Origin of the sequence: Brevundimonas sp., from assembly GCF_029946145.1 — a bacterium.
In the GTDB taxonomy this organism is placed as follows: Bacteria; Pseudomonadota; Alphaproteobacteria; order Caulobacterales; family Caulobacteraceae; genus Brevundimonas.
The window spans coordinates 1-54581 of the sequence record NZ_JAQSDY010000017.1; the positions used below are offsets into that span (position 1 = coordinate 1).

At 68.9% G+C, this 54581-nt stretch carries 59 protein-coding genes and 1 tRNA gene (1 of these 60 running past the window's edge); 32 read left to right on the plus strand and 28 right to left on the minus strand.

The genetic code is table 11. The features are described from left to right. Positions 1-305 precede the first annotated feature (305 nt). A complete protein-coding gene (locus tag PSV23_RS07120; protein WP_300467327.1) occupies positions 306-839 on the minus strand; it encodes an AAA family ATPase in 534 nt (177 codons plus the stop codon). Between the two features lie 174 nt (positions 840-1013). On the opposite strand from PSV23_RS07120, the gene PSV23_RS07125 reads away from it, so the two are divergent. After that, a complete protein-coding gene (locus PSV23_RS07125; RefSeq protein ID WP_300467329.1) occupies positions 1014-1601 on the plus strand; it encodes a hypothetical protein in 588 nt (195 codons plus the stop codon). A gap of 2 nt (positions 1602-1603) precedes the next feature. On the opposite strand, the gene PSV23_RS07130 is transcribed toward PSV23_RS07125, so the two are convergent. Continuing rightward, a complete protein-coding gene (locus PSV23_RS07130) occupies positions 1604-1996 on the minus strand; it encodes a GFA family protein (protein WP_300467331.1) in 393 nt (130 codons plus the stop codon). A gap of 32 nt (positions 1997-2028) precedes the next feature. Next, complete coding sequence (locus PSV23_RS07135; protein ID WP_300467333.1) at positions 2029-2448, minus strand: hypothetical protein; 420 nt, start codon at positions 2446-2448, stop codon at positions 2029-2031. A gap of 74 nt (positions 2449-2522) precedes the next feature. On the opposite strand from PSV23_RS07135, the gene PSV23_RS07140 reads away from it, so the two are divergent. Genes PSV23_RS07140 through PSV23_RS07150 form a run of 3 tightly spaced genes read left to right on the plus strand, consistent with a single transcriptional unit; the run spans position 2523 to position 4675 of the window. Then, positions 2523-2678 (plus strand): hypothetical protein, encoded by a 156-nt coding sequence (locus tag PSV23_RS07140; protein ID WP_300467335.1) that lies wholly within the window; start codon positions 2523-2525, stop codon positions 2676-2678. A gap of 49 nt (positions 2679-2727) precedes the next feature. Continuing rightward, positions 2728-4011, plus strand: a complete 1284-nt coding sequence (purD, locus tag PSV23_RS07145; protein WP_300467337.1) for a phosphoribosylamine--glycine ligase — start codon at positions 2728-2730, stop codon at positions 4009-4011. Further along, positions 4001-4675, plus strand: a complete 675-nt coding sequence (locus tag PSV23_RS07150) for a hemolysin III family protein (RefSeq protein ID WP_370461012.1) — start codon at positions 4001-4003, stop codon at positions 4673-4675. The genes purD and PSV23_RS07150 overlap by 11 nt, the downstream gene beginning before the upstream one ends. A gap of 7 nt (positions 4676-4682) precedes the next feature. Here the strand turns inward: PSV23_RS07150 and PSV23_RS07155 are convergent, their stop codons facing one another. Next, positions 4683-5396 (minus strand): murein L,D-transpeptidase catalytic domain-containing protein, encoded by a 714-nt coding sequence (locus tag PSV23_RS07155; protein ID WP_300467339.1) that lies wholly within the window; start codon positions 5394-5396, stop codon positions 4683-4685. A gap of 164 nt (positions 5397-5560) precedes the next feature. Between PSV23_RS07155 and PSV23_RS07160 the strand changes: the two genes are divergently transcribed. Further along, on the plus strand, positions 5561-6835 hold the full coding sequence (locus tag PSV23_RS07160; RefSeq protein WP_300467785.1) for an amidohydrolase family protein: 1275 nt from the start codon (positions 5561-5563) through the stop codon (positions 6833-6835). Here the strand turns inward: PSV23_RS07160 and lpxK are convergent. Genes lpxK through PSV23_RS07180 form a run of 4 tightly spaced genes read right to left on the minus strand, consistent with a single transcriptional unit; the run spans position 6820 to position 11666 of the window. Next, positions 6820-7842, minus strand: coding sequence for a tetraacyldisaccharide 4'-kinase (gene lpxK / locus PSV23_RS07165; protein WP_300467341.1), 1023 nt, complete (start codon positions 7840-7842; stop codon positions 6820-6822). The genes PSV23_RS07160 and lpxK overlap by 16 nt on opposite strands. Continuing rightward, positions 7839-9134, minus strand: a complete 1296-nt coding sequence (locus PSV23_RS07170; RefSeq protein ID WP_300467343.1) for a 3-deoxy-D-manno-octulosonic acid transferase — start codon at positions 9132-9134, stop codon at positions 7839-7841. The genes lpxK and PSV23_RS07170 overlap by 4 nt, the downstream gene beginning before the upstream one ends. A 1-nt stretch (position 9135) precedes the next feature. Next, positions 9136-9822, minus strand: a complete 687-nt coding sequence (locus tag PSV23_RS07175; RefSeq protein WP_300467345.1) for a lysophospholipid acyltransferase family protein — start codon at positions 9820-9822, stop codon at positions 9136-9138. Further along, entirely contained in the window at positions 9819-11666 is a 1848-nt protein-coding gene (locus PSV23_RS07180; RefSeq protein ID WP_300467347.1) for an ABC transporter ATP-binding protein, read from the minus strand. The genes PSV23_RS07175 and PSV23_RS07180 overlap by 4 nt, the downstream gene beginning before the upstream one ends. A gap of 82 nt (positions 11667-11748) precedes the next feature. Here PSV23_RS07180 and PSV23_RS07185 point away from each other — a divergent pair, with 82 nt between their 5' ends. Together PSV23_RS07185 and PSV23_RS07190 are read left to right on the plus strand one after the other, a co-directional pair. Further along, a complete protein-coding gene (locus tag PSV23_RS07185) occupies positions 11749-12237 on the plus strand; it encodes a hypothetical protein (protein ID WP_300467348.1) in 489 nt (162 codons plus the stop codon). 17 nt (positions 12238-12254) lie between these two features. Further along, positions 12255-12920 carry a tyrosine-protein phosphatase gene (locus PSV23_RS07190; RefSeq protein ID WP_300467350.1) on the plus strand — a complete coding sequence of 222 codons (666 nt, stop codon included), beginning with the start codon at positions 12255-12257 and terminating at the stop codon, positions 12918-12920. 3 nt (positions 12921-12923) lie between these two features. Here the strand turns inward: PSV23_RS07190 and PSV23_RS07195 are convergent, their stop codons facing one another. The 9 genes from PSV23_RS07195 to PSV23_RS07235 all read right to left on the minus strand — a co-directional run bounded on the left by PSV23_RS07195 (position 12924) and on the right by PSV23_RS07235 (position 19447). Further along, complete coding sequence (locus PSV23_RS07195) at positions 12924-13139, minus strand: hypothetical protein (protein WP_300467352.1); 216 nt, start codon at positions 13137-13139, stop codon at positions 12924-12926. Further along, complete coding sequence (locus tag PSV23_RS07200) at positions 13136-13360, minus strand: hypothetical protein (RefSeq protein ID WP_300467354.1); 225 nt, start codon at positions 13358-13360, stop codon at positions 13136-13138. The genes PSV23_RS07195 and PSV23_RS07200 overlap by 4 nt, the downstream gene beginning before the upstream one ends. A 69-nt stretch (positions 13361-13429) precedes the next feature. After that, positions 13430-13678: a DUF4170 domain-containing protein gene (locus PSV23_RS07205; protein WP_300467356.1), complete on the minus strand. Its 249-nt coding sequence runs from the start codon at positions 13676-13678 to the stop codon at positions 13430-13432. Next, positions 13678-14493, minus strand: coding sequence for a 3'(2'),5'-bisphosphate nucleotidase CysQ (locus PSV23_RS07210; RefSeq protein WP_300467358.1), 816 nt, complete (start codon positions 14491-14493; stop codon positions 13678-13680). Before PSV23_RS07210 ends, PSV23_RS07205 begins: the two co-directional genes overlap by 1 nt. After that, positions 14490-15842, minus strand: coding sequence for a TldD/PmbA family protein (locus PSV23_RS07215; protein WP_300467360.1), 1353 nt, complete (start codon positions 15840-15842; stop codon positions 14490-14492). The genes PSV23_RS07210 and PSV23_RS07215 overlap by 4 nt, the downstream gene beginning before the upstream one ends. A gap of 49 nt (positions 15843-15891) precedes the next feature. Next, on the minus strand, positions 15892-16296 hold the full coding sequence (locus PSV23_RS07220) for an MAPEG family protein (RefSeq protein WP_300467362.1): 405 nt from the start codon (positions 16294-16296) through the stop codon (positions 15892-15894). Between the two features lie 3 nt (positions 16297-16299). After that, positions 16300-18135 (minus strand): M14 family metallopeptidase, encoded by a 1836-nt coding sequence (locus PSV23_RS07225; protein WP_300467364.1) that lies wholly within the window; start codon positions 18133-18135, stop codon positions 16300-16302. A gap of 47 nt (positions 18136-18182) precedes the next feature. Continuing rightward, positions 18183-18962, minus strand: a complete 780-nt coding sequence (locus tag PSV23_RS07230; RefSeq protein ID WP_300467366.1) for an NIPSNAP family protein — start codon at positions 18960-18962, stop codon at positions 18183-18185. Further along, complete coding sequence (locus PSV23_RS07235) at positions 18959-19447, minus strand: DUF1579 domain-containing protein (RefSeq protein WP_300467368.1); 489 nt, start codon at positions 19445-19447, stop codon at positions 18959-18961. Before PSV23_RS07235 ends, PSV23_RS07230 begins: the two co-directional genes overlap by 4 nt. Positions 19448-19537: 90 nt before the next feature. Here PSV23_RS07235 and PSV23_RS07240 point away from each other — a divergent pair, with 90 nt between their 5' ends. After that, positions 19538-20512 carry a YafY family protein gene (locus tag PSV23_RS07240; protein ID WP_300467370.1) on the plus strand — a complete coding sequence of 325 codons (975 nt, stop codon included), beginning with the start codon at positions 19538-19540 and terminating at the stop codon, positions 20510-20512. Positions 20513-20522: 10 nt separating this feature from the next. On the opposite strand, the gene PSV23_RS07245 is transcribed toward PSV23_RS07240, so the two are convergent. The 5 genes from PSV23_RS07245 to PSV23_RS07265 all read right to left on the minus strand — a co-directional run bounded on the left by PSV23_RS07245 (position 20523) and on the right by PSV23_RS07265 (position 24782). Further along, positions 20523-20867: a hypothetical protein gene (locus PSV23_RS07245; RefSeq protein ID WP_300467372.1), complete on the minus strand. Its 345-nt coding sequence runs from the start codon at positions 20865-20867 to the stop codon at positions 20523-20525. A 118-nt stretch (positions 20868-20985) separates the two neighbouring features. Then, positions 20986-22515, minus strand: a complete 1530-nt coding sequence (locus PSV23_RS07250; protein ID WP_300467374.1) for a UbiD family decarboxylase — start codon at positions 22513-22515, stop codon at positions 20986-20988. A gap of 209 nt (positions 22516-22724) precedes the next feature. Further along, positions 22725-22973, minus strand: coding sequence for a helix-turn-helix transcriptional regulator (locus PSV23_RS07255; RefSeq protein ID WP_300467376.1), 249 nt, complete (start codon positions 22971-22973; stop codon positions 22725-22727). Positions 22974-23013: 40 nt separating this feature from the next. Next, entirely contained in the window at positions 23014-23865 is an 852-nt protein-coding gene (locus tag PSV23_RS07260) for an aldo/keto reductase (RefSeq protein WP_300467378.1), read from the minus strand. 38 nt (positions 23866-23903) lie between these two features. Continuing rightward, positions 23904-24782 (minus strand): serine aminopeptidase domain-containing protein, encoded by an 879-nt coding sequence (locus PSV23_RS07265; RefSeq protein WP_300467380.1) that lies wholly within the window; start codon positions 24780-24782, stop codon positions 23904-23906. 128 nt (positions 24783-24910) lie between these two features. Here PSV23_RS07265 and PSV23_RS07270 point away from each other — a divergent pair, with 128 nt between their 5' ends. From PSV23_RS07270 to PSV23_RS07285, 4 genes are all read left to right on the plus strand, one after another. After that, entirely contained in the window at positions 24911-25153 is a 243-nt protein-coding gene (locus PSV23_RS07270; RefSeq protein ID WP_055828666.1) for a DUF3297 family protein, read from the plus strand. A gap of 146 nt (positions 25154-25299) precedes the next feature. Beyond that, positions 25300-26727, plus strand: coding sequence for a M20/M25/M40 family metallo-hydrolase (locus PSV23_RS07275; protein WP_300467384.1), 1428 nt, complete (start codon positions 25300-25302; stop codon positions 26725-26727). A 73-nt stretch (positions 26728-26800) separates the two neighbouring features. Then, positions 26801-27100, plus strand: a complete 300-nt coding sequence (locus tag PSV23_RS07280; RefSeq protein ID WP_300467386.1) for a hypothetical protein — start codon at positions 26801-26803, stop codon at positions 27098-27100. A gap of 53 nt (positions 27101-27153) precedes the next feature. After that, positions 27154-27238, plus strand: a tRNA-Leu gene (locus tag PSV23_RS07285). Positions 27239-27241: 3 nt separating this feature from the next. Here PSV23_RS07285 and PSV23_RS07290 read toward each other — a convergent pair. Next, positions 27242-27424, minus strand: coding sequence for a DUF3606 domain-containing protein (locus PSV23_RS07290; RefSeq protein ID WP_300467388.1), 183 nt, complete (start codon positions 27422-27424; stop codon positions 27242-27244). A gap of 168 nt (positions 27425-27592) precedes the next feature. Here PSV23_RS07290 and pyk point away from each other — a divergent pair, with 168 nt between their 5' ends. From pyk to PSV23_RS07305, 3 genes are all read left to right on the plus strand, one after another. Further along, positions 27593-29032: a pyruvate kinase gene (gene pyk, locus PSV23_RS07295; RefSeq protein ID WP_300467389.1), complete on the plus strand. Its 1440-nt coding sequence runs from the start codon at positions 27593-27595 to the stop codon at positions 29030-29032. A 15-nt stretch (positions 29033-29047) separates the two neighbouring features. After that, positions 29048-30088 (plus strand): DNA adenine methylase, encoded by a 1041-nt coding sequence (locus PSV23_RS07300; protein ID WP_300467391.1) that lies wholly within the window; start codon positions 29048-29050, stop codon positions 30086-30088. 61 nt (positions 30089-30149) lie between these two features. Next, positions 30150-30404 carry a hypothetical protein gene (locus PSV23_RS07305; protein WP_300467393.1) on the plus strand — a complete coding sequence of 85 codons (255 nt, stop codon included), beginning with the start codon at positions 30150-30152 and terminating at the stop codon, positions 30402-30404. A 133-nt stretch (positions 30405-30537) separates the two neighbouring features. On the opposite strand, the gene PSV23_RS07310 is transcribed toward PSV23_RS07305, so the two are convergent. After that, positions 30538-31200, minus strand: coding sequence for a ribonuclease HII (locus PSV23_RS07310; protein WP_370461013.1), 663 nt, complete (start codon positions 31198-31200; stop codon positions 30538-30540). Further along, the gene (locus PSV23_RS07315; protein WP_300467398.1) at positions 31197-31784 is read right to left on the minus strand and encodes a DNA-3-methyladenine glycosylase I; all 588 of its coding nucleotides are present in this window, start codon (positions 31782-31784) and stop codon (positions 31197-31199) included. The genes PSV23_RS07310 and PSV23_RS07315 overlap by 4 nt, the downstream gene beginning before the upstream one ends. 93 nt (positions 31785-31877) lie before the next feature. Here PSV23_RS07315 and PSV23_RS07320 point away from each other — a divergent pair, with 93 nt between their 5' ends. Continuing rightward, positions 31878-33077: a patatin-like phospholipase family protein gene (locus PSV23_RS07320; protein WP_300467400.1), complete on the plus strand. Its 1200-nt coding sequence runs from the start codon at positions 31878-31880 to the stop codon at positions 33075-33077. 12 nt (positions 33078-33089) lie between these two features. Here the strand turns inward: PSV23_RS07320 and PSV23_RS07325 are convergent, their stop codons facing one another. Next, positions 33090-33740, minus strand: a complete 651-nt coding sequence (locus PSV23_RS07325) for a cyclase family protein (protein WP_300467402.1) — start codon at positions 33738-33740, stop codon at positions 33090-33092. Between the two features lie 129 nt (positions 33741-33869). On the opposite strand from PSV23_RS07325, the gene PSV23_RS07330 reads away from it, so the two are divergent. Next, positions 33870-34136, plus strand: a complete 267-nt coding sequence (locus PSV23_RS07330) for a hypothetical protein (RefSeq protein WP_300467404.1) — start codon at positions 33870-33872, stop codon at positions 34134-34136. Positions 34137-34141: 5 nt separating this feature from the next. Here PSV23_RS07330 and PSV23_RS07335 read toward each other — a convergent pair whose 3' ends face one another. Next, positions 34142-34981: a folate-binding protein gene (locus PSV23_RS07335; RefSeq protein WP_300467406.1), complete on the minus strand. Its 840-nt coding sequence runs from the start codon at positions 34979-34981 to the stop codon at positions 34142-34144. 84 nt (positions 34982-35065) lie between these two features. On the opposite strand from PSV23_RS07335, the gene PSV23_RS07340 reads away from it, so the two are divergent. Together PSV23_RS07340 and PSV23_RS07345 are read left to right on the plus strand one after the other, a co-directional pair. After that, positions 35066-36025 carry a glycosyltransferase family 9 protein gene (locus tag PSV23_RS07340; protein WP_300467408.1) on the plus strand — a complete coding sequence of 320 codons (960 nt, stop codon included), beginning with the start codon at positions 35066-35068 and terminating at the stop codon, positions 36023-36025. Between the two features lie 32 nt (positions 36026-36057). Beyond that, positions 36058-37389 (plus strand): dihydroorotase, encoded by a 1332-nt coding sequence (locus tag PSV23_RS07345; protein ID WP_300467410.1) that lies wholly within the window; start codon positions 36058-36060, stop codon positions 37387-37389. Here PSV23_RS07345 and PSV23_RS07350 read toward each other — a convergent pair. After that, a complete protein-coding gene (locus PSV23_RS07350; protein ID WP_300467412.1) occupies positions 37386-37763 on the minus strand; it encodes an iron-sulfur cluster assembly accessory protein in 378 nt (125 codons plus the stop codon). The two genes, PSV23_RS07345 and PSV23_RS07350, sit on opposite strands and share 4 nt — an antisense overlap. 21 nt (positions 37764-37784) lie before the next feature. Here PSV23_RS07350 and PSV23_RS07355 point away from each other — a divergent pair, with 21 nt between their 5' ends. The 13 genes from PSV23_RS07355 to lpxC form a co-directional block, all read left to right on the plus strand. Next, on the plus strand, positions 37785-39002 hold the full coding sequence (locus PSV23_RS07355; RefSeq protein ID WP_300467414.1) for a deoxyguanosinetriphosphate triphosphohydrolase: 1218 nt from the start codon (positions 37785-37787) through the stop codon (positions 39000-39002). 76 nt (positions 39003-39078) lie between these two features. After that, a complete protein-coding gene (locus tag PSV23_RS07360; protein ID WP_300467416.1) occupies positions 39079-39846 on the plus strand; it encodes an SPOR domain-containing protein in 768 nt (255 codons plus the stop codon). A gap of 7 nt (positions 39847-39853) precedes the next feature. Next, a complete protein-coding gene (nagZ, locus tag PSV23_RS07365; protein WP_300467418.1) occupies positions 39854-40903 on the plus strand; it encodes a beta-N-acetylhexosaminidase in 1050 nt (349 codons plus the stop codon). A 4-nt stretch (positions 40904-40907) separates the two neighbouring features. Continuing rightward, positions 40908-41726, plus strand: a complete 819-nt coding sequence (locus PSV23_RS07370; protein ID WP_300467420.1) for a ScpA family protein — start codon at positions 40908-40910, stop codon at positions 41724-41726. Positions 41727-41872: 146 nt separating this feature from the next. After that, complete coding sequence (gene scpB / locus PSV23_RS07375; RefSeq protein ID WP_300467422.1) at positions 41873-42532, plus strand: SMC-Scp complex subunit ScpB; 660 nt, start codon at positions 41873-41875, stop codon at positions 42530-42532. Positions 42533-42621: 89 nt separating this feature from the next. Continuing rightward, entirely contained in the window at positions 42622-44052 is a 1431-nt protein-coding gene (murC, locus tag PSV23_RS07380) for a UDP-N-acetylmuramate--L-alanine ligase (protein ID WP_300467425.1), read from the plus strand. Positions 44053-44202: 150 nt separating this feature from the next. Continuing rightward, a complete protein-coding gene (gene murB, locus PSV23_RS07385) occupies positions 44203-45114 on the plus strand; it encodes a UDP-N-acetylmuramate dehydrogenase (protein WP_300467427.1) in 912 nt (303 codons plus the stop codon). A gap of 12 nt (positions 45115-45126) precedes the next feature. Next, positions 45127-46062 carry a D-alanine--D-alanine ligase gene (locus tag PSV23_RS07390; protein ID WP_300467429.1) on the plus strand — a complete coding sequence of 312 codons (936 nt, stop codon included), beginning with the start codon at positions 45127-45129 and terminating at the stop codon, positions 46060-46062. Next, a complete protein-coding gene (locus PSV23_RS07395) occupies positions 46050-46937 on the plus strand; it encodes a cell division protein FtsQ/DivIB (RefSeq protein WP_300467431.1) in 888 nt (295 codons plus the stop codon). Before PSV23_RS07390 ends, PSV23_RS07395 begins: the two co-directional genes overlap by 13 nt. Before the next feature lie 14 nt (positions 46938-46951). Further along, positions 46952-48280, plus strand: a complete 1329-nt coding sequence (ftsA, locus tag PSV23_RS07400) for a cell division protein FtsA (protein WP_370461015.1) — start codon at positions 46952-46954, stop codon at positions 48278-48280. A gap of 214 nt (positions 48281-48494) precedes the next feature. After that, entirely contained in the window at positions 48495-51839 is a 3345-nt protein-coding gene (locus PSV23_RS07405; protein ID WP_300467435.1) for a TonB-dependent receptor domain-containing protein, read from the plus strand. Positions 51840-52090: 251 nt separating this feature from the next. Beyond that, the gene (ftsZ, locus tag PSV23_RS07410; protein ID WP_300467437.1) at positions 52091-53701 is read left to right on the plus strand and encodes a cell division protein FtsZ; all 1611 of its coding nucleotides are present in this window, start codon (positions 52091-52093) and stop codon (positions 53699-53701) included. Positions 53702-53887: 186 nt separating this feature from the next. Next, on the plus strand, positions 53888-54581 hold the 5' portion of the coding sequence (gene lpxC / locus PSV23_RS07415) for a UDP-3-O-acyl-N-acetylglucosamine deacetylase (protein ID WP_300467787.1). It continues 206 nt past the right edge of the window; the window shows 694 of its 900 coding nt (coding positions 1-694); it begins with the start codon at positions 53888-53890; its stop codon lies off the right edge, out of view.

The following is a 54581-nucleotide window of genomic DNA, read 5'->3' on the forward strand; positions in this document are numbered from 1 at the left end:
GTTGCAGATAGTTCGATTACCCCTTGCCGACGGAGAGCCGTCCACACAGGGTCGAGGCTGTGTGAAAACGCCTCCTGCTGACCTCAGAAGGCTACCCTAATTCGCTCATTCCGGAGGCGTTTTCACACAGCCTCGGTCGGTAGCCGACAGTCGCTTGAGGGTGGGAAGCAGCCATCAGCTCGCCAAGCCGGGCGTCCGGCTCGACGGCCTGCCAATGACGCTGCTGACGCCTCGCCGGCCACAGTAACGGCTTGGAGGGAACGGACCTGGACAGTGCACCCAGCTTTGGCGCAGCCTTGGTCGCGTCAACTTTTCGACGCCCCGCAGTGCGACAGAATCTCGTCGACGACGCTGGCGACGGGCTGTGCGCCGTCGACAATCGTCGCCCCTTTCGGGATGTCCTCTCTCGTCGCATGAAGGCCGGCGAGCATCGCCCATTCGGCCGGCTTCGCCCCGAACTCGTCATCCGCTCTTCCGGCAACGCGCCGTTTCAGGGTGTCAAGATCGACATCGAGCACGAAGATCCTGTCGAAGAGATCGATGTAGCGTCCGTGGTTTCTTGAGCCGCCGCAAAAAAAGGTCTCGGGCCGGCTTCGGTCGGCGATCAGCGACCTGACCTTGTCCACGTTCCAGATCCAGCGCTGGTGACGCTGCCTGGCCGCGTCGGAGTCATGCGCGTCGGCGGGAACAGCCCATGGCTCGCCCGTGTCCGGATCGCCATGATAGGCCAGGGCGCGGTCGCCGTGCACAACGTGCCGGTTCCGTCGCTCGAGCTCCTCGGCGACGGCGGTCTTGCCCGCGCCCGAAATCCCTTCGATCAGATAGTTCCTGACTCCCACGGCGACCTCAGGAGGTTTCAATCCCGGCAGTGTTATCCGGGCGGCCTGCAAGTCCGCAAGGGGTTGAAATCGGACCTGCCGCGGGCGAGCACAATCCGCTTCACAACCTCGCCACTGAGGGGCCGGCTCTGTAGCCTGTTTGCGGGGCCGGGCCGCAGGGAGTTGAAGCAAGCCATGGCGACGCGGGAGCAACAGAGCCGGGGCGTAGCGGACCAGGGCGGGTCCGCTCGCCCGGGAGGCCGGCCGATCGAACTCAAGATCCGCGACATCGGCCAGCTGTTCCAGTCCCTGGATCCGCTGCCGTTCCGCGAGCGCGATCTGGACGCCGCGGTAGAGGAATATGTGGTCGCCTGGGCGCGCGAACAGGGCGGGTCGGCTCCGGTCCGCATCCTGGTCCATCTGCCGGCCGAGGAGACCCGGCGCGAGGAGGCCGGGCATATCGGTGACGCGATACGCAACTATTTCGCCTATCGCGCCGAGGTCGCCGGCTGGGAACTGAACGAGCTGTTCCGCGTGGGCCGCGCCTCGCTCGCCATCGGCCTGACGGTGCTGGCCCTGTGCGTCGCCCTGGGGGCGGAAGTCAGCAGCCGGGTCGGAGAGGGCTATGTGGGCAGATTCTTCGACGAGGGCCTGATCATCCTCGGCTGGGTCGCCAACTGGCGCCCGATCCAGATCTTTCTGTACGACTGGTGGCCGCTGGCCCGCCGCCGCAGGCTGTATCAGCGCCTGGCCCGGGCGGTCGTCGAGCTCAAGGCCGGGTAGGCCTAGGAGTCGAAGCGGTCCCTCGGATCATGATCGCGCTCATACCGCCTCGTGAGCGGAAACGGAGGTAGCCAGGCCTCACGGCGAACGATCCAGCCTTCATAGGTCGGCGTCAGCTGGTCAGGGGCGTCGAGGGATCCCAGGTTCACCTCGATTTCGTCGGCGGTGCGCGCGAAAACGGACGAGCCGCAGCGGGGACAGAAGAACCGGCCGGCGTAGTCTCGTGTCTCGCCCTCGATGGTCACCGCGTCCCGGGGGAATATCGCGGACGCCTGGAACAGGGCCCCGTGATGCTTGCGGCAGTCGAGACAGTGGCAAAGGCCGACCCGGTGCGGGCGTCCCGACGCCACGATCCGGACGGCGCCGCACAGGCATCCGCCAGTGAATTTTTCCATCCCGGTCTCCTTCGACAAGATGTTCTCCGCCGCTAATGTCCTTCGCGTTGCCACACGGTGCAGCGGGCGATCCAGTGCTCCAGTTCCGCGACCAGGGCTGGATATGAACGGGTCTCGAATTCATGGACGGTCTCGGCGTCGGGGCCGAAGGCCAAGGGTGCGTCCTGGCGCCGGCGCCCCCGTTCAGCGCGGGGCCAGGGCTGATACCGGACCTCGAGATGAAATGCGCCGTCGGGATCGAACTCTGGTCGGAAACCGATGTCGATGCCGAAGCGGCGGCCCTCGTGCCGCGCATGGAAGACCGTTGAGCCGCCGATCCCGCCCAGATCTGCGGCCATCCCCACATTGAGATCATTCCAGCCGATCTTCCATCCGACGGGGATGCGCAGCGGCTGGAGTTCCAGAAAGGCGGGGGAGCGGGGATAAAGCTCATGGAAGGGAGGGATGCTCATTCGGCGAGGGTAGTTGCAAAACCCCGGCCCGCAATAGCGTTGGAACCCCCGCCCGCCTGCGCCGTTGCCGCCCTATGGCGGACCCCTGCGACACCGACCCAGCCGACCAGGATCCCCGCGAAAGCGGTCTGGAACGGCGCAGTGGCGGGCCGGCGATTCGTCCGTGGCTGATCATCGGCGTGATCTTTCTGCTGGGCACGGCGGTCTATGTGATCTCGGCGATGGTCTGACAGGCATGCGTGACTTGACCGCTCCCGCAGGTGCGGTCATTGCCCGCGCATGAATATCCTGCTGGTCGGATCGGGCGGGCGAGAGCACGCCCTGGCGTGGAAGATCGCCCAGTCGCCGCTGCTGCGGCGTCTGGTCATCGCGCCGGGCAACCCGGGCATGGAAAAGCTGGGTGAATTGGCCCCGCTGAAGGTCACGGACGCCGACGGTCTGGCGGCGCTGGCGCGCGAGATGAAGGCTGATCTGGTCGTGGTCGGGCCGGAGACGGCGCTGGAGGCCGGACTGGCCGACCGGCTGGCCACCGCGGGCATCCCCTGTTTCGGGCCGACCAAAAAGGCGGCGCAGCTGGAAACCTCCAAGGCCTTCTCCAAGGCCTTCATGGAGCGGCACGAGATTCCGACCGCCGGCTACGGCGTCTATGAGCGGCTGCACGAGGCGCGGCAGGCGCTGACGGTGTTCAAGCCGCCCTATGTGATCAAGGCCGACGGACTGGCCGCCGGCAAGGGCGTCGCCATCAGCCCCAACAAGCGCGAGGCCGAGGCCGAGATCGAGCGGATGCTGGGCGGCCGTTTCGGCACGGCGGGCGCCCGGGTCGTGATCGAGGAGTTCATGGACGGCGAGGAAGGCTCGCTGTTCGCGGTCTGCGACGGCCAGCGCGCCGTGCTGCTGGGCGGGGCGCAGGACCACAAACGGGCCTATGACGGCGACCTGGGTCCGAACACGGGCGGCATGGGCAGCTATTCGCCCGCGCCGGTGTTCACGCCGGAGCTGGTCGAGGCGGCGGACCGGCTGATCGTCCAGCCGGTGGTGGCGGCGATGGCGGCCGAGGGCGCGCCCTATCGCGGGGTCCTGTACGCCGGGCTGATGGCGACCGAACAGGGCCCCAAGGTGGTCGAGTTCAACGCCCGGTTCGGCGATCCGGAATGCCAGGTGCTGATGATGCGGCTGGACGGGGATATCGTGCCCCTGCTGCTGGCGTGCGCGCGGGGCGATCTGACCCGGGCGCGGATGCCGGAGTTCAGCCCGGACACCGTGATCTGCGTGGTGCTGGCGGCTTCGGGCTATCCCGACAGTCCGCTGGAGGGGTCGATCATCCGCGGGGCCGAGCAGGACTTCGGCCCACACGTCCAGGTGTTCCACGCGGGCACGAGGCGGCGGGCGGACCGGCAGCTGGCGGCGGCGGGCGGCCGCGTGCTGAACGTCTGCGCGCGCGGCAAGGACATCGCCCAGGCGCGCGAGCGGGCCTATGCGGCGGTGAAGAAGATCGACTGGCCGGGCGGTTTCCATCGCACCGACATCGGCTGGCGCGCGCTGGAGCGGGACGGTGGGAGCTGAACGCGTGCCGGAGGTCCTGCCGCCCGAGCCGCCGAGCCACTATCGCGACGGCAAGGAGCGGCTCGCCGACCTGATCGTCCACCTGACCGGACTGGCCCTGGCCCTGGTCGGCGGGGGGATGCTGCTGGGGCTGGCGATCGGTTACGGCCATGTCGGGCGGCTGACGGCGGCGGCGATCTACGCCGTCGGCCTGTTGACCATGCTCGGGCTGTCCACGGCCTATAATTTCGCCGCGCCGCGGTTCCAGCCGCTGCTGCGGCGGTTCGACCACGCGGGCATATTCCTAATGATCGCCGGATCCTACACGCCGTTCACGACCCAGCATCTTACCGGGGCCTGGGCGTGGGGGATGACGTCGGCGGTATGGGCCACGGCCGTCTTCGCCGCCCTCGCCAAGCTGTTCCTGCCGGGGCTGGGCAAGGGGTTCTGGATCGCCGTCTATCTGGCGCTGGGCTGGCTGATGGTGATCGCCATCCAGCCGATCATGCAGAGCCTGGGGCTGGCTCCGTTGATCCTGATGGCGGTCGGAGGCGTGCTGTATTCCGTCGGCGTGATCTTCTACGCCAACAAGGCCATGCGTTACCGGCGCGCGATCTGGCACGGCCATGTCGTGGTGGCCGCCGCCGTCCACTGGGTGGCCGTGCTGCTGGCCGTGCTCAAGTAGACCGGACTCAGGCCCAGGCGAACAGCAGCCGGCCTTCGCCCATGCGCTCGCGCAGGCGCGGCAGGTCGGCGTGGGCGACCGAGAAGCAGCCGTAACTGCGGCCCAGCTTGCCTTCGCGGGCGAGGAAGTCCGGGTCGGCGTAGTCGGCGCCATGGATGATGATGGCGCGTTCGCGGGCGCGGTCGTTGGAATATTCCAGCCCGTCCAGCAGGACGTTGGGACCCTGCTGGGCGCCGAATCCGGCGCCGGCGGTGGCGAAGGCGCCGACCGAGGACATGTAGCTGTCAGGGGTGTTGCCGAAATTGCGGGCGAAGCCGGTATGGGTCGGGTCGGAGCCGCGGCCGTGGCTGGTGCGCATCAGGGTGACGGCGCCGCCGTGCAGGTCGACCTCGTAAAGACGCTCGTCGCCCGAGAATTTCTGGAAGTCGACCAGGTACATCCGGTCGCGCTGGGTGATCCTGTCCTTGTGGATGTCGAGGGCGGAGACGGCGCGGTCCATCAGCTCCTTGCGGATCTGGCCGCGCGGATCGAGCGGGCGGGTGGTGTTCAGCTCGGCCGTGATGACCTCGGGCGGTTGCGAGATCGCGATGGTCGGAACCTGGGTCCGGGCCAGGCCCGGCAGCGGCCGGAACGCCGCGGTCTGCGTGGCGGCCGACGCCGTGGCGCAGCCCGACAGAAGCGCGGCGCCGCCAAGGATGAATCCACGTCTCGCTAGCCGCATGCGACGCCCCTCGCATATTTCGGAAGTGACAGCTTGTTTCAGTTCGTAACGGCGGGATCAACCTGCGCCTTGGCGAAATCGCTCCGAGGTCTAAGGTGGACTCCTGTTTGGGGGAGAGTTTCGTGAAGTCGATCACATCTTTGCTGGCGGCCGCGGCCGTCTTGATGGCCACCAGCGTTGCGGCGCAAACGCCCGCCATCGCGCCGGTTTCTCCTGCGGAGGGAACAACGTTCGTGCAGATCGGGCGGCTTCTGGCCGATCCGGCGACCGGCGTTGTGCAGCGCGATAAAACTCTCGTGATCAGGGGGAACCAGGTCGTCGAGGTGCGCGACGGCTTTGTCGGCGAGGGCCGGATCGTGGACCTGCGCGACTCTTTCGTGCTGCCCGGCATGATCGACAGCCATGTGCACCTGACCGGCGAGCAGAACCCGAACGGGCGGCTGGAGACAGTGACCCAGTCCGATTCCGAACAGGCCATGGTCGGCGCCCGTTACGCCCGTCGGACCCTGATGGCCGGTTTCACCACGGTGGCCGATCTGGGGGCGACCAATGAATCCATCTTCGCCCTGAGGGACGCCGTGCGGCGCGGCGACGTGCCGGGACCCCGCATCATCGCGGCGGGGTCGGCCGTGTCGGTTCATGGCGGCCACGGCGACATCAATGGCTACCGGGAGGATGTCATGCACCTCCTGTCGGACGAGAGCGTCTGCTCGGGGGTGGACGACTGCATGCGGGCGGTGCGGTTGCAGGTCCGCTCAGGGGCCGACATCATCAAGATCACGGCGACTGGCGGGGTGCTGTCGAACACGGCGGCGGGCCTGGGTCAGCAGTTCTCGGACGAGGAACTGTCGGCCATCGTCGGCGCCGCGCACCGGATGGGGCGGCAGGTCACGGCCCACGCCCACGGAGCGGACGGGATCAACAGCTTCCTGCGCGCCGGCGGCGACTCGATCGAGCACGGCACATATCTGGACGACGAGTCGATCCGGCTGATGCGCCGGGACGGCGTGTGGCTGGTCCCCACCCTGCTGGCCGGGGACTATGTCGCCCGCATCGCCTCGGGGCCGGACAATTTCTTCACTCCGGCGCAGACGGCCAAGGCGCTGGAGGCCGGGCCCAAGATGCTGGACATGGCGCGGCGGGCGCATGAGGGCGGGGTGCGGATCGCGTTCGGCACCGACTCGGGGGTTTCCGCACACGGCGACAACGCCCAGGAGTTCGCCCTGCTGGTGCGCGCCGGGATGACGCCGCTTGAGGCGATCGAATCGGCGACGGTCGGAGCGGCGGCCCACCTGCGGATTTCGAACGAGGCGGGCCGGATCGCGGCGGGGATGCCGGCGGATCTGGTCGCCGTGTCGGGGGACCCGTTGAGTGACGTCACCGAGCTGGAGCGGGTGCGCTTCGTGATGCGGGGCGGGATCGTCTACCGGGCGGAATAGGCCCGGACCGCGCCCAGCAGCAGCCGCTGGAAGGCGGCCTCATCCTCGAACGTGGCCTTGACCGGCCACGACAGTACCCGGGTCCGCCAGGCGGGCGGCAGGCGAAACCAATCCTTTTCGGTGGTGACCAGCCGGGCTTTGAAATGGGAGGCGCGGTCGGCGAGGAAGGCCAGGTCGGCCTCGCGGAAGGCGGCGTGATCGGGGAAGGGGGCGAAATCCACCAGCTGGGCGCCGGCGGCGTCGAGGGCGCGTTCGACCTTCCACGGCTTGGCGATGCCGGCGAAGGCGACGATCGGCCCCCTGGGCGGCGGCGCGGCGGGCGTGAGCCGGGCGATATGGACCGGCAGGTCGCCGAAGGCCGCGAGCAGTTCGGGATCGGCGGCCGGGGCGTCCGCGGGCAGCAGGACGACCACGGCGTCGGCGCGGGCCAGGCCGTGCCGCAGCTTCTCGCGCATCGGACCGGAGGGAAACACCGAACCGTCGCCGAAGGGCCATTCGTCGTCCCGGGTCTCGCCGTCGACGACGACGAGGCTGAGGGTCTTGCTCAGGGTCGGGTTCTGGTGGGCGTCGTCGAGGACCATGACCTGGGCGCCGGCCGCCGCCGCGGCGCGGGCACCGGCGACGCGGTCATGGGCGATCCAGGTCGGGCCGCCGAGGGCCAGCATCAGGGGCTCGTCGCCGACATCGGCAGCGGTATGTATCGCGGCGTCGACGCGGGTCGGCTCGCGCAGCGATCCGCCATAGCCGCGCGAAAGGCCATGGGCGTTGACGCCGGCCTCGTGCAGCAGGCGGATGGCCTCTCGGGTGACCGGAGTCTTGCCCGAGCCGCCGACGGTCAGGTTGCCGACCGAGATCACCGCCACGCCCGGATCGACCGGCGTGGCGCGGGCGATGCGGCGGGCCGTGGCCGCGGACCATATCCACGACAGTGGCGTGAGCAGGGTGCGGGCCACGGCGCCGTGGCGGGCGTCGCGGGTGTACCACCAGCGCGGGGTGTTCAGCTTCATCGGCGGCCTCGTGGCGCAGCGCGGGGCAGCAGGGGTTCGACCATGTCCCACAGCCGGTCCAGACCCGAGCCGGCCTCGGCGGCGGCGCGGCGGCCGCGTTCGCCCATGCGTTTGGCCTCGGCGTCGTCGGCCAGCAGGGGGGCGATGACGGCGGGCAGGTCCCATGGCGCCTGGACGACCGTGAGACCGCCGGCGGCCACGAGGGCGTCGGTGACGGCGGCCCAGTTCGTCATGTCGGGGCCGGTGACGGCGGGCTTGCCGAGCCGCGCTGGCTCCAGCGGATTGTGGCCGCCAACCGGGGGCTTCTCCAGAGCGGCGGAGAACGAGCCGCCCATGACCACGACATCGGCCAGCCGCAGGAACAGACCCATCTCGCCCAGGGTGTCGGCGACATAGAGGTCGGTGTCGCGATCCAGTTCGCGCCCCTGCGAGCGCAGGGCGAAGCGGTAGCCGTCGCGGTTCAGGGCGGCGGCGATGGCGGGGGTGCGTTCGGGATGGCGGGGGACGAGGATCAGGCACAGCCGGTCGGCCAGTTTGTCCAGGGCGCGGACGAGGGCGATCTCCTCGCCGTCATGGGTGCTGGCGGCGACGACCACGGGCCGGTCGCCGATGGCGGCGCTGAGACGGGTGAAGGCGGCGGGGTCGTGCGGCGGGGCCTCGCCGGAAAGCTTCAGATTCACATGGCCGTCGATGCGGGCGCCGAGGCTTTCCAGCCGTCCGGCGGAAGTTTCGTCCTGCGGCAGGACGCGGTCGAAGGCGGACAGGATTTCCCGCACCGCCCCGGGGAAGCGGCGCCAGCCCTCGACGGTCTTTTCCGTGATGCGGGCGCTGGCCAGAACCAGTTTCACACCGCGTTTGCGGGCGTCCAGGATCAGGTTGGGCCACAGCTCGCTCTCGACGAAGACGGCCGCACACGGCTTCCAGTGGTCGAGGAAGGCGGTGACGGCTCCGGGGGCGTCGACGGGGGCGAACTGGTGGATGACGCCGGGCGGCAGGCGGCGCGCCAGGAGGGTGGCGGAGGTCAGGGTGCCGGATGTGACCAGGACGGTGAGATCGGGCCGCGCCTGCCGCAGGCGGTCGATCACGGGCAGCAGCGACAGGGTCTCCCCGACGCTGACGCCATGCAGCCAGACGAGGTCGCCGGCGGGCCGCGCGACCCCCGTCAGGCCGAGCCGTTCGTCGACCCGGGCCGGGTCTTCCTTGCCCTGTTTGACGCGGGCGTCGAGCAGGCGCGGGGCCAGCGGCTCCAGCATCCGGGTCAGCAGGCGGTAGACGATCAGGGCGGGGCTCACCTCAGACGCGCTCCAGGCCGACGAGAGCGTCGGCGGCGGCCTCGACGGCGGTCAGCCGTTCGGTCCAGGCGCGGGCGACGTCAGCCAGTTCGGCGCCCTCGGGATAGCGGTCGACGTCCCAGACGATGGCGCCGCGTCCGAACGGCAGGGGCAGGATGGCGCGGTCCCAGCTGTTGAGCCGGATCGCCGGGTTGCAGGACATGCCGATGAACAGCACGGGCGCCTTCGACAATCTGGCCATCAACGGCAGGCCCTCGGCCATTTCCCGCATCGGGCCGCGCGGGCCGTCAGGGGTGATGGCCAGGGCTCCGACCTTCAGCTGGCGCAGGCCGTCGCGCAGGGCCTGGGAGCCACCCTTGGCGCGGTCGGCCTTGTCCTTGTTCGAGGATGAACCGCGGATGGCGGGTATGCCCTGCAGGGCCACCGCCTTGGCGATGAACTGGCCGTCGGGGCTGAGGGAGATCAGGGCCTTGGCGGGCTGGGCGCGGTCCAGCGGCCAGCAGGCGGGGCTGAGGCCGATGCGCGAATGCCAGAAGGCGCACAGCACGCCGCCGCCGTCGGCCCAGACCTTTTCGGCGACGATCTGGTTGTGATGCGTCCAGCGGATGGTGGCGAAGCAGAAGCGCATCCATTGGGCCAGGGCCCAGGCGAGGATGGCCTGGATGACGGGGTTGCGGAGGGGTCTCATGACACCGTCGCGACCGTGACCGGGTCGCCGTCCAGCGATTGCTGCTTCGCCAGCCGGGAATAGAGGCCGCCCTTCCTGACCAGCGCGGCGTGGGACCCGGTTTCGACCACCCGGCCGGCCTCGATCACATGGATGCGGTCGGCGTTGCGCACGGTCGACAGGCGGTGGGCGATCATCAGGGTGGCGCGGCCCTGCATCAGGCGTTCGAGGGCGGCCTGGACCAGCGCCTCGCTCTCGGTGTCGAGGGCCGAGGTGGCCTCGTCGAGCAGCAGGATGGGGGCGTCCTTGAGGAAGGCGCGGGCAATGGCGATGCGCTGGCGCTGGCCGCCGGACAGGCGCAGGCCGGCCTCGCCGGCGCGGGTCGCATAGCCTTCGGGCAGGGCGGTGATGAAGTCATGGGCGGCGGCGGCCTGGGCCGCCGCGACGATGTCCTCGGCCGTGGCGCCGTGGCGGCCGTAGGCGATGTTGGCGGCGACGGTGTCGTCGAACAGGAAGGGCTCCTGCGTCACCAGGGCGATGGAGGCGCGCAGGTCGTGCAGCTTCAGTTCACGGATATCGCGGCCGTTCAGGGTCACGGCGCCGCCGGTAACGTCATAGAAGCGCGGCAGCAGGCTCAGGATCGTCGACTTGCCGCCGCCCGACGGGCCGACGAGGGCGACGGTCTCGCCGGGGGCGACGGTCAGGCTGACGTCCGACAGGGTCGGCGCCACGCCGTCGGAGGCCGGCCCATAGGCGAAGGACACATGGTCGAAGGCCACGGTGGTCGGGCCGTGTCCGAACGGCGCGGCGTCGGGCGTCTCGCGGATCTCGGGCTGGATGTCGAGGGCGGCGAACAGGCGGCGGGCGGCGGTCAGGCCCTCGGTCATGACGGTCTGGAGATTGGTCACCTGCCGCAGCGACTGGCCGGCGGCCATCAGCAGGCCGATGAAGGCGGCGAAGGCGCCCACGCTCATGGCCCCGTCGCGCGCGCGCCAGCCGGCGTAGGCCATGACGGCGGCGACCACGATCATGGCGACGAGGTTGGAGAAGGGGCCGGCGAAGGCGCGGCTGTCGGCGGATTTGATGACGTGGCGCTGGCGGCGCGAGACGACCTCGCCGACGCGGGCCTGCTCGGCCGCCTCGCGGTTCTCGATCTTGATCAGACGGACGCCGTCGAGGTTTTCCATCAGGGCGGTGGAGAGGTTCTCGGTCTCCTTCATCGCCCCGGTGGTGGCCTTGCGCGTGCGCTTCGAGAAGCGGCGCAGGATCAGGGTGATGAGGGGCACGCCCAGCAGGACGATGGCGGTCAGCTGCCAGTCGATCAGGGCCATGGCGGCGATGACGAAGACCAGGGTCAGGCTATGCTGGGTGTAGTTGACGACGCCGTTGGTGAAGGCCTCGCGCACCAGATTGGCGTCGAACAGGACCGAGGAGACGAAGCTGCCGCTGTGCTGGCTGCGCAGCCGGGCCAGGTCGGCCCGGATCATGGCCCCGAACAGCCGCACCTGGATGTCGCCGACGATGCCGTGGCCGAGCCGGTTGACGAGGGCGGCCTGCCCCAGCGAGGCGGCGGTCCAGACGATGGCGACCAGGACGATGGCGGCGGGGATGTAGACCAGGGCCTGTCCGGGCGGGATGTCGATCAGGCCCCACAGCCTGATCGGCGTGTCGGTCTGCAGGAACAGGCCGTTGATGGCGGGTTCCAGCAGCTTCAGCGTGGCCGCGGACAGACCGCCGGCCACGGCGGCGCACAGCATCGACAGAAACAGCGGCGTCCGGTGGTGCGAGAGATAGTCGCGCCAGATCCGCGCCAGCAGGGGGCGAAGGGGCTCCTTCTCGTCGGCGGCGGGGGCGGGCGGCGTCATTGGTCCGAGGTCGGACGGCGCGGGGGGGAAGTCAAGCGGGGAGGCGCTTGTGATTGCAGCAGCGCGAGGGCAGGCTCGACGAATGCGAACCTTCCGCACGCTGGCCCTGATCTGCCTGCTCGGCCTCAGCGGCTGTTCCTATGGTTTCGATGTGCAGGCGGTGATCATCGACGGCCGTCTCGCGTTCGTCCCGGGACCACGGGGCGCCAAGCCGGAATGCGTCAGTCGGGTCATGGTTCGGGATGAGGGCGCACCGGTGGCGGCTACGTACGACGCGTGGATGCGGACGGCCTTCGCTTGGGCCGATCAGGGCGGGTATGGGTGCACCGACCGCTTCCCTCTGTTCTACGGAGAGGCCCTGAAAGGCGAGGATTCCGCCGGAACCGGAATATCCAGCGAGGTCGCGGCCAAGCCTCTGCGAGCGGGGGTCATCTACGAGGTGATGATCGCTTCGGGTGCCACCGGCTATGGCGGAGGCCGATTCCGCCTGCGGCCCGACGGCGGGGTGGAGAATCTGGGGCCGCCGATGTTGACCAGCGAGGATACCCTGCTGGTGACGCCCTCCCGTTAAACGACTATCTCCACCCCATGCCCCGTTACGATCTCACCACCCCGGCCGGCCGGTTCAAGGCGCGGTGGGACTATGTCTGGAAGGATCACGCCTTCCTCAGGCGGTGGTTCATGAACGCCCACTGGCTGGGCCCCGATCTGGTGCGGACCAACCAGCCGTCGCCGAGGCAGCTGGCGTACTGGAAGTCACGGGGGATCAAGACGGTCATCAACCTGCGCGGCGCCCGGGACGAGGCCTATTATACGCTGGAGAAGGAGGCCTGCGAACGGCTGGGCCTGACCCTGATCGACGCGCCGCTGGACTCGCGCGATCCGCCGCAGAAGGACCGGGTGCACAGGGCGCGGGAGCTGTTCCGGACGATCAGATATCCGGTGCTGATCCACTGCAAGTCGGGGGCGGACCGGGCGGGGATGATGGCGGTCTTCTATCGCCACTTCCATCTGGGCGAGCCGATCAGCACAGCCATCGACCAGCTGTCGAAGAAGTACCTGCACCACCGCGAGGGGCTGACGGGCGTGCTGGACTTTACGCTGGAGAAATACCTGAAAGAGGTCGAGCCGACGGGGGTCAGCTTCATCGACTGGGTCGACAGCGACGCCTATGACCCCAAGGCGATCCGGGCCGAGTTCAAGGCCGGATGGTGGGGCACGATCCTGACCGAGAAGCTGCTGAAGCGGGAGTAGGCCTCAGCTCCAGGGACCGGGCGGCGCAGGGCCGTCACGACCATTTTCCGCGGCCCGTTCGGCGTCGCGCCGCGACTTGCGACCGGCTTCCCAACTGCGGAACCAGCGGGTCCAGTCGCGCTCGCCGCGCCAGACGCCGACCCAGAGAACCAGAACCAGCAGCAGCGAGACCAGGGAGGCGATCTCCTGACCTTCAAGGGTGCGTCCGAACAGGGTCATGGCTGCGGATCGCGGGGCAGGTCGCGGACCGGGGGCGCGTCGGCGAAGGTGTCGGCGCGCGGACCCGGTCGGGCCGGCTCTCCGGGGGTGACGGGGTCGTTCCAGGCCGTGTCGCCCTCCTGGGGGCCGATGCGCGGGGCTTCGGACTTGCGACGGGTGGCCCAGATGGCGACAGCGACGCCGATGCCGATGAGGACCAGGACGATCAGGATGGGAGTCATGGGATCTCTCCGCTTTCAGGCTTGGCGATATACGCCTGAAAGCGCCTCAAACCGAGGGGGAGTTCCCGCTCAGTGGGCGTGGTCGTCGCCGCGCGGGTCGATCATCCGGTGGGCGTGCAGGATGAAATACCGCATGTGGGCGTTGTCGACCGTGGCCTGGGCCCGGGCCTTCCAAGCCTTGCGGGCTTCCTCGTAGTTGGGGAAGGCGCCGACGAACTCGACCTTGGACAGATCGCGGAACACCGGGGCGTCGAGGTGGCGCAGCTCTCCGCCGATGACGAGGTGCAGCAGCTGGGGGGCGTTGGTTTCGGTGGTCATCAGGGGGTCCGGTCGGTCTGGCGGGGCGCGAGCGGAATAGGCGCTGTGCGGCGCACGATCAACGGGTGAAGCGCCGGAGCGCTGCAGATCAGGCTGTTCTGACGCGGATCGAACTGGTTGAAGCGCCACGGACCCCCATGATGATCGCTGACACGGCCGCCCGCCTCCTCGACGATCAGGGCGCCGGCGCAGACGTCCCAGTCCCATTTGGGGGTCAGGGCGATGGCGGCGTCGAAAGCCCCGGCCGCGACCAGGGCCATGCGGTAGGCGATGGCGTTGCGCTTCTCGTACCGCATGACGGGCCAGGGCTCGGGCCAGTGCGGCCCCTCCATCAGCCGGGCGTCGGCCAGGACCGAAGCGTCGTCCAGATCGGTGGTGTCGGAGGCGATGATCGGCCGGCCGTTGAGGAAGGCGCCGCCGCCCCGGATGGCGGTGAAGGTCTCGCCCAGCGCCGGGGCGTGGATGACGGCGGCGACGGGCTGGCCGTCCTCGACGATGGCGATGGGAATGCACCACCACGGCTTGCCCTTCATATAGGCGACGGTGCCGTCGATGGGATCGGCCACGAACAGGCGGCGCTTCGAGAGGCGGGCCTCGGTGTCGGTGGTTTCCTCCGACAGCCAGCCGTGGTCGGGGCGGGCCGGGAGGAGGGCGTCCTTCAGCAGGGCGTCCACAGCCATGTCGGCCGAGGTGACGGGCGAGCCGCCGGACTTGGACCAGATCTTCAGCCCCGCGTCGCGTTCCGACAGCGCCAGTTCGCCGGCGGCGAGGGCCGCGTCGCGGATCAGGGCCAGGTCGGTCGCGAGGTCGGTCATTTGCCGGCGATGGCGACGCCGTCGAACAGCAGGGACGGGCTGTTGAAGGAGCTGCGGAACTCCAGGTCCGAACCACGCTGCATCCGGGCGTAGAGGTCCAGCAGCTTGCCCGCGACGGTGACCTCGTTGACCGGCCAGGCGATTTCCCCGTTCTCGAACCAGAAGCCTGAAACCCCCGCCGACCAGTCGCCGGTGTGGGCGTTCAGCGACGGGCCGAACATGGAGGTGACCAGCAGGCCGGTTCCGGCCTCGCCCATCAGGCCGGCCAGATCGACCTCGCCCGGCTCCAGATGCAGGTTGTGGGTCGCCACTCCGGGCGGGCCGGCGAGGCCGCGCGAGGCATGGCCGGTCGAGGCCATCCCCAGCTGGGCCGCGGCGGCGCTGTTCAACAGCCAGGTGGTCAGAAGGCCGTCGTCAATGATTGATTGGCGCGTGACGGCGACGCCCTCGTCGTCGAAAGGGGTCGAGCCGAGGCCGCGCGGGCGGAAGGGATCGTCGATGAGGTTGACGCCGGCCGGCAGAACCCGCTGGCCCAGCCGGTCCTTGAGGAAGGAGGCGCCGCGCGCGACCGACGGGCCGGACACGGCGCCCAGAAGCGGCGACAGAACCTGGCCGGCGACGCGGTTCTCGAAGATCACGGGCGCGGTGGTCGAGGCGATCTTGCGCGGGCCGGTGCGGGCGACGGCGCGCCGTCCGGCCTCGGCGCCGATGGTCTCGGCGGCGGGCAGGTCGGACAGGTGGCGCACCGCGCGGTTCTCGCCGCCGCGCTCCATGGCGCCGTCCTTCTCGGCGATGACGCCGACGCCCAGCGAGAAGGCCGAGCCGTGATAGGCGCCGTCGAAGCCGTGCGAGGTCACCAGCCGCCACCGGCTGGACGAGGCCGAGGCGTGGCCGCCTTCGGATTTCGCCACGCCGGGGACAGCGAGGGCGGCCGCTTCGGCTTCCGTGGCGACGGCCTCCAGCTGGGCGGCGCTGCGTTCGGCCGGGTCATACAGATCGAGGTCCGGGAAGGGACCGCGGGCCAGACGGTCCTGCGGGGCGAGGCCAGCCCAGGGGTCTTCCGGGGCGAGACGGGCCATGGCCACGGCTCGCTCGACCAGCCGGGCGCGAGTCGCGTCGGACAGATCCGAGGCCGAGACCGTCGCCTGGCGTGTGCCGATGAAGACGCGCAGGCCCAGGTCGCGGCTTTCCTCGCGCTCGACGTCCTCGAGGGCGCCGTTGCGGACGCCGATGGACAGGGAGGCGCGCTCGGCCGAGACGGCTTCGGCGGCGTCGGCGCCCGCCCTCAGCGCGGCGGCGACCAGTTCAGGCAGGATGTCGGAGGAGGCGGACGCGGTACGGTCGGGCATGCCCCGATATGGCCGGGCAGAGGCGCCGCCGCAACTGCGCTGTTCAAGTTCAGACGAAGGCGTGCACCACCAGCATCACGCCAGCGGTTATCAGGGCGAAATAGGTCAGGGCCATGCCCGCGATCCGGCCGACCGTCGGTTTTCTGTCGCTCAGGCCGACGGCGTGTATCAAACGCCCCGCGAGCAGGACGCCTCCGACGGCGTGCACCGCCAAGGCTGGCATGCCCAACATGGCCAGCAGGGCCAGTGCGCCGACGCCCACGGGAACATATTCCGCCGCGTTTCCAAACACACGGGCCGCCACGGTGACCTGGGAGACGCCGCCGTCGCCCAGCAGCACCCGGTGCGTCCGGCGCGCCAGGACCACGCGGACAGACAGGATGACCAGGAGAAGGATCAGCAAACCGCTCCAGAGAGCGGCGGACTGGATCGCGGTCATTCCGGCCGGCGCCATGATCTAGTTCTCCCGCCCGACCGGATAGAGCCGGTAGCGATCATCATGGAACGGTGTTCGTTCATAGAACCACTGCAAACGCGCATCGCCATTGGCGGCGAATTCCGGTTCAGCCGCCAGCTTCGCCTCGAAGGCGGCCTTCAGGGCGGCGTCGGCGGCCATCATGGCCTCGGCCAGCGGGGCGATGGCGTAGCCCTCGATATATTCAACCCGGCTGAGCACCTCGGGGAACATGCCCCAGGCGAAGAAGCTCTCGCTGGATTGCGGCTCCAGCAGCAGGACGACGATGTCGCCCAGAGGCTGGTCGGTCGGCACGCGCACCGAGCCGGTGGGGAAGGTCCAGTCGCGGCGGCGCGGCGTCACGGCGGTGACGGTGACCGGCACATGGCCCTCGTTGTGGCGGGCGGCGACCCTGGGGTCGTCGAGGCTGAGCATCTCGACCGACACGGTGCGGGGCGCGTCCAGCGTTTCCATGCGGACGCCGTGTATGCGCAGGCGTTCGATGATGTCCGACCGGTACGACGGCACCCAGTAGGCCTCGGGCCGCGTCAGGGTCAGGGTCGGCTTCGAACCGAAGAAGGGCAGGGCCCAGGGCTCGGGGTCGGCCTGTCCCAGCCAGCGGATTTCACGGCGGCCCGAGGCGGGGCTGTCGTACGTCTCGTAGCGGATGCCCTTGAAGCTGCGCGTGTAGGCCGGGGTGGTCTCGGCCTGGAAGTTCGCCGGAATGGCGGCGGGACGCAGGGCGCTGTCGGCGGCGATGGCGGCGCGCAGGCCGCGACCGTCGCGCGCCAGCAGGCGCATGGCGTCCTCCAGGAAGACATAGGTTCCCAGAACCCGCTGCTCATAGGGCTTCAGGCTGTGGTTCTCGATCAGGATGGTCGGCACGTGGGCCGCGGTCCCCCAACCGTTCGAGAACCGTTCGCCCAGCCCGCCATCCGACAGGCCCGCGCGCGGATTGGCGTCATCGACGCCGAAGACCAGTTCGCCCGGGATATGGCCCTGGGCCTCAAGCCCCGCATTGATCGCCGGCTTGAAGACGTCGTTGAGCCACCGGGAGGTGGCGGGCGAGCGCGAATACGCGCCGTTCTCGCCGTTGAAGCCGTAGGTGACGTCGTACTGGTAATCCATGCCGTCGGTGACGTGGATGTCGACGTAGAGGTCGGGCCTGTACTTCAGGATCAGGCCGCGCACCGCCCGCATCTCGGGCTGGTCCAGTTTCAGATAGTCGCGATTCAGATTCTGGTTCGTCGCCGTGTTGCGCCAGCCCTGGATGCGGGGACCCCGCTGGTTGGGGCGGCTGTAGGCCGAGGCGCGCTCGTGGCCATCGACGGACAGGATGGGGATGAGGATCAGATTGACCCGGTCCAGCAGCTCGGCCTTGCCGTTGAAGGCGATGTCGCGGAGCAGCATCATGCCCGCGTCCTTGCCGTCGATCTCGCCGGGGTGAATGCCGGCCTGGGCCAGCAGCACGGGCTTGCCCGGATCGAAGGCCGCGCCGTCCTTCGTGGCGATCACGGCGTAGATCGGCCGCCCCTCGGGCGAGACGCCGAACTGTTCGATGCGGATCAGATCAGAGGCCGCGTCCAGCCGGTCGAACCAGGCGCGGGTGTCGGCATAGGTCGGGCTGAAGTCGTGGGCCGGATCGGTCTCGAAGGCCGTGACCCAGGGGTCCGAGGCTCCACGCAGCAGGCCGCGGCTGGCGCCGTCCCATTGGGGGGCCGGTGGCAGGAAGGGCTGGTCCCACGGCGCGGCGTTGGGGACGGGCGGGGACGCGGACTGGGACATGGCGGGACTCGACACGAGGGCCGCGACGGCGGCGAGGATCAGGGTGGAGCGCATGGCCCCCCTCATCCGCCGTCCGGGCGCGCGAGGCAAGTCCACGGAGCTCACCCATGCAGGCGCGACCGGGCCGTGGGTTCGAGGCGCAGGCGCTGGATCGACTGGTCGGCGAAGACGCCGCGCGCCGCATCGGCCGCCGCCGGGTCGGCGAAGGTGGCGAACCAGACCAGCACCCGTTCGCCCTCGCGCACCGGCAGGCGCGGGAAGCTGTTGGGGCTGGCTTCGGTGACCAGCACGGCGACCGAGGCCGCGCCAGCGTCGCGCAAGTCCGGGGCCGCCTCATGCCTGAATCGCTCCGGCAGGAGATCGTCAGGTCCGTTCAGGGCATGGACGCCGACGACCACGACGCCCCGACCCGGCCCCGAGGCCCCGACCGGCGCGCGCTCGCCCGGGGTGAAGCCCGAACCGGCGTCGAGTGGCCGCAGCAGCAGCACGTTGTCGGAATCGATCAGGGTAGCGTTGGCCGCGTTGCGATGGGCCTGCCAGACCGGGCCGAAATAGAAGGCCTCCAGCGCGGCCTTGCGCGCCTCCATGTCGGGAAAGCCGCGCAGCCAGACATAGCGGTCGGGCGCATCCAGGTCCCGGAACTGGCCGATGACGGTGGCGCCGACGGCCTCCTGGGTCTCGATGAATTCGCGCTCGAACAGATCGTTCAACACATCGCGCTGACCCGGATGCAGGGTGTACTGGCGCAACTCCACCACGGGGCTGACGATCATGTCGGGGTTCTCCAGGGGGCGGGCGATTGCGGGACGCCAGGCGGGGAAAAGCGTGCCGACGGCGGCCGCGCCCCGGACGACGGCTCGGCGATGGGGGCGATCGGTCATGCGGCGGCCCGGGTGAAGTCCATGACCCAGTTCGTTTCCCAGGTCGCGCCGTCGTCATAGGAGAAGGCCTGCGTCCAGCGGGCGCTGTCGCCAGTGATGTCGGACCAGACGTAGCGGGCGATGATGCGCCGGTCGCCGTCGCTGTCAGGGCCTTCCAGCGCGCAGCCGTCCGCGTTGAAGCGGCCGCGGACCGGCGGCTGGAGCTGACCGTTCAGGCTGTTGATCCAGTAGACCGACCACTCGCGCGTCCCGACATCGAGAGTGCGCAGGGACATGCCGGTCCAGCCGCGGGCCGGGCAGTCGATCTCGTCGACATTGACCAGGCCGCCGAGGCGCGGCTCGCAGTACGCTGTGGCGGGGAATGTATCCCAGTCCTGACCGCCGACGCCGCGCGCCTTCAGCCGCCGGTGGATGACCGTCCAGCGGCCGAACAGGAAGTCGAAGTCGTGGATTTCGGGCAGGGCGTCGACGGGATCGGCGGACATGGCGGGTTTCCTTCTCAAAGCGGCGATGCGAGACGAATACGACGCCTAAGCTGACACCTGCTGTCAGGATTTATCGGCGAGGATCGAAAAATGCGCGCCAGCCGACTTCTTTCCATCCTGTTGCTGCTTCAGACCCGGGGGCGGATGACGGCCGAGACCCTCGCGGCGGAGTTCGAGGTGTCGGTGCGCACCATCTACCGCGACATCGACCAGCTAAGCGCCGCGGGGGCGCCGGTCTATGCCGACCGGGGCCGGTCGGGCGGATTCCAGCTGATGGACGGCTATCGCACCCGGCTGACCGGCCTGACCGACGCCGAGGCCGAGACGCTGTTCCTCGGCGGCCTGTCGGGCCCGGCGGCGCAGATGGGCTTTTCCGGCGCGGTGACGACGATGCAGCTGAAGCTGCTGGCCGCTCTTCCGCCCGAACGCCAGGCGGCGGCCGAGCGGCTGGCGGGGCGGTTCCACCTCGATCCGGTCGGCTGGTATCAGAACCCGGACGAGGCCGAACGCCTGCCCGCCATCGCCCAGGCCGTCTGGACCAGCCGGCGCATCGCCGTGCGCTATGAAAGCTGGAAGGGCGAGGTGACGCGCGAACTGGAGCCTCTGGGCCTGATTCTCAAGGCCGGGCTCTGGTATCTGGCGGCCCGGCCGGCCGAGGGGCGATCACGTGAGCCGCGCACCTATCGCGTCTCGAACATCCTGGAACTGACCGTCGGAGAGGTGACGTTCGAGCGGCCCGCCGCGTTCGACCTGACCGCCTGGTGGGCAGAGGCCTCGCGCCGGTTCGAGGCCGAGATATTCACCGGTTCGGCGACCCTGCGGCTGTCACAGGAAGGCCGCCACCGGCTGGCGCGGCTGGGCGTGGAACAGGCGCGGATCGCCGCCCAGGCTGACGCGACGGCCGGGGACGGCATGGCGGACGTGACGGTGCCGATCGAGTCGGTCGAACACGCCGCCATGGATTTCCAGCGGCTGGGCGCCGAAGCCGAGGTGCTGGCGCCGGCGGCGCTGCGGTCGGAGATGCGCGACGCCGCCCTGCGTCTGGCGGCGCTCTATCGGGAGTAAGGCGCCGCTATCAGCGGTTCTTCTTGGCCTCGAGCCGGGTGACGATGGCCTGGAGCTCGGTGCGCCGCGTGGACTGCGCGTCGAGGTACGCCTGCTGATCGGTGGTCAGGCTGCCCTGGGTTTCGCCCGCGGCCCGAACCTCGGCGATCTGTTCGTCGATGGTGTCGATCTCGCTCTGGGCGTCCCACAGCTGGTTCTCTTCGGCCTCGCTCAGGCGCGGCGGAGCCGGACGGGCCCGGCGGGTCGGCGTGGCGCGGCCGCGGCCAGTGAGCACCTGGGCGTCCACGACGGTCGGGACCGAAACGACGGGCATGGCCATGACGAGGACGGCGGCGAGGACGAGAGCGGATTTCATCGGGAACGGTTCCATGGGAGACAAGCCGAACCCTGACGGTAGATTACGGTTTCGTCATCTGGAAAGCGTTTTGTGGTCACAATCGGGCGGGCGCCGGGACCACCGTAGCTTTGGCGCATCACTTCCAGATCGGGGTTCCATCTCCGGGCAATCCGAGCGTGTCCCAGATCTCGGACACACGCGACACGACCGCCTCGTCCATGCGGATCTCCTCGCCCCATTCGCGCTTCGTCTCGGGGGGCCATTTGTCGGTGGCGTCGAGGCCGATCTTGGAGCCCAGGCCGCTCTCCGGACTGGCGAAGTCGAGGTAGTCGATCGGGGTGTTCTCGATGACGGTGATGTCGCGCGCCGGGTCCATCTTGGTCGAGATGGCCCACATGACCTGTTTCCAGTCGCGCGCGTCGATATCGTCATCCACGACGATGACCCATTTGGTGTACATGAACTGGCGCAGATAGCTCCAGACGCCGAGCATCACCCGCTTGGCGTGGCCGGGGTAGGCCTTCTTCATCGACACCACGGCGATGCGGTAGCTGCAGCCCTCGGGCGGCAGCCAGAAGTCGGTGATCTCGGGGAACTGCTGGCGCAGCAGGGGGATGAAGACCTCGTTCAGCGCCTCGCCGAGCACCGAGGGCTCGTCGGGCGGGCGGCCGGTGAAGGTGGTCAGGTAGATGGGGTCGCGGCGCATGGTGATGGCCGTGACGTGGAAGACGGGGAAGGTCTCGACCGAGTTGTAATAGCCGGTGTGGTCGCCGTAGGGGCCTTCCGGCGCATGCTCGTCGAACAGGACGTGGCCTTCCAGCACGATCTCGGCGTTGGCGGGGACCATCAGGGGCACGGTCTTGCACGGGACCAGCTCGGCCTTGGCGCCGCGCAGCAGGCCGGCGAACTGGTATTCAGACAGGGTGTCAGGGACAGGCGTGACGGCGGCGAGGATGGTGCCCGGGTCGGCGCCGAGCACGACGGCGCAGGGCAGGGGGCCCTTCTTTCCCGCCTTCCTGTGCCGGGCGTAGTGCTGGGCTCCGCCGCGGTGGGCCAGCCAGCGCATGATGGCCTTGTCCTTGCCCAGCACCTGCATGCGGTAGATGCCGAGGTTGAAGTCGTCCTCGCGGTCGTCGGACGGCCCCTTGGTGACGACCAGACCCCAGGTGATCAGCGGCGCAGGCTCGCCCGGCCAGCAGCCCTGCACCGGCAGCGAGGTCAGGTCGATCTGGTCCCCCTTGAGCACCACCTGCTGGACCGGGGCCGTCTTCACCACCTTGGGCCGCATCGACATGACGGTCTGCATCAGCGGCAGCATCTCCACGGCGTCGCCGAGGCCGCGCGGCGGGGTCGGGTTGCGCAGGAAGGCCAGCAGCTCGCCGACCTCGCGCAGCTCGGCGGCGGTGGTGCGGGTCTTCTTCTCCATGGTTACGCCCATGGCGACGCGCTTCACCGTGCCGAACAGATTGGCGAGGCAGGGGATGGGGCTGACCGAGCCGTCGGGCATGACCGGCTTTTCGAACAGCACCGCCGGGCCGCCGTTGCGCAGCAGCCGGGTCTGGATCTCGGTCATCTCCAGATGGGTGGAGACGGGCTCGGAGACGCGAACCAGTTCGCCCTCGGCCTCGAGCATGGCCATGAAGTCGCGCAGGGATTTGTAGGCCATGGAGCGTCCAGACTGATCAGTCTCCGCTCATCCCGGCGAAAGCCGGGACCCAGATCTTTGGTGAGGCACGGTGTCCTGGGTCAGGATCGTTGCCTCTCGGCGGCGCCGGAACGCCCAAAGCACTGGGTCCCGGCTTTCGCCGGGATGAGCGGGTGAAGAAATGCCTAGAGCGCGGCGGCTTCGCTGTCACGCAGGTTACGCTGACCGGGTCAGTAGGCCCGCGTATCCGACACCAGGGCCCACAGAGGCAGGTGCAGGGCGTTGGTGGCGGCGCCGATCTGGGCGGTGGTCAGATGGGCGCGGCCAGCCTCGGCGCGGCGGGCCTCCTCGGCGGGGATGTGAATCAGGGCGGCGACGTCCTCGATGGACAGGCCGCGGTCCTCGCGCCACCGCTTCAGCCTCGCGCCGACCGCCGCGTCGAGCGGATCGACGCCGGGGAAACCCAGCACCGAACCCATCTGGTCGCTCCCTGTCCGCGCGCCGTCTGATCGCGGCGCGTCAGGCCCATTCTTCATCCCATTTGAAGGCGGGATCAATCCAGTCGCCCAGACGGCCGTCGGGACGGGCGAGGGCGTGGATGCGATCCACCTCTTCCTCCGACAGCTGGAAGTCGAAGATGTCGAAACTCTCTTCGGCCCGGCTGACCCTGGAGGTGCGGGGGATGGCGATGACGTTCTGCTGGATCAGCCAGCGCAGGGTGACCTGGCCGGGCGACTTGCCATGCGCCTTGCCGATTTCGATCAGGGTCGGGTCGTCGGCGATCTTCCCCTGGGCCAGCGGCGACCAGGCGGTGATCGAGGAGCCCAGTTCCTTCGCGGCGGCCTTGAGCTTCGAGAGCTTCAGGTAGGGATGATATTCGACCTGGTTGGTGACCAGTCTGGCCTTCGAAAGCGCCTGGGCTTCGCGGAACTCGGCCGAGGGGAAGTTGGACAGGCCGATGGTCCGGGTCAGGCCCTGGTCCTGCGCCTCGTTCAGGGCGCCGAGGGTCTCGGCGAAGGACGGCTCCCGCTTCGGCCAGTGCAGCAGCAGCAGGTCGGGCGTGAAGCCGAGGCTGGCGGCGGATTCGCGGGCCTGTTTCAGCAGCCCCTCGCGGTCGAAATGCGCCACCCAGATCTTGGTGGTCAGCCAGATGTCGTCGCGGGCGACATGGCCGGCCTCGATGGCGTCGCGGATGCCGTCTCCGACCGCCGCCTCATTGTGATAGATCCAGGCCGTGTCGATGTGACGATAGCCGATGCGCAGGGCCTCGGCGACCATGGTCCGGGCCACCTCGGGCGTCAGGTTCCAGGTGCCGAAGCCCAGCAGGGGAATGGCGTGGCCGTCGACGGTGATCACGGGCTGGTCGGTCATGGAAGGCTCCGGGCCCGGAAGCGGGCGGGGGACGTCGTCTAACTAGGTCGCGTGGCGTCGGGTTCAACCAGCCAGTCGAACATCTCGTCCCACAGGCGCTCCATCCCCTTCCGGAAGGCGCCTTCGTGGCCGATGCGGGGCGCGCCGTAGTCGGACGGCCGGCGGACGACGACCTCGCCGGAAGCGTTCGGATAGACGGCCAGAAGAATGGGGGCGGTGACCGGCGTCGCGATCGGGTCATCGGTGAAGATCCATGAGCGGATCGGGGCGGCCACGGCCTCGAAATGGTGCGGCTGCAGCCGGTCCTTCAGCTCGTCGCGGAAATACGGCGCCTTCAGGCACCAGCGCCGCCATGTTGTGTAGACGCCGCGCGGCAGATCCGTCCCGGCCCACAGCCCGCCGCCCTTGATATAACCGCGCCGCATCAGGCTCCACGGGCCGTAGACCAGCCAGAAGAACAGCTCCAGCGGGTTGTAGGATCGATGGTGGCGACCCCAGTAGCCGCTGCCGACCGAGACGAAGGCGTGGCGCGCGATGCGGTGCTGGTTGGGCATGAAGCCGAGGAAATGGCCGCCGACGCTGTGGCCGACGTGGACGATGGGCAGGCCGGGCGCGGCGTCGGCCAACGCCTCCAGGGCGGCGGGCATGTCGAGCCGGCCCCAGTCCGGATAGTCCATGTCCATGGCGGCGAGATCGTCGGGCCGCGATCCGGCGATGCCGCGAAAGTCATAGGTCAGGACCGCCGCGCCCCGGCCGGCCAGGCGCCGGGCGAACCGGTCGTAGAATCCCTTGGGAAAGCCCGTCCCCGAACTGACCATGACGGCGACGGTCGGCTCGGCCGCGGAAACCAGACGCATCGACAACGGATAGCCGTCGGCGGCCGGGGCGGTGAAGTCGCGGATGACGAGGTCGCTCATGTCGAGTCCGTAGTTATTCGCAACGAACCTAATCGATTGACGCGGGGTCAGGTCAAGGGGTCTTGGACACGGCTCGCGCCGTCGGCTAAAGGCCGTCGCCACCCTGTTCCGCCTTCCGAGCGATCCTCATGACCGACGCCGCCCTTCCCGACCGCCTGTCCGTCGATCCCGACAGCCCCTTCCACGACGGCGAACTGCTGCAGAAGGGGATCGGCGTCCGCTTCAAGGGCGAGGACAAGACCAATGTCGAGGAATACTGCGTCTCGGAAGGCTGGGTCCGTCTGGCCGTCGGCAACCGCGTCGACCGCCGCGGCAAGGCCCTGACCGTCAAGCTGCAGGGCCCGGTCGAGCCGTACATCAAGGGCGAGTAGCCTCTTAACTGACGGCCTTGCAGCCCCGAGGTTGCCGTCTCGGCCTCGCCTTATGGCAGCAGTGTGAAAACTCTGGTCAGGCCGGCTTGTCCGTTTCCATCGCGCGGTCCAGGTTCCGGCTCCCTCGTTTGAGTCCCGGAGCCGTCATGCGTCTGTCCGTCCGCCTTCTCGCCGCCAGCGCGCTCGCGCTGACCCTCGCCACGCCCGCCTTCGCCCAGGACGCCGCGACCATCCAGCGGGCGGAAACGATCCGGGACGCGGCGCTCAACGAGAACATCGCCCTCGACTATGTGACCCAGCTGACGACCCGGTTCGGGGCGCGGCCGGCGGGATCGAAGTCCGAGCAGGACGCCTCGGCCTGGGCCGCGGACTATATGCGGGCGCAGGGCTTCCAGAACGTGCGCATCGAACAGTTCCCCCTGGTCGGCTGGGAGCGCGGCGAGGAGAGCGCCTCGATCGTCGGCGACCATCCGCAGCGTCTGGCCGTCGCCGCCCTGGGCCATTCGCCGGGCACCAATGGGGTGATCGAGGCGGAGGTCGTGCGTTTCGACAGTCTCGAGGCGCTGAACGCCGCCCCGGCCGGATCGCTGGCGGGCAAGATCGCCTACGTCGACGCCGGCCAGATGGTGCGGATGCAGGACGGCTCGGGCTATGGCCCGCTGACGCGCATCCGGGGCGCGGGCCCGGGGGCCGCCGCCGCCAAGGGCGCGGTCGCCTTCATCATGCGCTCGGTCGGATCGGACGAGCACCGGATGCCGCACACCGGCACGACGCGATATGTCGAAGGCCGCGTGCCGTTGCCGGGCTTCGCGCTCAGCGCACCTGACGCCAGCCAGCTGTCGCGCCTGATCGCCATGCGTCAGACGGTCCGGCTGCGCCTGTCCTCGACCGCCCGGACCTATGAGACGGTCAGTCAGAACGTCATCGGCGACGTCCCCGGACGGTCGCGTCCGGACGAGGTCATCGTGCTGGGCTCGCACATGGACAGCTGGGACCTGGGCACCGGCGCCATCGACGACGGTGCGGGCGGGGCCATCACGCTGGCTGCGGCCAAGGCCATCGCCGAAAGCGGCCGGCGTCCGGCGCGGACGATCCGCGTGGTCCTGTACGGCTCCGAAGAGGTGGCCCAGCCGACCGACACCGGCAATGGCGGCGGGGCCTATCTGCGCGGCATCGGATCGGCGGTGGAGACGCATATCATCGCCGGCGAAAGCGATTTCGGCGCCGACCGCGTCTACGCCCTTGGCCTGCCGCCCGGTGCGCAGACCAGCGATTTCTCCCGGGCCGCGGCCCGGGTGCTGTATCCGATCGGCGTCCTGCCGTCGCCGCAGCCGGAACTGCACGGCGGGGCCGACATCGGGCCTCTGGCCGAGGCCGGCGTGCCGGTGTTCGGTCTGAACCAGGACGGAACCCGCTATTTCGACCTGCACCACACGGCCGATGACACGATCGACAAGATCGATCCGGAACAGATGAGCCAGAACGTCGCCGCCTGGGCGGCCCTGGTTTGGCTGATCGCGGATTCGGACGTGGACTTCCGGGCGATGCGGCCGGCGGCCGCGGCGGCTCACTGACCGGTTTCCCGCTTGACGGTCCTCCCCGGCGTGCCACGTTGAGGCGAATCCGGCTCGAACCGATGGGGGAATCATGAGCGACGACTATCAGGGCGGTCCGTATCCGCTGCAGCCGCAGAGCAACGGACTGGCGATCGCGTCGCTGGTCGTCGGCATCATCGCCCTGGTTCTGTCGTGGATCCCCCTGATCGGGTTCATCTCGTGGCTTCTCGCCCCGGCCGGGTTGATCATGGGCTTCCTCGCCCTGGCCAATCCGGTGGACAAGGGGATGGCCGTCGGCGGTCTGATCACCTCGGCCCTGGCGCTGCTGATCTGCATCCTGTGGGTGGTCGGACTGGGCGCGGCCCTGTCGTTCTCGGCGGCGAGCTACTGAGCACGCCCCGCATGGCCGTAGCCGGCGGGCGCTGCTAGATCACGCCGCAGGCCGCGAGCGTGGCGAAACTGGTAGACGCAAGGGACTTAAAATCCCTCGACTTCGGTCATGCGGGTTCGACCCCCGCCGCTCGCACCAACCTCAGCGCTTCTTGCCCAGTTCCGCGGCGATATCCTTGATCATGCGACCCGCCTTGCGATGGGCGGCGGCCAGCTGGTCGCGGGTCACGCCCCAGCGCTTCATCCAGTGTTCGACGGCCTGACGCTCGGACATGTCCAGCCGGTCCCTGTCGATGAAGCCGCGCTTGTCCTTCAGGCCCGCCATGGTCCGCTCCGTTGCTGCGCGTGAGGTAGCGCGAAACACGACTGTACGCGACCGCCCCGGTTATGCGGAATCGGCATAACTTCGTGTTTCTCGCAAAGAACCGCCCTTAACCCGGCGCGCTTTCATGGGCACAAGACGCAATCGCCCCTCAGGCCCTATGGATATTCGATGAAAAGAGCCCGGCGCGCCCGCATCGTCGCGACCCTGGGACCCGCCAGCCGGGCGCCCGGCATGGTCAAGGCCCTGGCCCAGGCCGGGGTCGACGTCTTCCGCCTGAATTTCAGCCACGGCTCGCATGAGGATCACGCGGCGGCGCTGAAGGCCGTGCGCGGGGCCGAGCTGGCGCTGAAGCGGCCCCTGGGCGTGCTGGCCGACCTGCAGGGGCCCAAGCTGCGGCTGGGCCGTTTCAAGGACGTCGAGATCGACGTCAAGCCGGGCCACAGGATGCGGTTCGACCTCGATCCCACGCCGGGGGACGCGACGCGGGTGCAGATGCCGCATCCGGAGATCTTCAAGGCCCTGCGCACCGGCATGCTGCTGTTGCTCGACGACGGGCGGGTGCGATTGCGCGTCAATGAGCGGGCCGACGACTGGGCCGACGTCACGGTCGAGAGCGGCTCGAAACTGTCGGACCGCAAGGGCGTGGCCGTGCCCGAGGCGGTGGTGCCGGTCTCGGCCCTGACGCCCAAGGACCGTGAGGACCTGGCCTTCGCCCTGCGCATCGGTGTCGACTGGGTGGCGCTGAGCTTCGTCCAGAAGGCCGAGGACATGGCCGAGCTGAAGCAGATCGTGAAGGGCCGCGCCGCCTGTCTGGCCAAGATCGAGAAGCCGCAGGCGCTGCTCGAGCTGGAGAGCATCCTCGACTACTGCGACGGGGTCATGGTCGCGCGCGGCGACCTGGGCGTGGAACTGGAACCCGAAGAGGTGCCGGTGGCCCAGAAGATGATCATCCGCGCGGCTCGCCAGCGCGGCGTGCCGGTGATCGTGGCCACCCAGATGCTGGAGTCGATGACCTCGTCCCCGGCGCCGACGCGGGCCGAGGCCTCGGACGTGGCCAACGCCGCCTATGAGGGCGCCGACGCCCTGATGCTGTCGGCCGAGACGGCCTCGGGCGACTATCCGCTGGAATCGGTCGGGGTGATGAGCCGGATCATCGAGCGGGTCGAGAAGGACCCGATGTGGCCCAGTCTGATGGACGCCGAACACGCCGGCATGGACGATTTCGACGCCGACGCCCTGGTGGCGGCCGCGCGCAAGGCGGCCGAGGCCCAGTCGACGGCCTGTATCGTGGTCTTCACCACCCTGGGCGGGACGGCGCGGCGGATGGCGCGCGAGCGGCCGCTGCAGCCGGTGCTGGCCCTGACGCCCAATCCGGACACGGCGCGGCGGCTGGCGCTGGTCTGGGGTCTGGAGACCCGACTGGGCAAGGAGCCGACCTCTCTGGAGGACGTGACCGAGGACGCGGTCAACAGCGCGGTCGAATACGACATGGCCCAGCCGGGCCAGCGTATCCTGATCCTGGCCGGAACGCCCTTCGGGGCGCCGGGGGCTGCGAATCTGCTCCGACTGGCCCATGCTCCGGCCAAGGGCGGCAAGTCGCGCGCCTGATCCTCAAGGATCGGCATGATCAAATACATCGGGTCGAAGCGGGCTTTGCTGACGCAGATCGCGACCGCGGTCCGCGCCGGCCTGCCTGACGGCGGCGCCGTATGCGACCTGTTCTCCGGCAGCGCCCGCGTGGGCCACGCCCTGAAGCGCGAGGGGTTCCAGGTCTGGTCGAACGACCACAACGCCTATGCCCACACCCTCGGCACCGCCTATGTCCAGGCCGATCGCGAGCGCTGGCTTGCAAAGGCGGAGGCCGTGCTGGCCGAACTGCGGACGGTCACGCCGGAAGCGGGCTGGTTCACCAGGGCCTTCTGCGAGGACGCCCGCTATTTCACGCCGGCGAACGGCGCCGTCATCGACGCCATGCGCGACCGGATCGCGGCCATGGGGCTGGAGCCCGAGCTGGAGGCCATCGCCCTGGTCAGCCTGATGGAGGCCGCCGACCGGGTGGATTCCACGGCGGGCCTGCAGATGGCCTATATGAAACAGTGGGCGGCTCGGGCGTTGAAGCCGCTGGAACTGCGGATGCCCGACATCCTGCCCGGCGTCGCGGCCGGGCCGTGCAAGGCCACCCACGCCGACGCCGTCGAACTGGCCCCGCAGGTCGAGGCCGATCTGGTCTATCTGGACCCGCCCTACAACCAGCATTCCTATCTCGGCAACTACCACTGCTGGGAGAGTCTGGTCCTGTGGGACAAGCCCGAGACCTATGGCATCGCCAACAAGCGGATCGACGTCCGCACCCGCAAGAGCGCCTTCAACAGCAAGCCCGGCATCGCCCCCGCGCTGCAGGCGGTGATCGAGGGGCTGAAGGCGCCGAACCTGATCGTCTCGTTCAATGACGAGGGCTATCTGGGTCGAGATCAGCTGGTCGGCATGCTGTCGGGCCGGGGCGAGGTGCAGGTGATCGAGATCGCCCGGCCGCGCTACGTCGGCGCCCGCATCGGCATCCACAATCCGAAGGGCGAGAAGGTCGGAGCGGTCGGTCGGCTGCGCAACGTCGAATACCTGTTCGTGGTCAGCGAACGCCCTGTCAGCCTGGCCGATGCGGCATGAAGGCGAGCGCAGGGAACCTCACGGATTCCCTGGCCGTTAGGGCGACATGGAACAGCTGTCGATGACCTCCGCCCGCCGTCGGTACGCCCACAACGCCTATGGCCGCACCGCGGACGCGTTCGAAACCGTGGCCTGGCGTCCGCCTGTCGCCCGGCGGGTCGACGCGCGCCCGGCCAATGACGGATATGGCGCTCACCACGCCGAGCCGAGCCTGAAGGAAATGGCCGAGGGCCTGCCGGCCTGGTTCACCATCGTTGTCGGCGGGGCCGTCGCCGCGCTGATGGGCGCCCTGCTGGGCGGGGCTTTGCAAGTTTGATTCCGCTCATCCCGGCGAAAGCCGGGACCCAGTTCTTTGGGCGATCAGCGCCAACCGTTTCGCGCGGTTGCTGATCCCACGCAGCTTGCCTCACGAAAGCACTGGGTCCCGGCTTTCGCCGGGATGAGCGGATTTATTGATCGAGCAACGCCCGGATCGGCGCCCAGCTGCGTCGATGGGCGGGGCAGGGGCCCAGCGTCTTCAACGCTTCCTGATGCACCGGCGCATTGTAGCCCTTGTGGCCGGCGAAGCCGTAGCCCGGGTATTCCACATCCAGTTCGACCATCAGCCGGTCCCGCGCCGTCTTGGCCAGGATCGAGGCCGCCGCGATCGACAGCGACAGGCCGTCCCCGCCCACCACTGTCTGCACGTCGCAGGGCAGTTTGAAGCGATAGTTGCCGTCCACCAGGGCCGCGACAGGCGCGACGGCCAGCGCCTCGATCGCACGGCACATGGCCAGGCCGGTGGCGTGCAGGATGTTCAGCTCGGCGATCTCCTCGACCGAGGCGAAGCCAACGCCCCAAGCGACTGCCCGGGCCTTGATCTCGATCTCCAGCATTTCGCGCCGCGCGTGGGTCAGGGCCTTGGAGTCGTCGATGCCCTCGGGCAGGTCGTCGGGGTTCAGGATCACCGCGCCCGCCGACACTGGTCCGGCCCAGGGCCCGCGTCCCGCCTCGTCGACGCCGCAAACTGGCCCGCCGCTGGACTGTATCAGAAGAACTTCAAGACCGAGCGTCGGAAACACGCGCGCTGCCTTGGGCTTTGCCCTTGCGGAGGTTTTCGACGGAGTCTTCACCGTCCGGTCCTCGCATGAACCTGCCGGTGACGGAAGCATTCGACGCCGTGATCATTGACCATGCCCACAGCCTGCATGAAGGCGTAGACGATCACGGGGCCGCAGAAGGTGAAACCGCGCTTCTTCAGCGCCTTCGCCATGGCCTCGGATTCGGCGGTGGCGACCGGCCGGGCGCCGCTGTCCGGCCAACAGTTCTGGATCGGCGCGCCGCCGACGAACGACCACAGCCATTCGCTGAAGTCCTCCCCGCTGTCGCGCATCTCCAGCCAGATCCGCGCGCCCTTGATGGCGCTGTTGATCTTGGCCCGCGAGCGGATGATGCGGGCGTCGTCCAGTAGCCGCTCGATATCCGCCTCGCCGTAGGACGCAATCTTCTCCGGGTCGAAGCCGTCGAAGGCGTGGCGCATCCCCTCGCGCTTCCTCAGGATGGTGATCCACGCCAGCCCGGCCTGGAATCCGTCCAGCACCAGCTTTTCCCACAGGGCCCGGGCGTCATACTCGGGCACGCCCCACTCCTCGTCATGGTAGGCGACGTACAGCGGATCAGTTCCGCACCAGGCGCAGCGGTGGAGTGAGTCGGACATGGGGTCAGGGTAGCGCCTGCACCGGCCGCGTGAAGGCGCGGGCTGCGTCGATCCATGTTATCATACACCCGACCTCCACCGGACGATCCCTCCATGAGACGTAAATCCGCAGCAAGCGTCGCTGCCGTGCTGGCGTCGCTGTGGCTGGCGGGGTGCGGCACCATCGACCGGCCGGACGATGGCGTCATCCGGCTGACCACGCAGTCATGGCGGCCGACCGAGGACCCCCGCATTCGGGCCGGCGACGTCGCCCAGGTCGAAGCCCTGGCGGAACAGATCGGCGCCCGGCTGTGGGCCGCCTCCGAAGGGCGCTCCATCCTCGCCCTGTCCGGCGGCGGCGCCAATGGAGCCTATGGGGCCGGGGTGCTGGTCGGCTGGACCGAGAGCGGAACACGGCCCGAGTTCAGCGTGGTCACCGGCGTCAGCACCGGAGCACTGGCGGCGCCCTTCGCCTTCCTAGGTCCCGAATGGGACGACGAACTGCACGGCGCCTATGCCGAGGGCCGCACCGGCGGCCTGCTGGGCTGGCGCAGCTTCGCCGCCCTGGCCGCCCCGGGCCTGTTTGACTCGGGCGTTCTGAAGGATCTGGTCGAGGCCTATGTGACCCCGGACCTGCTGCGCCAGATCGCGATCGAGCACGACAAGGGCCGGCGGCTGCTGATCGTGACGACCAATCTGGATGCGCAGGAGACGGTGATCTGGGACATGGGCGTGCTGGCGAAGCAGGGCGGGGACCAGGCCGTGGAGCTTTTCCGCGCGGTTCTGCTGGCCTCGGCCAGCATCCCCGGGGTGTTCCCGCCGGTCATGATCCCGGGCGTCGACGGCCAGGGACGGCTGGTCGAGGAAATGCATGTCGATGGCGGCGTGATCACACCCTTCCTGGGCATCCCGGAGGGCATGCTGACGGTGACCACGCCGACGCGGGCGCCGGACGGAACCGCCCTCTATGTCCTGATCAACGGCCAGATCGGCCGCACGGAGGTGATCACGCGCGGGACCCTGCCCGCCATTCTGGCCCGATCCTATGACACCATGACCAAGGCGAACCTTCGCACCGGCCTGGCGGTCAATCTGGCCTTCGCCGAACGCAATGGTCTGACCCTGCATGTCGCGGCGATTCCCGAAGGGACCGAGGCGTCCAGCCTCGACTTCGACCCCGCCTCAATGTCCGACCTGTTCGAGCGGGGGCGAACCGCGGCTGCCGGCGGGGTGGCCTGGACGGAGCTCAAGGGCCCCATGCCGGAACCGGCCGTCGAGCCGGTCGAGATCGCTCCGCCGGTCGCGCCCGAGTAATACGCGGCCGGGTCACCCCACCTCCGCGAACGCCCTTACCGGAAACGTCCCGAACGCCTTCACCTTCGGAGGCGCGGCGGTGAAACGGAAGCCGGCGTCGGGCAGCAGCTCCAGCCCGCGCATATGCTCGCAGATCGGAATGCCGGCGCCGAGCAGCAGGGTGTGGACCGGTCGCGCGCGGGTGCGGATGTCATCGATATTGTGGGAGTCGATACCGACCAGGGCCGCGCCCGCCTCGACCAGCAGCGCCGCGGCGGCCCCGGTCAGGAAGGGGTGGTTCTCGAAATATGAGTCGGTGCGCCAGTGGCGGGCCCAGCCGGTGTGGACCAACACGGCCTTGCCGCGCACATCGAGACCCGCGAAACGATCGGCTTCGACGGCCTGAATATCAGGGACGCGGACGACGAGGCCGGGCAGGGCGGCGACGCGGTCCAGGCCGACGTCGCCGAGATCCTCGCCGTCGGCGTAGCGGTGGAACGGCGTGTCCAGATAGGTGCCGGTGTTGCCGACCATCTCGATGCGGCCGATCTGGAATTCGGTCCCGGCCTCGTAGTTGGCGCGCGAGGCCTCACGGCTCATGTGGTCGCAGATCAGCGGGGCGGGCAGACCCTTGTAGGTGATCATGCCGTCCTCGATGGTGTGGCTCAGGTCGATCAGCGGCATGGGCGGGTCCCGATTTCAGCAAGGGGATGATGGTTGTCCCCCGGCGCGGCGTCAAAGGGTGGCGACAGGGACTGGACAAGTCCGGGTGAAGGTCCAACAAACCAGAATTCCCCTTCAAGGAGACTATCCATGCGTATCGCCCTGATCGCCGCCGCCGCGGCCGCCCTGGCCGTGACGGCCTGCTCGCAGCAAACCGAAGAGAACGCCGCCACCACCGCCGACTCGGCCGGCGCCACGGTCGCCTCGGCCGCTGACGACACCGCCGTCAACGCCGAGGCCGCGGCTGACAACGCCGCCGCCGCCACCAACGAAGCCGCCGCCAACATCGACGCCGCCGCCGGTACGGCCGCGCGCAAGACCGAAGCCGCCGCCGACGCAGCCGCCAAGACCGAATAGTCCGTTCAATCGGTCATGAGACGCGCCCGAAGTCCGCTTCGGGCGCGTTTTTCGTCCTGGAGCCCTGACCAGTCGGGTCGTCTGACCGTGACCGCGCGACCGTCGACGGTCAGGTCGCCGTCGATCCGGTCCAGACGCATCAGAGCCATGGCCGCTCCGTCCCGTCCGCTCAGGACTTCGCCCGCCCGCAGATCACCGTTCAGCACCTCGGCGCCGAAGGGGAGCGCCGGGCCGTCGAAGGCGACCGGCAGCATACGGTTCTTGATGACGCCGCGTCGCTTCATGCGGGACGTCGTTTCCTGACCGACGAAACAGCCTTTCTGGAAGTCGATGCCGTTCAGCAGGTCGAAATCAGCCTCGATCGGATACGTCTTGTCCGACAGGGTGTCGGCGGCCGGATCGGGAACGCCGACCGCGAGACGGTGGGCCTGCCAGTCATCCTCCGTGGCGTTCGTCTCGACCCCGTCGCCAAGGCGCCGCCCGCCGAGCGCGGGCGTGCGCGGGTCGGGGATGAAGCCGTCCACCTCGCCATCCCATGCGGCGAAAACCCCGCCGGCATCTGCCTCGACCCCAACCTGGGCCCGCAGTCGGTACATCGCCAGTCGCTGCAGCAGGGCCTCGCGGCGGTCGGCGGCGACGTCCAGCAGAACGCCGTCCTCGAGGCCCAGCAGGAACAGGTCGAACAGCAACCGACCCGGAGGCGACAGCAGGCCCCCGAACCGCAGGTGTCCCGGCGCCAGGGTTTCGACGTCCTGGGTCAGCAGATTGTGCAGAAAGGGGCGGGCGTCGGGCCCGGTGACGCGGATCAGGGCGCGGCTGTCGAGGCGGGCGATGCGAGGGACCATGACCCCTAGATAGGGCCGGTCGAGCCTGTGGACCACACCTGAGACATGCCTGATGCGGCGAGAGAATCCGTATACGGTCGATCGATGGCGAGCCGGTTCCCTATTCTGTACATCGCCGAGGCGGATCCCGAGGACGCGGTCCTGTCGTCCGGGGTGCTGGCGTATCTGGTCGAGGCCATGCCGACGGCCTCCTTCACCGTGGTCGGATCTCCCGCCAGCGCCCCCCTGTTCGCCGACACGCCGCGGCTGGACCGGACCCTCGTGCTGGAGCGCGAGGGCCGGCTGGAATGGCTGGCGCTGTGGAACCAGGTGCGGGCGGTGAACTGGGGGCTGGTGGTCGACATGCGCGGCTCGGCCCTGTCCGGCAAACTGAAACGCCAGAAGCGGGCCGTGCGCGGCGAGGGCGAGGCGGGGGTGCACGCGGTCGAGCTGGCGGCGCGGGTGCTGCAACTGGACGATATTCCGGCGCCCCGGCTGTTCCTGTCCGACGCGACGACGGCGGCGGCGGATGCGCTGATCCTGTCGGCGGACGGACCGATCCTGGCCGTGGCCCCGGGGGCGGACTGGATGGGCAAGCAATGGCCGCCCGAGCGGTTCGCCAAGGTGGCGACGGCGCTGCTGGCTGACGGCGGCGCGCTGGCGGGCGGTCGGCTGATGATCGTCGGCGACGAGGGCGACCGCGACGCGGCGCATACGGTGCGGTTCGCGGTCAAGCGTGAGCGGGTCATCGAGCTGCAGGGGAAGCTGACGCCGCTGCAGACGGCGGCGGCGCTGCGGCGGGCGACGCTGTATCTGGGCGCGGACTCGTTGTGGACCCAGCTCGCCGTGGCGGCGGGTGTTCCGACGGTGGCGGCTTTCGGGCCCTCGGACGACGCCGAGCGGGGACCGTGGCGCGGGGTCGCCGTGCGTGGTCCTCGCACCGTGGACGAGTTCCGCAAGATCGACCCCAACCTGAACCAGGCCATCCTGCACATGAACGACCTGCCGGCTGACCGGGTGCTGCGCGCGGCGACGAAGCTGCTGGCCGAACGCGTCTCCGGCTAGATCGGCGCGCCGCGCGGGTTTAAGGGACGCCCATGACCCAGACCTATGACCTGATCGTCCGCGGCGGCGAGGTGGCCAACCACGCCGGGCGCGGCATGGCCGATGTCGGCGTGAAAGATGGCCGCATCGTCTTCGTCGGCGACCTGTCGCAGGCGTCGGCGGGCGAGGTCATGGACGCGACCGGCCTGACCGTCCTGCCCGGCGTCATCGACACCCAGGTCCATTTCCGCGAGCCGGGGCTGGAATGGAAGGAAGATCTCGAGACTGGCAGCCGCGCCGCCGCCCTGGGCGGCGTCACCACCGTGTTCGAGATGCCGAATACCGAGCCCAACACCACCGACCCGGATACGCTCGCCGACAAGCTGGCCCGCGCCCGCGACCGCATGTGGACCGACCACGCCTTCTACATTGGCGGCACCCACGAGAATGCGAAGCACCTGGCCGAGCTGGAGCGTCTGCCCGGCTGCTGCGGGGTCAAGGTGTTCATGGGCGCCTCGACCGGCACGCTTCTGGTCGCCGACGACGACGGGGTCCGCGAGGTGCTGCGGCACGTGAAGCGCCGCGCCACCTTCCATTCCGAGGACGAATACCGGCTGGTCGAACGCCGGCCGCTGGCACGCACCGGCGACTGGACAAGCCACCCCGAGGTGCGCGACGCCGAAAGCGCGATCCGCTCGACGCGGCGGCTGGTCGGCCTGGCGCGCGAGGTCGGCGCCCGAATCCATGTGCTGCACGTCTCGACCGCTGAAGAGGTGCGCTTCCTGGCCGACCACAAGGACGTCGCCACCGCCGAGGTGACGCCCCAGCATCTGACCCTGGATGGCGACGAGGCCTATGCCCGGCTCAAGGGCTACGCCCAGATGAACCCCCCGATCCGCAACGCGCCGCACATCGCGGGCCTGTGGGGCGGGATCGAGCAGGGCGTGTTCGACGTGCTGGGCTCGGACCACGCGCCGCACACCATCGAGGAGAAGGCCCGGCCCTATCCGGCGTCGCCCTCGGGCATGCCCGGGGTGCAGACCCTCGTGCCGGTCATGCTGACCCATGTGGCCAACGGCCGGCTGTCGCTCTACCGCTTCATCGACCTGACCTCCCACGGCGCCAACCGCGTCTTCGGCATCGCCGGCAAGGGCCGGATGGCCGAGGGCTACGACGCCGATCTGACGATCGTCGATCTGAAGGCGAAACACGTCATCGCCCACGCCGACATGGCCAGCCGCTGCGGCTGGACGCCCTTCGACGGCTTCGAGGCGACTGGTCAGGCCAAGGCCACTATCGTCCGCGGCCGCGTGGTGATGAAGGACGGCGAACTGATCGGCGCGGCCCACGGGCGGCCGGTGCGGTTCCAGGAGACGCTGGGCTAGATCGAGAAGCTGACGCCGCAGCCGCAGCTGGAGGCGGCGTTCGGATTGCGCACCACGAACTGCGCCCCGGCCAGATCGTCGACGAAGGCGATCTCCGAACCTTTGAGGAAGGGCAGGGACACGGCGTCGACCAGCGCCGCCTGACCCCCGGCTTCGATGCGGATGTCGTCGGCCCCGGCGGCCTCGACCAGTTCGAAGCGGTACTGGAAGCCAGAGCAGCCGCCGCCATCCACGGCGACGCGCAGCATCACCGGATGTCCCTCGTTTCGGCCCAGCGTCTCCAGCCGTCGGGCGGCGGTTTCCGACAGCGTCAGGCCATGTCCGCCGGCGGACGGCGATATCTGGAAGGCGGGGACGGATTGGACGGTGCTCACAGGGGCCTATATGAGGCGCGGGTGGCCAATCGCAAAGGCCCGCAGCCGAATGAGCAGCCGACGTTGATCCCCGAGCGCGCGCCTTACGCCGAATACCCCGAGCACAGCCGAGGTCGGCTGACGCCCGAGCCGATCAGCCGCACGCGCAACGCCTATGCCCGCGACCGCGACCGGATCATCCACGCCACCGCCTTCCGCCGCCTGAAGGAGAAGACCCAGGTCTTCGTGGCGCATGAGGGCGATCACTACCGCACCCGCCTGACCCACAGCCTGGAGGTGGCGCAGATCGCGCGGTCGCTGGCCCACGCCCTGCGGCTGGACACCGATCTGGCCGAAACGGTGGCCCTGGCCCACGACCTGGGTCATCCGCCTTTCGGACACGCCGGCGAGGACGAGCTGCAGGCCCAGATGGAGCCGTGGGGCGGGTTCGACCACAACGTCCAGACCTTCCGCGTCGTGACCCGGCTGGAGCATCGCTATCCCCAGTTCGAGGGGCTGAACCTCAGCTGGGAAACCGTCGAGGGCGTGGTCAAGCACAACGGGCCGGTGTCGCACCGTCTCGACGAGCCGGCGTGGAGGGCCATCGCCGACTATGCCCCCGGCTGGGACCTGCGGCTGGGGACCTTCGCCTCGCTGGAGGCCCAGGCCGCCGCCATCGCCGACGACATCGCCTACAACAATCACGACGTCGATGACGGGGTGCAGGCGGGGCTCTTCACACTCGACGATCTGGCTCAGGTGCCGCTGATCGGGCCGGTGCTGCACGGGGTGCGCAAGGCCTGGCCGGACATCGACGAACGAATGATCCGCATCGAGGCCGTCCGCCGCATGATCGGAGTGATGGTAGAGGACGTGCTGGCGGAAACCGAACGCCGCATCGAGGCGGCGAACATCCGCTCGTCCGAGGACGTGCGGACCGCTGACCGGATGCTGGTGGCCTTCTCGCCCGCCATGCTGGCCGACCTGGGCGTGCTGCGACAGTTCCTGTTCGAGCGGATGTACCGCCACTATCGCGTCAACCGCACCCGCAGCCAGGCCCGGCGTCTGCTGGCCGAGATGTTCCAGCTGTTCATGGCGGAACCCGCGACCCTGCCCCCGGAATGGTCAGGCAAGGCCGGGGTCGAGGATCGGGCGAAACGGGCGCGGGCGGTGTGCGACTACATCGCTGGCATGACCGACCGCTACGCCATCGAGGAACACAAGAAACTGTTCAGCCTCGACCTGGCTCTCGATCTGTGATTCGAAAGCCGGGCGGGGGCAGGTAGGATGAGGTTCGGGCGCGCCGATTCGCGCGACCCGGCTGGAAGGCGCGGTCATGTCCCACGAAGATCCCTATCGTCCGAACCCGGGCCGCGATCCCGGCCATGATCGCGGCGCCTATACGCCGCCCACCGACGACGATCTGCCATTCAACCGGGGCGGCTACGATCCGCGCCGCGGCGGCGGCGGGGGCGGCGGAGCCAAGGCGCCGCCGATGACCCTGATCATCTCGGGCGTCGTGCTGGTCCTGCTGATCATCGCCGTGGTGGTCTATTATCGCGCCGGTCCGCGCTCCTCGAGCGACGCCCCGCCCGCCGTCGGCACGCCGGTCGGCGAAATGAAGGCCGAGGCTCCGCTGGACGCCCAGCCGATCGACCCGGAAGCCGGCATCGACGTCTATTCCGGCGCCGAGGCCCCGACGGCCGCCCCAACCTTCACCCCGCCGCCCGAAGCGGTACAGCCCCGGCCCGCGCCCGCGCAGGTCGGTCCGACGCCGAGACCCGCCCCGGTCGCGCCGACGCGCGGCGGCCCCGCTGTCGTGCCGGCTCCGAAGGCCGACCCGGCCCCCCCGCCCGCCGTCGGCGGAACCTCGGGCGTCCAGATCGGCGCCTTCTCGACCCCCAGCCTCGCCGACCGCGAGTTCGCCGCCGTCGTGGGCCGCTACCCGCAGTTCACCGGCGGCGCCGACAAGCGGGTGCAGGAGGTGACGGCGTCCAACGGCTCGACGGTCTATCGCACTACGGTCACGGGCCTCAGCCGCGAACAGGCCACGGGCCTGTGCAATGCGATCAAGGCCGGCGGCGGCGATTGTTTCGTGCGTTGATCGGACGGTGACCTCCGCCGCGATCTACGGCTGCAGCGGCCATCGGCTGACCGAGGCGGAGAAGGCCTTCTTCGCGGAGGCGCGGCCGTGGGGCTTCATCCTGTTCCGGCGAAACGTGGACAGCCCCGAGCAGATGCGGGCGCTGACCGACGAGCTCCGGGACTGCATCGGCGACCCGGGCTGCCCCATACTGATCGATCAGGAGGGCGGTCGGGTGCAGCGAATGGGCCCGCCACACTGGCGAAAATATCCGCCGGGCGAGGCCTATCTCAAGGCCGTCAGCGATCCGCTGATGGCGCGCGAACTCGCCCGGCTGGGCGCGCGGCTGATCGCGCACGACCTGCGGGCCGTCGGGGTCAACGTCGACTGCGCCCCGGTGCTGGACGTGCCGGTGCCGGGCGCCCACGACATCATCGGCGACCGGGCCTGGGCCCATGACCCGGCCACGGTGGCGCGGATGGGCCGGGCGGCGGCGGAAGGATTTCTGGCCGGCGGCGTCCTGCCCGTGATCAAGCACATGCCCGGCCACGGCCGCGCCTTCGCCGACAGCCACCACGACCTGCCCGTGGTCCACGCCGATCTGGAAACGCTGGATGGTTGGGATTTCGTCCCGTTCAAGGCGCTGTCCGACATGCCGCTGGCCATGACCGCCCATGTGGTGTTCGACGCGATCGATCCGAAGCGGCCCGCGACGACCTCGAAGAAGGCGATCCGGCTGATGCGCGATCATCTGGGCTTCGGCGGCCTGATCATGACCGACGACCTGTCGATGAAGGCCCTGTCGGGCACGCTGGGCGAACGGGCCGAAGGTTCCCTGAAGGCCGGTTGCGACGTGGTCCTTCACTGCAACGGCGATCTGGTCGAGATGCGGCAGGTCGCCGAGGGCGTGGGCAAGCTCAAAGGCCAGTCTGCGAAACGGGCCGAGGCCGCCATGGCGCGCATCGTCCACACGCCCGAACCGCTGGATGAGCCCGAGGCCCGCGAGCGGTTCGCCACCCTGCTGGCCGGCAAGCTCGATGCGGCCAGCGGACCGGATGTCGGCGAGGCCCGGGCCTGATCCCATGACCGACGCCTTCCAGCCCAATCTGGACTTTACCGCCGCCGAACAGGTCGACGACCGCGAGGCCTTCGTGGTCGATCTGGAAGGGTATGAAGGACCGCTGCATGTCCTGCTGGCGCTGGCGCGGACGCAGAAGGTCGATCTGCTGAAGCTGTCGATCACGAAGCTGGCGGAACAGTATCTGGCCTTCGTCCACGAGGCCCGGCGGCGGAATTTCGCCCTGGCGGCGGACTATCTAGTGATGGCGTCGTGGCTGGCCTATCTGAAGTCGCGCCTGCTGCTGCCCCGCACCGACAAGAAGGGCGAGGAGCCGCCGGCCGAGGAGATGGCCGCCGCCCTGGCCTTCCGGCTGCAGAAGCTGGAAGCCATGCGCAAGGCGGTCGAGGCCATCACCAGCCGGCCCCGGCTGAAGCGCGACGTCTTCACCCGCGGCGACCCCGAGGCGACGGTGATCGTGCCGTCCGACCGGATCGACGCCAGCCTGTACGAACTGATGGCGGCCTATGTGACCCAGCGCCGGCGCGAGGGTCAGCGCCAGTACAACCCCGGCCAGCGCGTCGAAGCCTTCGGGCTGGAAGCGGCGCGGGACTGGCTGCGGGACATCCTGCCCCGGCTGGAGCAATGGACGCCGCTGGAACAGGTCGCGCCCGCCCACAGCCAGGCCGAGGGCCCGACCCAGGCCAGCTTTACCGCCTCGACCCTGTCGGCCAGTCTGGAGCTGGTGAAGGAGGGGGCGATGGACGTGAAACAGGCGCAGGCCTTCGCCGAACTGTATCTGAAGCGGCGCGGGCGCGGCCAGCCGCTGGAGTTGATGCCTTGACTTCCCCTCCCGTGCATCCCGGCGAAAGCCGGGACCCAGTCCTTTCTTGGGGCAGGGTGTGTGGGATAGGGGTCAACGCAGCCCCGGCGCCGCCGGAGCGCCCAAAGCACTGGGTCCCGGCTTTCGCCGGGATGAGCGGAACCTAGATGATCCAGTTCGCCCCTGATCACGGAGAGATCGAACGCCGCGTCGAGGCCCTGCTGTTCGCCGCGGCCGGACCGCTGTCGGCGGCGGAACTCGCACGGCGCCTGCCCGAGGGGGCCGACGTCGGCGGGGCGATCTCGGCCTTGCGCGAACGGTATCAGGGCCGCGGCGTCGAGCTGGAATGCGTCGCCGACCGCTGGCGCTTTCGCACGGCCGCCGACCTCGGCTTCCTGATGACCGAAGAGCGCGAGGAGCCGCGCCGGCTGTCGAAGGCGGCGCTCGAGACCCTGGCCATCATCGCCTACCACCAGCCCTGCACGCGCGCCGAGATCGAGAGCGTGCGCGGCGTTTCCCTTTCAAAAGGCACGCTGGATCTGCTGCTGGAGATGGGCTTCGTCCGGCTGAAGGGCCGCCGCCGCACGCCCGGCCGCCCGGTCACCTATGCGACGGCCGACAAATTCCTCGAACATTTCAGCCTCGCCAGCCTCTACGACCTGCCTGGCGTGCAGGAGATGAAGGCGGCGGGCCTGCTGGACCTGTCCATCCCCGTCGGCTTCGAGGTCCCCGACCCGTCGCGGCCCTCGGACGACGACGACGCGCCCCTGCTGCCCGGCGACGAGGACGCCCCCGAGTTCGCCCAGGATTTCGTGGCCGAGGACTGAGGTCGCCGCCGTTTCCTTCTCTTCGGGAGGTGAGAAGGAGGGGAAAAGCGGGTGATGCATTCCGCCGCGACCCTTGCTAATCCGCTGGGATGATCGCTCGCCTTCGCCCCGTACCCTTCGACCTCGGCCCCGTTCATTTCGTCGGCATCGGCGGCATCGGCATGAGCGGCATCGCCGAGATCATGCTCAAGATCGGCTATTCGGTTCAGGGTTCGGACGCGAAAGCCAGCGCCAACACCGAACGGCTGGAGACGCTGGGCGCCCGGATCTTCATCGGCCACGACGCGGCCCACATCGGCGACGCCGTTTCGGCGGTGGTCTATTCGACCGCGGTCAAGCCGACCAATCCCGAGATGGTCGCCGCCCGGGAACGCCGCATCCCGCTGGTTCGCCGGGCCGAGATGCTGGCCGAACTGATGCGGCTGCAATTCTCGATCGCGGTCGGGGGCACCCACGGCAAGACCACCACGACCTCGATGGTGGCGGCCATCCTCGACGCCGGCGGGCTGGACCCGACGGTGGTCAACGGCGGCATCATCAACGCCTATGGCACCAACGCAAAGGTCGGCGACGGCGACTGGATCGTGGTCGAGGCCGACGAGAGCGACGGCAGCTTCCTGCGCCTGAAGTCCACGGTGGCGATCGTCACCAATATCGACCCGGAGCACCTGGACCACTACGGCGACTTCGACGGGGTGCGGAAGGCGTTCGTGGACTTCGTCGAGAACATCCCCTTCTACGGCTTCGCCGCCGTCTGCCTCGACCATCCCGAGGTGCAGCGGCTGGTGGCCTCGATCGATAACCGGCGGCTGGTCACCTATGGCGTCAATCCCCAGGCCATGGTCCGGGCCGACAATGTCGAGATGAAGCCCGACGGCTGCCGCTTCGACGTGGTGATCCAGAAACAGGGCCTCGCCGCCCTCGACGAGCCGACCCGGATCGAGGGCCTGCACCTGCCCATGGCCGGCTGGCACAATGTCGCCAACGCCCTGGCCGCCATCGCCGTGGCGCGCGAGCTGGACGTGTCGGACGAGGCGATCAAGGCGGGTCTCGCCGGCTTCGGCGGCGTGCGGCGGCGCTTCACCACCACGGGCGTGGTCGGCGGGGTGCGGATCGTCGACGACTACGGACACCACCCGGTCGAGATCGCGGCGGTGCTGAAGGCCGCGCGTCAGGTCGCCGAGGGCCGCGTTATCGCGGTGGTCCAGCCGCACCGGTTCACCCGGCTGGAATCGCTGATGGAGGAGTTCTCGACCTGCTTCTCGGATGCCGACGCGGTGTTCGTGGCCGACGTCTACGCCGCGGGCGAGACGCCGATCGAGGGGATCGACAAGGATGCGCTGGTCGAGGGCATCCGCCGTTTCGGCCACCGGTCGGTGCAGGCGCTGGAGAGCGTCGAGGCTCTGCCGGGGGTGATCGCAGCCGAAGCGAAGTCGGGCGACCTCGTCGTCCTGCTGGGCGCCGGCGACATCACCGCCTGGGCCTATGCCCTGCCGGGGCAGCTGGAGGCCTTGGGCTGATGACTCTTCTCACCGTGCATCCCCGCGAAGGCGGGGACCCAGGCTTGAGCTGCGACGGTATTGCTGGATTGTGCGATCTCGCAACCTCCACCGTCTGCGGGGCGGCCAAAACCTGGGTCCCCGCCTTCGCGGGGATGCACGGAAATTAGCATGGTCTGGCGCGACACCATTCCCGCCGTGCGCGGCAAGCTGCTGCGGGACGAGCCTCTCGGGCCGTTCACCTGGTTCCGGGTGGGCGGAAACGCCGACGTGCTGTTCATCCCGGCTGATGGCGACGATCTGGCTGACTTCCTCAAGGCGCTGGACCCGACAACGCCCGTGACCGTTCTGGGCGTGGGCTCCAACGTCATCGTCCGCGACGGCGGCGTCGAGGGCGTGGTGGTGCGGCTGGCCGGGCGACCCTTCGCGGGCATTACGACCGAGGGCGACACGATCACGGCGGGGGCGGGGGCGCTGGACTCCATGGTGGCGAGGGCTTCGGCCAAGGCCGGGATCGGCGGGCTGGAGTTCTATGCGGGCATTCCGGGCACCATCGGCGGGGCCCTGACCATGAACGCCGGCTGCTATGGCGCCGAGACGAAGGACATCCTCGTGTCGGCGCGCGGCGTGACGCGGTCGGGCGAGCGGGTCGAATATGCGCTGGCCGACTTCGGCTACACCTATCGCCACTCGGAGGCGCCGGCCGATATCATCTGGATCGAGGCGACCTTCCGGGGGACGCCGGCCGATGCCGAGGCCGTGGCGGCGAAGATCGCCGAAATCACTTCGCGCCGCGAACTGACCCAGCCGATCCGCGAGAAGACCGGCGGCTCGACCTTCAAGAACCCGCCGGGTCATTCGTCGTGGAAGCTGGTCGATGAGGCGGGCTGGCGCGGGAAACTGTTCAAGGCCACCGGCGGCGGGGCCATGTTCAGCGAATTGCACAGCAATTTCATGATCAACCCCGGTGAGGCGACGGCCGCGGATATCGAAGGTCTCGGAGACGCCGTGCGCGCGGACGTTCAAAGTAAACTGAACGTAAACCTCGAATGGGAGATCAAGAGGATCGGCCGCCCGCTCTGAGTTGATCCCCGCATGACCCGCCCGTTCGCAGACCTGCACGTCGCCGTCCTGATGGGCGGGCTGTCGTCCGAACGGGAGGTGTCCCTGTCGTCGGGCAAGATGTGTGCAGACGCCCTCGAAGGGCAGGTCCGGAAGGTCACCCGCGTCGACGCCGGACGCGACCTGGTCCAGGTACTGGCTGAGCTGAAACCCGATGTCGTCTTCAACGCCCTGCACGGCGCATGGGGCGAGGACGGCTGCGTCCAGGGCGTGCTGGAGACGCTGGCCATCCCCTACACCCACTCCGGCGTCCTGGCTTCGGCCCTCGCCATGGACAAGGACAAGTCCAAGGCCGTGCTCCGCGCCGCGGGCGTCGTGGTGCCCGGCGGCGGCCTGTTCGACCGGCATGAGGTGGCGCGCGGCCACGTCATCCCGCCGCCCTATGTGATCAAGCCCAACGCCGAGGGCTCGTCGGTCGGCGTCTATCTGGTGCGCGAGGGCGAGCCGCCGTGCGCGGCGCCCGGCGAGGCCGGCTGGACCTGGGGCGAGCAGGTGATGGTCGAGCCCTTCATCGCAGGCAAGGAACTGGCGGTCACGGTTCTTGGGGAGAAGTCGGGGCCGCGGGCCCTGACCATCACCGACATCACCCCGGCCAAGGGCTTCTACGATTACGAGGCCAAATACGCCCCGGGCGGCTCCAGCCATGTGTTGCCGGCGGTTTTGCCGCCGCATGTTTTCGAGCGGGCGCTGCGGGAATCCGAGCTGGCGCACACCGCCATGGGCTGCCGCGGCGTGTCGCGATCGGACTTTCGTTATGACGATATTAAGGACGAACTGGTCCTTCTGGAGGTCAATACCCAGCCGGGCATGACGCCGACCTCGCTCAGTCCCGAGCAGGCCGCCCATGTCGGGATGGACTACAAAACCCTGGTACGGTGGATGGTGGAGGACGCCTCATGCCCGCGGTAGTTCGCGGCGGTCGGCGACAGAGTTCGAACCAGCCTGCAAAACGCGGCGCGGCTCCCAGATCACAGGGGCGCGGGCGTGCGCCCCGCAATGCCCAGGCCACGCCGGGCAAGATGGCGGCGCTGGGCCGCCTCGACCTGTCTCCTCGCGCGGTCATTGTTTCCATCGTCGCCGGCGTCGTCGTTCTGGCGGGCGTTCTGGCGACCGGCGCTCGCGCCGAGCGCATCGGCGCCTCGATCAGTCACGGCGTCGACGGAGCCGCCGCCGGCATGGGGCTGAAGCTCGAGAAGGTCTTCATCGAGGGCGAGTCCCCCGAGGCCACCGCCACCATCCAGCGCGCCGTGCAGCTGTACGCAGACCAACCCATGACCTCGATCGACCTCGACGCCGTCCGCAAGCGCGTCGAGACGGTTGGCTGGGTCAAGGGCGCCCGCGTGGTGCGCCTTCTGCCCAACACCCTGATCGTCCATGTCACCGAGCATGACCGTCTCGCCGTCTGGCAGGCGGGCGGCCGCAACATGGTGATCGACAGCCATGGCGTGATCATCGCCGGCGCCGACGCCGGCCGCTACCCCAACCTTCCGCTGGTCGTCGGCAAGGGCGCCGAACAGGCGGCTTCCGAGGTCCTGCCGCTGATCGCCCAACGCCCCGGCCTGCAGGCGCGGGTTGAGGCGCTGGTGCGTGTCGACGAACGCCGCTGGGACCTGAGACTGAAGGACGGCAGCCTGATCCAGCTGCCCGCCACCGACCAGGACGCCGCCCTGATCCAGCTGGATGCGCTGAACCAGCGCGAGCGGTTGCTGGAACTGGGCTTCGACCGCATCGATCTGAGAACGCCGGGGGAGGTCGCCGTCCGGCCCTCTGCCGGCGCCGCGTAGGGTAGGGAACGCTTATGGCCGGACGGTCTGTGGACAAAACTGTGGACGGCGCCAAGGGCGCCGCAGGACGCGCGCCGGTCGTGGCCGCGCTGGATCTCGGCCAGTCCAAGGTCGCCTGCTTCATCATGAAGCCCGAAGGCGTGCGTCACGCCGACCGCACCATCCGAGTCGCGGGGGCGGGGCACGTCCAGTCGCGCGGCGTGCGCGGCGGCGGCATCGTCAACATGGACGAGGCGGCCCAGGCTATCGGTCACGCGGTCGAGCGGGCCGAACGCGCCGCCGGCTCGCCGGTCTCGGGCGTCGTCGTCACTACCGCCATCGGCCAGATGGCCAGCCACCGGGTTCAGGCCCGGGTTTCGCTGGGGGCCACGCCGGTCGGAGACGCCGATCTGGCGCGCGCCATCGCCATGGCCCTGGCCCAGATCCGCCTGCCCAACCGCCGGCCCATCCACGTCCTGCCCATTGCCTGGTCGGTGGACGGGGCCCGGGGCGTGCACGATCCCCGCTCGATGAAGGGCCATTCGCTGGGCCTCGATCTGCTGGTCGTCTCCATGTCGGAGAGCGCCTTCAACGGCCTCAGTCATTGCCTCGAACTGGCGCATCTCGACCTCCAGGGCGTGGCGGCGGCGCCGGTGGTGTCGTCGCTGGCGGCGCTGGAAGACGACGAGATGGATCTCGGCTGCGTCTGCATCGACATGGGCGGGGGCTCGACCTCGGCGGCGGTCTGGGGCGGACGCTCCCTGCTGCACATCGAATCCCTGAACGTGGGCGGCGACCACGTCACCGCCGACATCGCCCGCGGCCTGTCCACCTCCAAGGCGGGCGCCGAGCGGCTCAAGACCCTGCACGGTTCGGCCATGGCCAGCGCCAACGAGGACCGCGAGATGCTGGAGGCCCCGCCGCGCGGCGAGGATCCGTCGGCGGGCCCCATCTTCGTCCAGCGCGCCATGCTGAAGACCGTCATCGCCCCCCGCGTCGAGGAGACCCTGGAACTCCTGCGCGACCGTCTGCGCAACGCGGGCGTGGGCCTGGAACCGGGCGCCGGCCTGGTCCTGACCGGCGGGGCCAGCCAGCTGAACGGGGTACGCGAACTGGCCGTGCGCGTGTTCGATCGTCCCGTGCGTCTGGGCAAGCCCCAGCGCGCGCCTCACCTGGCTGACGCGGCGTCCGGCCCGGCCTTCTGCTCGGCCGCAGGTGTTCTGCTCCGCGCCGCCTATGGCCCGCGCGAAGCGGTTTCGGCTCGCAAGCTGATGTCCAGACAACTCTCGGCTGCGGACGCTCCGCGTATCCATCAAGGCGGGATTGTGGCGCGCGCAGCCGGTTGGTTACGCGAAAACCTCTGAACTCCTCTGCCGCCGGGGCCAGACGGTGAGGCGCGCTTGTCGATCTCATGGCGACACTGTGTCCAGATTGTAACAACGATATCCCGGAGTGGTGTTCGAGCGGCCACAATGCTTGTCGCTCCGATCATTGCTGCTAGCTTGGCTATCCGAAGCAGAATTCGCCGTGAGGCGGATGCTGCCTACTGCATCCATTCTTCGGCTGGGGCCAAACATCATGCTTCTCAAGCGCAAGTACCTCTTCGGTTCGACGATCCTCGCGGGCGTCATGGCTGTCACGGCTCCGGCCTTCGCCCAGCAGACTCCGGTTTCGCAGGAGCCGGAAGCCACCGAGATCGACGAAGTTGTCGTCACCGGTTCGCGCATCCGCCGCGACCCCACCAATGCGCCGACGCCGCTGATCCAGGTCGACCGCGAACAGCTGCTGACCACGGGCCAGACGTCGGTGATCGACTATCTTGCGACCCTTCCGGCCCTGTCGAACTCGACGGTGCCGTCGGATACGACCGGCAACCTGAACACCGGCGGCCTGTCGCTTCCCAACCTTCGCAGCTTGGGTTCGGGCCGCACCCTGACCCTGGTTGACGGCCGTCGCCACGTCGGCGCGGCCCAGGGCAACCTGGCCGTCGACATCGACAGCATCCCCCGCCTGCTGATCGAGAACATTGAGATCGTCACCGGCGGCGCCTCGTCGGTTTACGGCGCCGACGCCGTTTCCGGCGTGCTGAACTTCGTGCTGCGTCGTGATTTCGAAGGTCTCGAGATCGACGCCAACTACGGCATGATCAACCAGGACGGCCAGGCCAACCGCCGCTTCTCGGTTCTGGCCGGCGCCAACTTCCTGGACGATCGTCTGAACGTCTACGCCCACGGCGAATATGACAAGAACGACGAAATCCAGTCGATGGACATGGACTGGCTCCGGGACGGCTACACGTTCGGCGCTATCGGGATCGACGCCGATGCGGCGGCGCTGCCGAACGACGGCAACCTCGACACGGTCGTGTTCAGCAACGTGACCCGCCTGGACCGTCCGCGCTGGGGCCAGACCACCCTGGCCAACGCCCAGCAGCCCAGCATGCTGAACGATCCTGACGTGCCGCTGGCCAACTGTACGACTGTGAACGGCGCCAGCTGCTTCAGCATCGACCCGACCAAGACCTATGTGTACGAAGGCGCGACCGCGCGCCTCGCCAACCTGGGTCAGCGTCTGGGCAATGTCGGTTCCAACCGCGGCCACAACATCGGTGGCGACGGCGAACCGGTGAACAGCTTCGCCGCCGAGTCGCGTACGCCGGAATCGGAGTCCCAGCGCTATCAGGTCGGTGCGAACTTCGCGGTTACGGACAGCATCAACCTGACCGCCGAATACAAGATCGTTTCGGAAGACACCTACTTCACGAGCCAGCCGACCTTCTTCGACGTCTTCCTGAACAACAGCACCCGCACGAACAGCGAGGTCAACCAGCTGCGGGCCAGCACCCAGTTCGACCTGCGCTGGGATACAAACGCCTATCTGCCGGCGAACGTGGCGGCCGCCATCGCCGCGAACACCATCACCAACTACGCTGCCCCGACGGCGACAACGCCCGGCGCGGCCCTGGCGCCGATCGCGGGTCAGTGGGCCCGTCACTCGGCCTTCGGTCCGCAGCGCAGCCAGGACAACCATCGCGAGGTCGAGCGTTATGTCCTCGCCCTGGATGGCTCGATCGACAGCCTGTGGTTCGTCGACAACATCAACTGGGATCTGTCCTACGTCTATGGTGAGGCCCGCAACCAGAACATCGAACGCGGCGTGGACTCGCAGCGCTGGGCCCTGGCCGCCGATGCGGTTCGCGACAACGCCGGCGTTCTGGGCACCCCTGGCGCCATTGTCTGCCGCGCGCGGCTGCTCGCCGCGGCCAACCCCGCCCGCACCACCCCGGGCGGCGTCGGCGGCCTGCGCGATGACTTCCGTATCGGCCGCGCCGGTACGGTCGGCGACGACCTTCGTGACACCGCGGAGGGGCAGCGCGCCCTGAACGAGTGCGTGCCGCTGAACGTCTTCGGCAAGGGCAATCAGAGCCAGGCGGCTCTGGACTACATCGACGCCCACATCACCGTGTCCCACACCAACGAGCAAGAGCAGCTGCTGGGCGCCGTGTCCGGCCAGCTGTGGGACTTCTGGGGCGCCGGTGCGATCGGCGTGGCCATCGGCGGCGAACACCGTCGGGAGTTCGCGGTCGGTGTCGGCCGTAGCGCGACGACCGGCGACCGCCTGCTGCTGCTGAACACGGGGGCCGACTTCCCCGCTTCGGAATATGAGTCCGACGAACTGTTCGCCGAACTCTCGATCCCCCTGTTCCGCGACAGCTGGCTGGGTGAATATGCCGAACTGAGCGGCTCCTACCGCTACGCCGACTATACGACGGTCGGTGAGCAGGAGGTCTACGGCGTCAACTTCGTCTATCGTCCGATCAAGGACATCGCCTTCAAGACCAGCTTCAACACCTCCATCCGGGTGCCGAACCTGGCCGAGAACTTCTCGCCGCTGTCACAGACGTTCTTCAACGGCGTGGTCGATCCCTGCTCCACCCAGAACATCCTGGCGCAGTCCAACGCCGAAATCCGCAATAACCGGATCAGCAACTGCACCGCCCTAGCCGCCGCGCAAGGCCGGACCTTCGACTTCGCTGGCGCGACGCCCACCAACACCGACGATTTCGTGCCGATCTACACCTCGGGCGTCGCCGGCGTGAACGGCGGCAACCCCTTCCTGACGCCGGAAGAGTCGGAAAGCTTCACCTTCTCGACGGTGCTGGAGCCGCGCTTCATTCCCAACCTCAGCATCGTTCTCGACTACTACGAGATCGAGATCACCAACGTCATCGCCGCGGTTTCGGCCCAGACGGCCGTCAACAACTGCGTCAACGGCGCCACGCTGAACGCGGCGGCCTGCAACACCATCTTCCGCCGCGACCCGACCGCGGGACGTGAGTTCTACATCGGCGGTCCGGCGGGCGATCCGATCGGCGGCTTCATCCAGGGCTCGATCAACTACGCCGCCCTGACCACCCGCGGTCTGGACTTCGCAGCCCGCTACTCGGTCGACCTCGAAGAGCTGACCGGCCGCAACTGGGGCCGTCTCGACTATTCGGTGGGCGGCCTCTGGCTGATCGAACAGGAGCAGTTCCTCAACGCCGCCGATCCGACCGACGGCACCGAGAACTCGAGCACCGTGTTCTTCCCGCGGGTTCGCCTGACCTCGTCGCTGACCTATTCGCCCACGGATACGCTGAGCGTGAACTGGACGGTCGACTGGCAGACGGCCCAGAACAGCGTCTACATGCGCGACCAGGTCAACAACCTGGACAGCCGTCCGCTCGATACGCTCGACACGGGCAACTTCGCCCGCCACGACTTCACCGTCCGGTGGCAGGCGCGGGACGATGTGTCGATCCGCGCCGGCGTGGTCAACGCGTTCGACGCCGAACAGGCCCGCTACCTCGCGGGAACCCTGGTCAGCAACTTCGACCCCTACGGGACGCGCTTCTTCATCGGCTTCAACTACACGCCGTACTAGGACCAGCCTGCCTTTCGGCAGGAAGACGATCGGGGGCGGCTCGCGAGAGCCGCCCCTTTTCGTTGTCCGCAGTGTTGAAAACTGCGGTGAAGGTTAACGAAATCCATGGCCTCCGGCCCGACTCAGCCTATCGGGTAACACTCCCTTAAGCAGTTCGGGTGTTTCCTTAACGCGCTCATAACCAATGCGAATCGGCGGGGAATCGCATCGGGGTACGGCAAGGGCAGGGTCGGATAAGGTCGGATAAGAATATGTCTCTCTCGCTGGTGCGTCCGCAACACACGGAACTGAAGCCCCGTATCGTCGTCTTCGGCGTCGGCGGCGCGGGCGGGAACGCCGTCAACAACATGATCGACGCCGGCCTTGAAGGGGTCGAGTTCGTCGTCGCCAACACCGACGCGCAGCATCTGTCGTTCGCCAAGACCGACCGCCGCGTCCAGCTGGGCGAGACGATCACCCAAGGGTTGGGCGCCGGCGCCCACCCCGAGGTCGGCATGAACGCCGCCGAGGAATCCGCCGAGGAAATCTACGGGCACCTGGACGGCGCCCACATGGTCTTCATCACCGCCGGCATGGGCGGCGGCACCGGCACCGGTGCGGCGCCCGTGATCGCCAAATGCGCCCGCGACCGCGGCATCCTGACGGTCGGCGTGGTGACCAAGCCCTTCACCTTCGAGGGCCGCCACCGCATGCGACTGGCCGACGCCGGCATCGCGGAGCTGCAACGCTACGTCGACACCCTGATCGTCATTCCGAACCAGAACCTGTTCCGCGTCGCCAACGAGCGCACCACCTTCGCCGACGCCTTCGGCATGGCCGACCAGGTGCTGCACTCGGGCGTGCGTTCGATCACCGACCTGATGATCCTGCCGGGCCTGATCAACCTCGACTTCGCCGACGTCCGCGCCGTCATGTCCGAAATGGGCAAGGCGATGATGGGCACGGGCGAGGCCTCGGGCGAGGACCGCGCCCTGCAGGCCGCCCAGAACGCCATCGCCAACCCGCTGCTGGACGAGACTTCGCTCAAGGGCGCCAAGGCCGTGCTGGTGAACATCACCGGCGGCATGGACATGACCCTGCTGGAAGTCGACGAGGCCGCCAACGCCATCGCCGGCGAGGTGGACGCTGACGCCAACATCATCTTCGGCGCCGCCTTCGATCCGGCCCTCGACGGCAAGATCCGCGTCTCGGTCGTGGCCACGGGCATGGAAGACCTGGCCGCCGCCAAGGGCGCGCCGTCGACCGGAACCTCTGCGTTTGACACCCGGCGCCCGGCTGCCCCCTACGCTGCCTCGCGGGCCGAGCCGGTCCGTCACGAGCCCGTTCGCGAGCCGGCTCGCGCCGAGGCTCCGCGCCAGACCGAGTCCGCGCCGATCGTCCCCACCTTTCAGTCCAGCCATCCGACCTTCGGCGCTGCGGCCCGCGCTCCCGAACCACGTCCGGAACCGGTGATCCACGTCGCCGAGGATCGCACCCTCGAGCCGATCGTCGATCCGTGGGTCGAGGAGTATGAATCCTCGCCGCGCGCCCGTACGGCCGCCGAAACGACCGCTCCGGTGGCCCAGGGCGATCTATATATGGACCGTTCGGCGGAACGCGCCGCCTCGCAGCCGGAACCGCGCCGGGAAGAGCCGGCCTATGATGAGTACGACGACCGCGATCACCGCAAGTCGGGCTGGAGCCTGTTCGGCCGCGGCAAGCGCCAGCCGGCGCAGCCGACCTATCCGCAATCGCGTCCGACCGAGTCCCGGATGACCGAGATGCGCCCGACGACCCAGGCCCAGCCGGCTCCCGAGCCCGAGCTGGGTCCGGCGGAAGACGATCTGGAAATCCCGTCGTTCCTGCGCCGCCTCGCCAACTGAGGTCGCCTGACTGATTGAGGAAAGCCCCGGAGCTCATGCTCCGGGGCTTTTCACGTCCGGTACGGTTACGAAAACCGAAACAATCGGAAACCCGACTTTCATTTCGCTGTTGCGAAGCCGTCGCTAGACGGTTGCTGGGGCGTACTCCGCACGTGGTGCGGACATCGCAATTGAAAGAGCTTGAGTTTGCCGGTCAGCTACGACCATCGCCAGAAGACGACCGTCGCCCCCGCGATCATCGCGGGCGTGGGCGTGCACACGGGCGACCGGGTGCGTCTGGCCGTGCGTCCGGCGCCGGTCGGCACGGGCATCGTCTTCGTGCGGACCGACATCAAGGACCGCGACAACCGCATCCCCGTCTCGGGCGAGGCCGTCGTCGACGCCCGCCTGAACACCATGATCGAGAACGCCGCCGGCGTGCGTCTGTCGACCATCGAACACCTGATGGCCGCCTTCTCCGCCCTGGGCGTGTCTAACGCCGTGGTCGAGGTGGACGGGCCCGAGCTGCCGATCCTCGACGGTTCGGCGCTGCAATTCGTCCAGCTTCTGGACCGCGCGGGCTTCCGCCGTCAGGAAGCCCCGGTCCGCTATATCGAGATCCTTGAGCCGATCCGGGTTCAGGACGGCGACAAGTCCGCCGCCCTGTTGCCCTGCGACCGCTATGAGATGCGGTTCGAGATCGACTTCGACACGCCGGTGATCGGCAATCAGGTGGTGGACTTCGTCGTCGACGAGGAAACCTTCCGCAACGAGATCATGGCCGCCCGGACCTTCGGCTTCGCCCATGAGGTCGAGGCCCTGCGCAAGGCCGGACTGGCCCGCGGCGGTTCGCTGGAGAACGCCGTGGTCATCGACGGCGACCAGATCCTGAATCCCGGCG

What these genes read in the sequence shown, in the direction of transcription:
- PSV23_RS07320 (WP_300467400.1), top strand. Translation starts at nt 31,878, where the DNA reads ATGAGACGTAAATCCGCAGCAAGCGTCGCTGCCGTGCTGGCGTCGCTG.
- PSV23_RS07280 (WP_300467386.1), top strand. Translation starts at nt 26,801, where the DNA reads ATGAGCGACGACTATCAGGGCGGTCCGTATCCGCTGCAGCCGCAGAGC.
- PSV23_RS07405 (WP_300467435.1), top strand. Translation starts at nt 48,495, where the DNA reads ATGCTTCTCAAGCGCAAGTACCTCTTCGGTTCGACGATCCTCGCGGGC.
- PSV23_RS07180 (WP_300467347.1), bottom strand. Translation starts at nt 11,666, where the DNA reads ATGACGCCGCCCGCCCCCGCCGCCGACGAGAAGGAGCCCCTTCGCCCC.
- PSV23_RS07390 (WP_300467429.1), top strand. Translation starts at nt 45,127, where the DNA reads ATGACCCGCCCGTTCGCAGACCTGCACGTCGCCGTCCTGATGGGCGGG.
- PSV23_RS07195 (WP_300467352.1), bottom strand. Translation starts at nt 13,139, where the DNA reads ATGACCCTGTTCGGACGCACCCTTGAAGGTCAGGAGATCGCCTCCCTG.
- PSV23_RS07205 (WP_300467356.1), bottom strand. Translation starts at nt 13,678, where the DNA reads ATGACCACCGAAACCAACGCCCCCCAGCTGCTGCACCTCGTCATCGGC.
- PSV23_RS07155 (WP_300467339.1), bottom strand. Translation starts at nt 5,396, where the DNA reads ATGCGGCTAGCGAGACGTGGATTCATCCTTGGCGGCGCCGCGCTTCTG.
- PSV23_RS07225 (WP_300467364.1), bottom strand. Translation starts at nt 18,135, where the DNA reads ATGCGCTCCACCCTGATCCTCGCCGCCGTCGCGGCCCTCGTGTCGAGT.
- PSV23_RS07175 (WP_300467345.1), bottom strand. Translation starts at nt 9,822, where the DNA reads ATGAGACCCCTCCGCAACCCCGTCATCCAGGCCATCCTCGCCTGGGCC.
- PSV23_RS07235 (WP_300467368.1), bottom strand. Translation starts at nt 19,447, where the DNA reads ATGTCCGCCGATCCCGTCGACGCCCTGCCCGAAATCCACGACTTCGAC.
- lpxK (WP_300467341.1), bottom strand. Translation starts at nt 7,842, where the DNA reads ATGAAGCTGAACACCCCGCGCTGGTGGTACACCCGCGACGCCCGCCAC.
- PSV23_RS07245 (WP_300467372.1), bottom strand. Translation starts at nt 20,867, where the DNA reads ATGAAATCCGCTCTCGTCCTCGCCGCCGTCCTCGTCATGGCCATGCCC.
- PSV23_RS07325 (WP_300467402.1), bottom strand. Translation starts at nt 33,740, where the DNA reads ATGCCGCTGATCGACCTGAGCCACACCATCGAGGACGGCATGATCACC.
- PSV23_RS07215 (WP_300467360.1), bottom strand. Translation starts at nt 15,842, where the DNA reads ATGCCCGACCGTACCGCGTCCGCCTCCTCCGACATCCTGCCTGAACTG.
- PSV23_RS07335 (WP_300467406.1), bottom strand. Translation starts at nt 34,981, where the DNA reads ATGGTCCCTCGCATCGCCCGCCTCGACAGCCGCGCCCTGATCCGCGTC.
- PSV23_RS07135 (WP_300467333.1), bottom strand. Translation starts at nt 2,448, where the DNA reads ATGAGCATCCCTCCCTTCCATGAGCTTTATCCCCGCTCCCCCGCCTTT.
- PSV23_RS07210 (WP_300467358.1), bottom strand. Translation starts at nt 14,493, where the DNA reads ATGACCGACCTCGCGACCGACCTGGCCCTGATCCGCGACGCGGCCCTC.
- PSV23_RS07130 (WP_300467331.1), bottom strand. Translation starts at nt 1,996, where the DNA reads ATGGAAAAATTCACTGGCGGATGCCTGTGCGGCGCCGTCCGGATCGTG.
- PSV23_RS07260 (WP_300467378.1), bottom strand. Translation starts at nt 23,865, where the DNA reads ATGACCGACCAGCCCGTGATCACCGTCGACGGCCACGCCATTCCCCTG.
- murB (WP_300467427.1), top strand. Translation starts at nt 44,203, where the DNA reads ATGGTCTGGCGCGACACCATTCCCGCCGTGCGCGGCAAGCTGCTGCGG.
- PSV23_RS07330 (WP_300467404.1), top strand. Translation starts at nt 33,870, where the DNA reads ATGCGTATCGCCCTGATCGCCGCCGCCGCGGCCGCCCTGGCCGTGACG.
- PSV23_RS07290 (WP_300467388.1), bottom strand. Translation starts at nt 27,424, where the DNA reads ATGGCGGGCCTGAAGGACAAGCGCGGCTTCATCGACAGGGACCGGCTG.
- PSV23_RS07140 (WP_300467335.1), top strand. Translation starts at nt 2,523, where the DNA reads ATGGCGGACCCCTGCGACACCGACCCAGCCGACCAGGATCCCCGCGAA.
- PSV23_RS07240 (WP_300467370.1), top strand. Translation starts at nt 19,538, where the DNA reads ATGCGCGCCAGCCGACTTCTTTCCATCCTGTTGCTGCTTCAGACCCGG.
- PSV23_RS07125 (WP_300467329.1), top strand. Translation starts at nt 1,014, where the DNA reads ATGGCGACGCGGGAGCAACAGAGCCGGGGCGTAGCGGACCAGGGCGGG.
- scpB (WP_300467422.1), top strand. Translation starts at nt 41,873, where the DNA reads ATGATCCAGTTCGCCCCTGATCACGGAGAGATCGAACGCCGCGTCGAG.
- ftsA (WP_370461015.1), top strand. Translation starts at nt 46,952, where the DNA reads ATGGCCGGACGGTCTGTGGACAAAACTGTGGACGGCGCCAAGGGCGCC.
- PSV23_RS07220 (WP_300467362.1), bottom strand. Translation starts at nt 16,296, where the DNA reads ATGGCGCCGGCCGGAATGACCGCGATCCAGTCCGCCGCTCTCTGGAGC.
- murC (WP_300467425.1), top strand. Translation starts at nt 42,622, where the DNA reads ATGATCGCTCGCCTTCGCCCCGTACCCTTCGACCTCGGCCCCGTTCAT.
- PSV23_RS07340 (WP_300467408.1), top strand. Translation starts at nt 35,066, where the DNA reads ATGGCGAGCCGGTTCCCTATTCTGTACATCGCCGAGGCGGATCCCGAG.
- PSV23_RS07250 (WP_300467374.1), bottom strand. Translation starts at nt 22,515, where the DNA reads ATGGCCTACAAATCCCTGCGCGACTTCATGGCCATGCTCGAGGCCGAG.
- PSV23_RS07275 (WP_300467384.1), top strand. Translation starts at nt 25,300, where the DNA reads ATGCGTCTGTCCGTCCGCCTTCTCGCCGCCAGCGCGCTCGCGCTGACC.
- PSV23_RS07160 (WP_300467785.1), top strand. Translation starts at nt 5,561, where the DNA reads ATGGCCACCAGCGTTGCGGCGCAAACGCCCGCCATCGCGCCGGTTTCT.
- PSV23_RS07200 (WP_300467354.1), bottom strand. Translation starts at nt 13,360, where the DNA reads ATGACTCCCATCCTGATCGTCCTGGTCCTCATCGGCATCGGCGTCGCT.
- PSV23_RS07315 (WP_300467398.1), bottom strand. Translation starts at nt 31,784, where the DNA reads ATGTCCGACTCACTCCACCGCTGCGCCTGGTGCGGAACTGATCCGCTG.
- PSV23_RS07360 (WP_300467416.1), top strand. Translation starts at nt 39,079, where the DNA reads ATGTCCCACGAAGATCCCTATCGTCCGAACCCGGGCCGCGATCCCGGC.
- ftsZ (WP_300467437.1), top strand. Translation starts at nt 52,091, where the DNA reads ATGTCTCTCTCGCTGGTGCGTCCGCAACACACGGAACTGAAGCCCCGT.
- PSV23_RS07265 (WP_300467380.1), bottom strand. Translation starts at nt 24,782, where the DNA reads ATGAGCGACCTCGTCATCCGCGACTTCACCGCCCCGGCCGCCGACGGC.
- PSV23_RS07395 (WP_300467431.1), top strand. Translation starts at nt 46,050, where the DNA reads ATGCCCGCGGTAGTTCGCGGCGGTCGGCGACAGAGTTCGAACCAGCCT.
- PSV23_RS07270 (WP_055828666.1), top strand. Translation starts at nt 24,911, where the DNA reads ATGACCGACGCCGCCCTTCCCGACCGCCTGTCCGTCGATCCCGACAGC.
- purD (WP_300467337.1), top strand. Translation starts at nt 2,728, where the DNA reads ATGAATATCCTGCTGGTCGGATCGGGCGGGCGAGAGCACGCCCTGGCG.
- pyk (WP_300467389.1), top strand. Translation starts at nt 27,593, where the DNA reads ATGAAAAGAGCCCGGCGCGCCCGCATCGTCGCGACCCTGGGACCCGCC.
- PSV23_RS07185 (WP_300467348.1), top strand. Translation starts at nt 11,749, where the DNA reads ATGCGAACCTTCCGCACGCTGGCCCTGATCTGCCTGCTCGGCCTCAGC.
- PSV23_RS07305 (WP_300467393.1), top strand. Translation starts at nt 30,150, where the DNA reads ATGACCTCCGCCCGCCGTCGGTACGCCCACAACGCCTATGGCCGCACC.
- PSV23_RS07255 (WP_300467376.1), bottom strand. Translation starts at nt 22,973, where the DNA reads ATGGGTTCGGTGCTGGGTTTCCCCGGCGTCGATCCGCTCGACGCGGCG.
- PSV23_RS07190 (WP_300467350.1), top strand. Translation starts at nt 12,255, where the DNA reads ATGCCCCGTTACGATCTCACCACCCCGGCCGGCCGGTTCAAGGCGCGG.
- PSV23_RS07230 (WP_300467366.1), bottom strand. Translation starts at nt 18,962, where the DNA reads ATGACCGATCGCCCCCATCGCCGAGCCGTCGTCCGGGGCGCGGCCGCC.
- PSV23_RS07345 (WP_300467410.1), top strand. Translation starts at nt 36,058, where the DNA reads ATGACCCAGACCTATGACCTGATCGTCCGCGGCGGCGAGGTGGCCAAC.
- PSV23_RS07370 (WP_300467420.1), top strand. Translation starts at nt 40,908, where the DNA reads ATGACCGACGCCTTCCAGCCCAATCTGGACTTTACCGCCGCCGAACAG.
- PSV23_RS07300 (WP_300467391.1), top strand. Translation starts at nt 29,048, where the DNA reads ATGATCAAATACATCGGGTCGAAGCGGGCTTTGCTGACGCAGATCGCG.